Raw genomic sequence first — 57,671 nt, forward strand, 5'->3', positions numbered from 1 at the left:
GACTGAGACACAGGCGCAAAAGCATTAACTACCCATAAATAAACACTGGCCAGCACAATAAGTATAATTGGTAAACGAATACGTCGAGGTACAGAGATGCGATGCAACTGCATTACTGCCGTTACCAACACCACAGCCGCCAGTAGTTTCATAAACGCCAAACCCAACTCACCAGAAAGATCTGACTCCCAGAAACTCTGATTAACCGGAAATGTCAGCAGCATGGCCGAAAAACCACCCAGTGCTACAAAGCCCATAATGCCAGCGTTAAATAACCCGGCATAACCCCATTGAATGGTCAAGCCCAACGCAATAATGGCATAACAACTGGCCTCTACCAGCACCCTGACGCCATAGGCTGTCCCCATCACCTGGATTAGCAATAACAGAGTAACTGCCAGTGCAACCATCAGCAGGGTTTCTTTCATCGGTAATTTCATCAGCATCACAACACCTTACCTTTAAATAGCCCTGTAGGTCGCCACACCAGAATAGCCAGCAAAATAAAGAAGGGAACGGTTATCTTGTATTCACTGGAGACAAATGACAGATTGGCCGGTATATCAAACCAAAGATAATCGCGTACTGGACGCAACAGTACCGACCAATTAAACACTGACAGAGTTTCGGCAAAACCTATCACGAATCCTCCTGCCAGTGCACCGTAGGGGTGTCCAACCCCCCCTACAATAGCCGCCGCAAAAATCGGCAGTAACAGATGGAAACTCAGGTCAGGCTTCAATGAAACGTCCAGCGACAAGAGGGTTCCAGCCGCGGCAGCCAGACAACCGGCAATCACCCAGGTCACCTTAACTACTGTATCGGTATTAATACCGGATACACGTGCCAGATCCGGATTATCTGACATGGCTCGCATCGCTTTACCCAAGCGACTGCGGGTTAAAAACAGGTGCAAGGCGATAACCGCCACAACTAAAAACAGTAACAGCAGAATCTGGGGGTCGGTCAATACCAACGGACGGCTAGCCAGATCAAACGGCAGTTCAATACGATATATTTCTTTACGATCATCAATATACAGACTGCGGGCTCCAGTACCCATGAACATCCGGATCAATCCCTGCAGCATTAGCGTGACGCCTAAAGACGCCATTACCAACACAATCGGTTTAACACCATGGCTGCGCAGTGGGCGATAAAAGGCTTTATCGATATATACGGCTGACACTGCGGTTAGTGCCATTGCCAGTGGGAGCATGACAAACGCTGTCGGCAAACCCACGGCGGGACCCACAGCAGGAAAGAGGCTGGTTAGAAAAAATGCGAAGAACGCACCCAGTGTCATCAAATCAGCATGGGCAAAGTGAGCAAACCGCAAGATGCTGAAGATCAGTGTGATGCCAACAGCGCCCAACGCATAAATTGAACCTATCGTCAGCCCGGAAACCACTACGTTATTTACAAAAAAGACCAATTCGTTCAAAAGATTATCCTCAAGCCCTTAGCCACCCAGAAAGGCCTTGGCTACTTCGGGATCATTGATCAGGTTTTCACCGGTATCGGTAAAACGGTTCTGACCTGCAACCAGTACAAAGCCTCTATGCGCTATTTTCAGAGCCTGCTTGGCATGCTGTTCCACCATCAGGATACCGACACCGGCTTTATTAATGGTGATAATGCGTTCAAATATTTCGGCCATATACATGGGCGACAAGCCCGCTGTAGGTTCATCCAGCAGAATCAGGCTGGGCTCAGTCATCAAGGCCCGCCCCATCGCCACCATCTGACGCTGACCACCGGACAATTCACCTGCAGGCTGCTGACGTTTGTCGGCTAAAGGCGGAAAAAACCCGTACACCTGGTCGAGCATATGCGCAAAACTATCCTTGCAGCTAAAGGCGCCCATCTCCAGGTTTTCCTGTACCGTCATGGAGGGAAAGATATTCTTTTCCTGAGGAACAAACGCCATTTTACGCTTTACCAGTTCAACCGGGTCGGCATTGGTGATCTCTTCTCCACGCAGCTTGATACAGCCTTCGCTGACTTTCAACAATCCGAAGATTGCTTTCAGCATAGTGGATTTTCCTGCACCATTAGGGCCGACGATGACGCCGATCTCATCCGCCTCAACAGTCATATTCACACCATTGAGGATATTCATACCACCGTAACCGCCGTGCACATTGGTCGCTTCAAATAGTGCCATTATCTATCTCTGTCAGATCAGTGTGCATCGTTGCCAAAGTAGGCTTCGATCACTTCCTGATTATTTTGAATCGCTTCAATGCTACCCTCAACCATAACGCTACCCTGCGCCAGTACAATCACCGGATTACACAACTGTGCGATCATATCCATATCATGCTCAATTACCAAAAAGGTATAGCCCATTTCCTGATTCAAACGCTGAATATTGCGGATCAGATCCTGAAGCAAGGTACGGTTAACACCAGCGGCTATTTCATCGAGTAACACCACACGGGCATCCACCATCATGGTACGACCCAGTTCCAGCAGTTTTTTCTGTCCACCGGACAGATTGCCAGCCAGTTCATTACGCACATGTTTTAAGCCAATAAACTCGATAACATCCATGGCTTTCTGGCGCACCTGTAACTCCTGCTCATGCACTAGAGCCGGACGCAGCCAGGTATTAAAGATATTCTCACCTGCCTGAGGGGGCACCATCATCAGGTTTTCCAGTGCGGTCATGTGAGAAAACTCCTGCGCGATCTGAAAGGTGCGCAACAAACCACGATGAAACAGCTGGTCAGACGGAACAGCGGTGATATCGTCACCGGCAAAATGGATACTGCCGGAATCCGGAGCAAAGGTACCGGCAATCAGGTTAAACAGTGTGGACTTGCCTGCACCGTTAGGACCAATCAGTCCGGTAATAGAGCCTTCTTCAACCTGAATAGAGCAGTCATTAATAACCTGCAACGCCCCAAAGGCTTTATTGACCTGACGAACCTCTATAATAGATCCCATTAATACCCCGGAAAACTGTCATTAACTGTTAATATAATACGTTAGACCTTAGTTGACTTAAAGCACCAACAAACGCTTTGCAAGGCAAGTTTCAAACATATTGCCCGGCACACCAACCGCTGCTCCAGGCCCATTGAAAGTTAAATCCGCCCAGCCAGCCGGTTACATCCAGAACCTCACCAATAAAGTACAGGCCAGCTACGGATTTGGTTTCAAAAGTTTTTGAAGAGATCTGATCGGTACATACACCACCGCGGGTGACTTCAGCGGTTTTATAACCCTCAGTTCCGGCCGGGATGCAAGACCAGCACTGAAACACGCTGGCTAACGCGGCTATATCGGCATGACTAAGCTGTGCGACCGGCTTGTCAACCAACGCCTGTAACTCAGGGAATGCCAACCAGGCAAGCACAACACGCTTGGGTAGTAAGCGCGATAGCAGAGTTTTCAATTCGGCCTTTTCACCCGCCTGTTGCCATTCACGCAAACAGGCTTGCAGGTCATGATCAGGTAAAAAGTTGATCTGGACCGCCTCGCCCGGATGCCAATAATTACTGATTTGCAGTACCGCCGGGCCACTCAATCCTTTATGGGTAAACAGCAAGGCTTCTTTAAACGTCTGATTGTTGCAGCTGATACTCACCGGCAGTGCCACTCCCGCCAGGGATTGCGCCAGCGCAAGCCGTTCGCCTTTGAAGGTGAAGGGTACCAATGAGGCTTGTAGATCAGTCACTTGCAAGCCAAACTGCCTGGCCAGATCATAGCCGAAACCACTGGCACCCAAGGTGGGAATAGAAGGGCCACCGGTCGCTACAACCAATGACTCGCAGCGCACAGGACCCAGGGCAGTTTGCAGCTCAAACCTGGCTGTATCTGGCTCAGTTTGTTGTGTGTGAGTTGCCGTATCAATGGAGGACAGTTGGGTAATCTGCTGAACCGCGCAGCGGGTTTCGATAGTCACTCCCCCGGCTTCGCATTCCGCCAACAGAATATTAAGAATATCCTTGGCGCGATTATCACAAAACAGCTGCCCCAGGGTTTTTTCGTGGTAGGCCAGTTGATGCTTATCCACCAGCGACAAGAAATCATATTGGCTGAAGCGTTTCAGTGCAGAAATACAAAAATGCGGATTGGCTGACAAAAAGTTAGCCGGCTCCACCCATTGATTGGTGAAGTTACACCGCCCTCCCCCTGACATAAGTATTTTCTTGCCAACTTTATTGGCATGATCCACAACCAAAACCCGTCGGCCCCGCTGCCCCGCCGTTGCCGCACACATCAAACCAGCAGCGCCAGCCCCAATAATCACACAATCGAAATAACGCATCGGACTCTTCGCAGGCTCTGATTACAAAACCGCTAGGATAGCATGACAAGGTTCAGCTGGAACATAACGCGCACTCGATAATCAGGGCCTCAAGGGTGTCAACCAATGACTGTAAACCCAACCGGTTGTATCAGCCTGACCATTAACCAACTCACTGACTAACCACCATTTTCCTTCTGCTTCCAAGCGAATAAGTTGGGTATCCCGACGCAGTGTTTTAACCACAGCAGTATCGATACCAGGGCCTGTTCTGAGGTTAAGCCCGGATACCGCGGTTACACTAAAAACAGTTTCATGATGTGTAGTATCTGATTCAATTGGCTCATCTACACGGTCATCCATTCGAGACATCAACATATTGCGAAAACGCACCATGGGAAAAGCGGGGCCTGGATCCTGTTTTCGCCCGGGAGAGATATCATCGTGTCCCACTATAGCCTCTGGCGAAAGCTGGTAGTGCTGCAGCAAGGCGCGCACAATATCAATCGTTGTTTGCATTTGTTCAGGCGAATAGGCTTCCCAACCACGTAACTGGCCATCATATTTATGCGCCATTCGGACTACACCCTCGTCTTCCACCGGGGTGCCCGCCCAGGAGCGCCAGTGTCCGGGCTCACCCATCAGCCAGCCCCAATTCACCAGTTCAATACCAACAGAATAGCTGTTTAAATTCCGTGTGCCCTGCCATTCAGAACGTCCTGCATGCCAGCAGCGTTCATGAAAACGTGCCATTTGTACTGTACTGCCATCTTTTCCTATCACCAAATGAGCTGAGGTTTGGCTATTACGATTTTTAAAAGTAGAAACGGCCGACTCCACCGTGCTACCACCGGTATAATGAATCACAATAAAAGCAGGCTTTTTTTCAACTAAATTTCCCCGTTTATTGGGCGTTTCATTCCAGCTGGCACGTTCACCTGTATCGTGATAAAGCAAATGATTTCTTATTTTCATGAGGCACCTCTTTCAGTTAAGAAGGCCTCAGTCTTAAGTTAAATTATTGCCCGATGGCATAATTCTATTACAAGGTGATAATAGATTGATGGCCTAGGTTTTACAGATGGAATCTCAATTTAATTTAGCCTAGCAAGGATTCAGGGTAAGTCAAAAAACCCGTCGCTCTTTCAACTCAATTAGTAAGACAGGCTAGTTCCAGGGCACAAGTGTCATAGCCACCAGGCACAAAAGTGCCGCCATACCGCCATCAAATACACGCCAATGCGTTGGGGAGCGTAAGTAGGTTGCCAGTTTGGGCGCAAAGCCGGTCAGCATAGTGAACCAGGTTAGTGAAGCAAAACAGGCACCGAATACAAACATCAGCTTATCACTCTGGGCGGCGCCGACACTGCCAATCAATACCACTGTATCTATATATACGTGCGGATTAAGCAGGGTTATCGCCAGGGCAGTAAGCCCCACTTGCCAGGCATTTTGCACCCTCACCGGCTTGGCTGCTTGCAAACCGCCGGTACCTTTCAGCGCTCGCTGTGCCGCGTTGAATGCCAGCCACAGCAATAGCGCCACTCCCATCCAACTGAGTACTGGAATCAGTGGCGGCACCCATACCTTAAGTTGATTGACGCCATACACTCCCAGCGTAATCAGAATCGCATCACACAGAATACAAACCAGTGCAATGACCACGCGGTGATTGCCACGCATGGATTGACTGAGCACCCAGCATTTTGCGCCCCTATGGCGACAATTAATCCCAACGCAACAATATAACCGGTAAAAAACACTGACATGCCAGACTCCCTGATAAAAACCCATCAACATACTGTGCAAGACTAACGAAGCCAGCTATCATTAATCCAACGAATTATATTTACGGAATATTAGCTAAGCTTATGATTGATTACCGCCTGCTACAAGCCATGGCCGCCGTACTGGAACAGGGCGGTTTTGAAAAAGCGGCCAACTACCTGCATCTGACGCAGTCCGCAGTCAGTCAACGTATCAAGCAACTGGAGCATTTACTGGGTCAGCCTGTGCTCATCCGCAGTCAGCCGCCCAGAGCTACATCTCTGGGACAACGCTTACATAACCATTTACAAAGAGTCAGACAACTTGAAGCGGGTTTGGAACTATCGGCTAACCCGGAAGATCTGATCATCCGCATCACGGTAAATGCTGATTCGCTGGACACCTGGCTACCTGCCGCATTGGTGCTGGAAGACTACCCTCTTCTGCGCTTTGAGGTATCTGTTGAAGACCAGGCCGTTGGACTGCGACGGATGAAACAGGGTGAGGTGATGGCTTGCCTGTGCGCCAGCGCCGAACCGGTTAATGGCGGGGATGTCATTCCTCTGGGCGTGATGCGCTACCGCGCACTGGCCAGCCCAGCCTTTATTCAACGCTACCATTTGACGCCACCAGAGCCAGCTACCTTCCATCAGGCCCCCTGCCTGGTTTACAGCCGGGACGACCGCTTGCAGCATCAGTTTCTTGCTGATGTAGCCGGAACCGAGCCACTTTACACCCACCACTTACCCTCATCAGAGGGCTTCATCAAAGCCGCCAAAGCAGGTCTGGGTTATGGCATGATGCCGGAACTTCAAGTGGCTGATGAGTTGCAATCGGGACAACTGGTGGATGTGATGCCCGGTTACAGTCTGGATGTGCCGCTCTACTGGCATTTCTGGCAGATGGAGAGTCCAGTGATGGAAACGCTGAGGACATCGGTTGCACGAGCTGCCGGTACTGCGCTTTATTGAGCTGTTTGCAGGCGCTGTTCTACAGATACTTTAATCAGCTGTTCGAATAAGCGCCGCTGACGAGGCATGAAAATCAGAAACTCTGGATGCCATTGCACCCCAAGAAGGTAAGGTTGCTGGGGATCTTCTATAGCCTGAACGATACCATCCAGGTCATGCGCCGCAATGCGCAGGCCGTTACCAATACGATCCATAGCCTGATTATGCAGGCTATTAATACGACAAGGCCCAGGGCCCAGCAGTTGCTTAAGTAATCCATCAGTTTCCAGCAACAGAGTTTTCAGTGGCAACAGAGTTCGCCGGTTGGATGTTTTCCGGCGTTTGGTTTTGAGATCCTGATGCAGAGAGCCCCCACGACAAACATTCAACAACTGGGCTCCGCGGCAGATACCCAATAACGGAACCTCTCGGAACAAGGCCTGGTCAATAACAGCTTTTTCCAGTTGGTCCCTGGCTGAATCATATTTAGGTTCCACTTCAGGCTCTGATGCATAGAGTACCGGATCGATATCATGACCACCGGTGACGACAACCCCATCAAACGCAAACTCAGATAATTGAGCATGCTGACTGGGTCTGAGCTGTAAAGGTTGCCCACCATAGAGACGAACCATCAGCGCAACCAGGCTTCGCGGCCCCAAAGCTCCTCGCTCAGGACCGGTAATTGCAATTACAGGCTTTCTCAATCCATGCTCTCCTTCTACATCGGATAAGTTGTTAACCAACAACATACCACAACCACCCCGTAGAGATCAGCCTGAGCCACCCTGTAGCTATATAGACTAAACCAAGTGTCAAAGCGGCCAGAAAATAAGCAGTAATGGCAGGCTCACCGCACATACCAGCAACTCAACCGGTAAGCCCAAGCGCCAGTAGTCACCAAAACGAAATCCCCCCGGCCCCAGGATCAGGGTATTATTTTGATGGCCTATCGGGGTTAAAAATGCACAGGAAGAACCGATAGCTACTGCCATTAAAAAGGCATCCGGGTTCAAGTTGAAGGACGATGCTGTTCCTATAGCGATTGGGCACATTATCGCGGCGGTGGCGGCATTATTAATCACCCCGGATAAGAGCATGGTTACGACTAAAATCAATGCCAGGGCCAATACAGAGTTACCCTGCGCTATCGTCTCCAGTAAAAAGTTTGCAACTAAAGAAGCGGTTCCCGTGGACTCCATTACATTGGCCACAGGGATCAGGGCACCAAGCAGTACAATTACCGGCCAGTCGACTGCTGTATAAATAGAGCGCAACGGCAGGGTTTTGGCTAGCATGGAGACCAGCACCGCGAAAGCGAAGGCAATGGCTGTGGGTAAAATACCGAAGGCAGCCAGAGCGATAGCGGCAACAAATATTACACTGGCTGTAATCGCCTTGTTTTTATCCGGTATATTCAGTTCGCGCTCAGCAAGCGGTATACAACTGTAATCAGACGCAAACTCCATAACTGTGTCTTGTGGCCCCTGCATCAGCAACAGATCGCCTGCTTTTATTTTTATCGTCCTTAAACGGGCATGAGATTTATGATCCTCTCTGGACAAGGCAAGTAGATTTATCCCGTAGCGGGTTCGCAGCAAGATATCTTTAGCAGAGCGTCCAACCAGTGCAGATTCTTCTCTGACGACCAGTTCAACCAATAGAGTTTCCGCAGGACTTGCGGCTTCCTTGTCATCTTTCTCCTGATCAACATCAGAAGGCTCCCTACCCTCTGTAGCCTCCTCCAGTTTGAGCCCCAGGCTGGTTAACACATCCGACAATGACTCAACATCGGCTTCAATAATCAGAATATCATTGGCCAGAACTTTGCGGCCATAGCCTGGTGCGTTGATTTTCACCTCGTTACGTACCAGGGCAATTATCTGAGCATCAGCTTCATCAAGAACCGCCTCAATATCCCGTAAGCGCTGGTTAGCAGCCTTGCTTTTTTCAGGGACCCGAACCTCGGTAATATAGGCTCCTGTATCGAAGCTTTCACTCGCCCCATTTTTTCTGACCGGTACCAGCCGCCAACCCAGCAGGGCAACGAATAACACACACACCAAAGCCACCGGCAAACCTACCAGGGTAAAATCAAACATTGAAAATGCACCAGCGGATTCCAGTTCAGAGCGGAAGCCAGACACTATCAGGTTGGGTGGTGTACCTATGAGGGTTGTCATCCCCCCCAGAATCGTCCCAAAGGCCAAAGGCATAAGGACCTGCCCGGATGACAAGCCAAGACGACCGGACATCTGCATGGCAACCGGCATCAACAGCGCCATTGCACCAACATTATTCATAAAACCGGAAAGCAAAGCACCCAGACCTGTCAGGGCGGCAATACTCAGTGTCACCCCGGCATTTTTGGGTAAAGCATAGCGCGTTAAAATATCCACAGCACCCGAAGTCTGTAGCGCACGGCTCAGCACCAGCACACAGGCAACAGTCACCACGGCGGGGTGGGAAAATCCGGTAAAGGCTTGTGCTGAATCCAGTAATCCAACCAGGACACAGGCCAACAAGGCCGCTCCTGCAACCATATCATGGCGCCAACGCCCCCACATGAACAGCACCATGGTGGCCAGCAGTATTACCAGAATCAGGCTCTGGTCTTGTGTCATCGCATCAACTCTCAAGTCCATTAGGTAGAACAGGCCGCACCAGTCAATACTCAGAGACGCGGATCGGTTTCCTGCAAAATTTCACGTGCGGCATGGCGTTGATGGAAGACCTGCAAGTCAGGGTAAGACGAAAAATCATTCATGCCTCGGAACATCACCCAGTCGATCAGGCAGTAAAGACAGATAGCCGGGAAATGCCAGTATTCAAAAGCACCCAGCTTAACCTGTTCATTCAGCACCCTGAGTGATGACGCGATACGCTCACGCTGCAAGTTAAAGAACAGTGCGTCCTGTTCAATATCGATACCCGAACGTGATAGCAGCAACAACTCAACATGCGAATCATTGGCGGCGTTGATCAGCGTGATGGCATTTTCATCATCAATCGTTGTTACTTCTTTGTTTAACTTATGATTCAAATAGTTATAAATTACTCGTGAATCAAACACGGCCTGCCAGTCATCCACTAACATGGGCACTTTCAATGCCGGATTAATCTGCTGCAGCGTGGCTCGGCCCTCTGGACTGAAAATATCAATATTCATAAACTCATGAGGAACATCTTCCAGCCAGACTCTAAGACGGCGGACATAGGGCGAGGTCGTTGATCCATATAGCTTCATGACAGGTATCCTGTTGTTGTAACTTGTGTTGTAACTTGTGTTGTAACTTGTGTTGTAACTTGTGTTGTAACTTGTGTTGTAACTTGTGTTGTAACCAGGTTTCTAATCAGCTTAGATGGAAATGACTATGACTGACAATACCTAAAACAATTGAAGCTTAAATTGTTTAAACAAAAGTTTTCTGCTTTTTTACTTTTATCCGCTGGTTTATAGATAATATTCAGCTAAGATACTGTTTTATTTACAAGATATGGGATATAAAATGGCAAAACGCCCAATGATTCAATGGCTACTCTTAGTTGCACTGGCAATCATCTGGGGAAGTTCATTTGCCCTGACCAGCCTCGTCGTTCGGGAGTTAAGCCCGGCATCAACTGTCTTTCTGCGTAACCTTTTGGCCTGTTTATTGCTGTTTCCGATCGCCTTGCTATTACGTCGCCCTCTGGCTCAAGGCACACGACTGTGGCTGTTCATGCTGGCGATGGCACTGATCGGCAATGCCTTACCCTTTACACTGATTAGCTGGGGTCAACAGCGTATCGACAGTGGGCTGGCTGGTATTCTGATGGCAGTGATGCCACTGGCTACAGCCTTACTGGCGCATTTCTTCATTCCGGATGAGCCGCTGAACCGGCACAAACTAATTGGCTTCTTTATTGGTTTTTGCGGAATCCTGGTCTTGCTGGGACCGACAACCCTCAGTGCTATAAGCCTCACCGGTGAAGCTTTGTTGGCGCAGTTAGCCGTTCTGTTGGCCGCAATCTGTTATGGTTTGAACACCATTATTGCCCGACGCAAACCCGCCAGTGATCCCTGGAGCACCTCAGCATCTGTCCTGCTGATGGCTGCCTGCATGATCTGGCCACTGGCCGCCTTCACCCAGGGCTTTAGCGACCTTGAGCATCTGACAGGCCTGCCCGGGCTGAATAATATTGCTGATTTTTCACAACAGACATTACTTGCTATCGCTCTGCTTGGCTTTATCTGTACCGGTATAGCGACTGTGATCTACCTGAAGCTGGTCGCCCTGGCTGGCCCCAGCTTTGTTTCACTGATCAACTACCTGATTCCTGTTTGGGCGGTGCTGGTGGGTGTCAGCTTTATGGATGAAATGCCCCGCTGGAATCATCTGTTGGCATTGTTAATGATTCTGGGTGGCATTGCGGTGTCACAGCGGCGTCAGTTGAGAAAAGCTCTGAAAGTTGAAGAGTGAGGTACCCCTATTTCCATAGCTCACTGATCGGTGTTTGTGGGCTGAAGCGATAAGCAATCTGCGCCATGAGCAGCTCTGCCGTTGCCAAAGCATCGGTTAAGGCATGATGCTGATTGTAATAAGGCAAATTATAACGACTGCGACTATCTACCAAGCGGATCGACTCGGGCTCTGCACCTCTGATTTTTTGCCAAAAGCCCAGGGGCCTGGCACGATGCACACGGGCTTCCAGCTCCATGGTATCGACGACTGGGAACAAAATACCCTCATGCAGGCGCTTTTCTAACGCCGCATGCAGGAACGCTCTCTCGATATTGCGATAATGAACAACAACGATCCGTCCTTCCAGGGCTTTTAAAAGGTACTCAAGCACCCGCATCAGATCAGGTGCGGATTGAATATCGGAATGGGTAATGCCGTGAATCACGACTGAATCCTTATCCAGCGGTGTTCTCGGTCGGACAATCCAGTGTTTTGCACCGGCACAATGGATACGTCTCAGATCAAAAGGCACCAGGCCAATACTGACAATGCCGTCACGTTTTGGATCAAAGCCAGTCGTTTCAAAATCCAGTGCCACAAAAGGCACCTCGCTCAAGGGTGTAGAGGGTTCAATAACACCTGCGCTGTAAAAAGCTTTCAGGCGCTCATCCTGCACACTATTTGCCTGCTGAGTATAAAAGGTTGACCAGTCCGGAGACGGCTCCTCAGCAGCACGACTTTTTTGGGTTGATGATCCAAGATAGAACAAGACTCACCTCAGCTCAGCGGCTTGCTTGATAGCGAAATTTCATGAATTTTTGTGCATTACTGAGTATCTGAAAAGCATCTTTCAGGTTTTTACGTTCAAAATCTGACAAGGCTTCAGGTGCAATATTGTTGTCCGGGTCCTCACCATTTTGTAATGACAGGGCTTGATGACGAATACGCACCATTGAAATAAATTCCAGTGCATCGCGCAGATCCTGCCCTCGTCCACGCGGCAAAATATCAGACTTGATTATATCATCCAGACGCTCAAACGAATTGCGTGCCGTTGATCCGCTTGCCAATGCATGCACTCTCACCAGATCAGCCAAAGGAGCCGTGCCCCGGCGTTTCATGTTAATAGTATTATTTTGCCGACCATCCTTTTCCATAACGAAATCCTTGAAAAACCCAAGCGGTGGCGTACGATTCAATGCATTGCGTGACATGCACGCAAGAAAACGCGGACTGCGCTGAGCTTTGCGTACTATCATATCGTTGAGCTGATCCGCCCAAGCCGTTTTGCCCCAGACTCCATCCAGATCAAAAAAAATTGAGCTATGCAGCAGCCCTTCTGCACTTGGGTTATCAATCCAATCATTAAAATAGCCAGCCCATACCTGGCGTGGTTGCCGCCATTGTTTATTGGTTGCCATGATATTGCCAGTACAGTAGGTATAGCCACAGGCATCCAACCCGTCACTGACAAATTCAGCCAGGGATTTGAAATAGCTGTCGTGTTGCTTTGGATCGAAGGCATCATCCAGAATCATGGCATTATCCTGATCCGTGACAATCAGCATTTCATCCCGAGCCATGGAGCCCAGTGCCAAAAAACAGTAAGGGACTGGTGGCGGGCCGAGTTTTTCTTCACCCAGCTCAAGCAAACGCTGTTTAAAGCTGCGCCCGATTACGGCCATAGCACTGCCGACCATGTGTGAATTAGCATCCTCATTGACCATACGCACAAAACAGGCACGTACATCAGGTACCAACGCTTTAAGCTCTTCCAGGGTGTGCTGACGGAAAATACTGCTGACGACAAACAAGCTATTCTGTGATTCATAGCGAATGATGTCGGAAATTGCAATGACACCGACTGGTTGATTGCGCTGCATAACCGGCAAATGATGCAGGTTATACCGCAGCATAGTCAGCATAGCTTCAAAGACATACTGATTAGCTTCTATGGAAATCAGTGTTTCGGTCATGATATTGGCCACCGGTGTATCAAAGCCAACACCCGCTGCTACCACACGGGTTCGCAGATCCCTGTCAGTAATGATACCGGCCATGGGTGATTCACCCACTTGATTGTCAGGATGCATGATCAGCAAGGATGAAATCGACTCTTCAGTCATTTTTTGTGCAGCTTGCTGCACCGTCACCTCGGTGGTCATCATCACCGGTTCACGGCTGATCAGTGCCGAAACTCGCGATGTCATCAACTCATTGGCATCTTCACGCCGGGACACTGCCTGACGCAGACGAGTACGGTCTTCTATCTCAACCGCATCCGCAAACTGTTCGAATTTCTCGAACAGTTCAGTAAATACAGGTTCTGGCACAAAATAGATCAGTGTATCTTCCAGCGCCAGGGCTGGAAATCGGATCTTTTTGTTGCGCATCAAACCAAACTCACCAAAAAAACCGCCCTCAGATAAGCGGTTGTACAGATCGCCATTGCGACGAAAAACTTCGACTGCACCCGAACGTATCACATGAAGAGCATCCACTTCCTGACCAAACTCCAGAATCTGAGTACCGGCCTTGAAATACCCGACCTCAATCTGACTGGCAACCCAGGACAGCGTTTCTTCAGGTAACTCTCCAAAAGGGGGAAAGCGTCTAATAAAGTCCAGAACTTCGATTGGCTCAACCTGCATGCTAGGCTCTCTATTTAATATTGAACCCAAGGGCTTTAGCTAAAAAACGAGCCTTTACCAGATTGAGATACCGGTAAAGGCTCACCAATTGCAAAACTACATCCTCACCCCAGCCGCGGCTCGGATGCCAGCCCCTTCAAGGTGGCTACACAAGCAACCAGTAGCACGATAGTGAAGGGAAAACCGGTGGAAACAGCCATAGCCTGCAATGCCACCAAACCACCGCCTAACAGTAAGGCCACAGCAATTAACCCTTCAAAGGTGCACCAGAAGACTCGCTGAGGTGTCGGTGCATTCACTTTACCCCCTGCCGCAATAGTATCGATAACCAGTGAACCTGAATCAGATGATGTCACGAAGAACACTACCACCAGAATAATGGCGATGAATGAGGTGATCTGAGCCAAGGGCAGAACATCCAGCATGCTGAACAACTGCAAGGGTAATGCAGCTTCAGCTGCACCTGTATATCCACCAACAAACTGACTGATCGCAGTACCACCGAATACAGTCATCCAAAGAACACAGGCCGCAGATGGGATCAGCAAGACCGAAATCATAAACTCACGCACGGTGCGACCACGAGAGACGCGCGCGATAAACATGCCGACAAAAGGTGACCAGGATATCCACCAGGCCCAATAGAAAGCGGTCCAACCGGAGGCGAAGTTGGAATCCTCACGCCCTATTGGATTTGACAGTGCTGGCAGGTGCTCGAAATAGGCTGCCAGATTAGCGAAAAAGCCAGTCAGGATAGCCAGAGTTGGCCCAACCAGAATGACAAACAGCATTAACAATACAGCCAGTGACATATTGATTTCTGACAGGCGCTTAACCCCGGCTTCCAGACCCGCTACCACCGACAGCATGGCAATCATGGTGATACCAAAAATCAGGAGTACCTGAGTTGTAGTTCCTTGCGGTAAATCAAACAGATAATTCAGACCTGCCGCCGCTTGAGAGGCACCAAACCCCAAAGATGTAGCCAGGCCAAACAATGTCGCAAACACGGCCAATATATCAATTATATGTCCAGGCCAGCCCCATATACGCTCACCCAGCAAAGGATAGAACACTGAACGCATGGTCAGAGGAAGACCTTTATTGTACGAAAACAATGCCAATCCCAGTGCAATCACGGCATAGATAGCCCAAGGGTGTAATCCCCAGTGATAAATAGTAGCGGCCATCGCCAGACGTTCAGCTCCCAGAGCATCACCGGCAGCGGCACCCAGCGGGGCCCAATCTGTACGCACTCCATTCTCCATCACCGTACCACCCATGGAGGAAGCAAAATGCGACAGAGGTTCCGACACACCGAAAAACATCAGCCCGATACCCATCCCCGCTGCGAAAAGCATGGAAAACCAGCCCAGATAGCTGAAATCAGGTTTGGCTTCAGTGCCTCCCAGGCGCACCTTTCCCATAGGCGACACAATCAGAAACAAACAGACCAATACAAAAATATTGCCCGCACTGATAAAAAACCAGTCCAGGTTGGATGTCAGCCAATTACGCATGCTATTAAATCCGGGCTCCAGATGGCTCTGAAACGCGAGAGTTAATATAACGAATGCAATGACTGTAAGACCTGAAATCATAAACACGCGGTTATGAATATCCAGACCAAACGGGCCAATTTTAAGTTCGATATTATCCTGGCCTATCTGATAATCCGTATTGATGGGGTTCACTTCACCATCGGGTATCATCGGATCTTTCGAATCATGCTCACTCATGATGGCAAAACTCCATTGGGTTTAAAGCGGTTTACAATGGTTTTAACCCTATCACCTAACTACCCTGTTTTCCAGGCAGCATGCGTCTTGTAACATCAGTTTTGCGACATTCAGCCCTTCGAAACGCAGGACATAAAGCTTGATTAAACCTTTACGGGATCTTCTACTTATGTAGAATGTTAGTCATAATTTATAAAAAAAAGTGACCTACTTCACGGTAAGGGCACGTTTAAACGACCGGAGTCATAACAGGATAAACCATGCAATTAAGCATACTGGTTATTTACCTTCTGGCCGCGCTGACACCCTGGCTGTATAGCAAACACAAGGCCCGCACCAGTAATCTGCTGGCACTGGTTCCTGCTGCACTAACCCTGTGGTTTGCCTCGCATATTCCGCTCATAGCCAGTGGCGAAATTCTGGTGCATGAGTACGCATGGATTCCCGGTCTGGATATTTCCCTGACGATGGTACTGGATGGGCTGTCGCTGATGTTTGCCCTGCTGATCTGCGGCATTGGCACTTTCATCATCCTTTACGCTGGCAGTTATCTTAAAGGGCATGAGTCACTTGCCCGCTTTCTGGTGATATTACTGGCGTTTATGGCATCCATGCTTGGGCTGGTACTTGCCGATAATCTGATCACCCTGTTTGTATTTTGGGAACTAACCAGCATTACCTCCTACCTGCTGATCGGCTTTAATCATCAAAGTGCCGAAGCACGTAAGGCGGCTCTGCAGGGCTTAATTATCACAGTCGCGGGGGGCCTGGCACTGTTGGCCGGCCTTGTCATGCTGGCAGGTGCAAGCGGCAGTTACTCTTTACAAGAGATATTCAACGGCTCTGAAATACTTACCGAACATCCGCTGTATGTCGGCATGATGATCTGCCTGTTGTTAGGGGCCTTTACCAAATCGGCACAGTTCCCCTTTCACTTCTGGCTACCCAATGCCATGGCGGCTCCAACCCCAGTCAGCGCCTACCTTCACTCGGCCACCATGGTTAAGGCCGGTATCTACCTGATGGCTCGCCTGCATCCGGAGTTGGGTGGTACTGAGTTTTGGATCACTACCCTGACCAGTGTCGGTGCTCTCACCATGCTGACAGGTGCCTTTATGGCGATTCGCAGCACAGACCTGAAAAAACTGCTGGCGTATTCAACGGTGATGGCACTGGGAACGCTGACCTTACTGCTGGGACTTGGCACTGAGTTGGCCATGATCGCGTTTGCGGCTTACCTGCTGGCACACTCACTCTACAAGGGCGCTCTTTTCATGCTCGCCGGTATTGTTGATCATGAAACCGGCACCCGCGACGTTACGCAACTAGGGGGCTGAGAAAACTCATGCCGATCACCGCCCTGTGTACATTGCTTGCGGCTCTATCGCTGGCCGGATTACCACCGTTATTTGGCTTTGTTGCCAAAGAGCTGTTACTCGAATCGCTGCTGGACGGCCCAGTGGGTATGGCTATAGTACTCATGGTAATCACGTCAGCCATCCTGGTAGTTGCTGTGGCAGCGGTGATCGCGTTGCGTCCTTTTTATGGTCGCTTTATTCCGCAAGCACGCAGCATACATGAAGCGCCCAAATTAATGCTCGCAGGCCCAGTGGTGCTGACCCTGTTGTCATTGGTATTCGGGCTCATGCCGGGTATTGCCGGCAGCTTCATCACCCTACCGGCATCGACTGCTGTTGCCGGACAGCCGATTGATGGCTACCTGGCCCTCTGGCATGGTATCAACCTACCGTTGCTGCTCTCAATCTTTAGTCTTGTAGTGGGTTATTTCCTCTACCGTCACTGGAACACCTTGCGCGACACCCTGGCCGTGCTCAACCCGATTATTCAGCGTGGTCCTGAAGCTGGCTACTTCCGCTTTATGCAGGGTATTGTTGTGGTTGCAGAATGGCAGACCCGCCTGCTGCAAAACGGCTCAATGCGTAACTACCTGCGCACCATTCTGCTGAGCTTTATCGGTATCACCGGTTACACCCTGTTGTGGCGCTATGAACTCCACTGGAACTGGGACGTAAACCTTTACCTTCATGAAGCTGTGGTTGTTATGATCTTGATTTCGGCCGCTATTGCCGCCTCTATCACTCACTCACGACTTGGCGCGGTAGCCTCCATGGGTGCTGTAGGTTTTTGTGTTGCGCTAATTTTTATTTTATTCAGTGCAACCGATCTGGGCATTACCCAGATCCTGGTAGAAACACTGACCGTGATACTGCTGGTACTGGTGCTTTTCCGTCTGCCGAGCTTCTCAAATATTTCCACACCTGCTGAGCGCGGTCGAGATGCATTTGTTGCGATTCTTACCGGCACCCTGATGACCCTGCTGATCATGATGACCATAGATGTTCAGCTGTTCCCATCTATCTCTGGTTACATGATCGAAAACAGCCAGCCACTGGCCTATGGGCGCAATATCGTTAATGTAATTCTGGTGGATTACCGTGCGCTGGATACGCTGGGGGAGATTTTTGTACTGGCGCTGGCCGCGCTGGGTGTTTATGCCATGATCAAGTTCCGTCCTGACACCCAACCCGGTGGCAACCATTACGCTGGCACCTTGATTCTGCCTTCCAAGCAGTTGCATGAAAAGTACATTGTGCACTCACTGGATGAACTCAAAGCCCAGCAGGAAACACCATCAGCCAGTGCCAGGAAGGAGGAACACTAAGATGATGAAGCCAGGCACGCTGATACTGCACGTGGCTGCACGCTTTCTGGTGCCATTACAACTGCTGTTTTCAGTCTTTCTGCTGTTACGTGGTCACAATGAGCCTGGCGGTGGTTTTATTGCAGGCCTGGTAGCATCAGGGGCTTTTGCGCTCTACCTGTTTACCTTTGGCGCTGTTGTCACACGTGATCTGATGCGCGTAGATCCACGCAACTTAATTGGGTTTGGTCTGTTTTTGGCGATGTTTTCGATTTTTCCTGCCTGGATCCAGGGACAGGCTTTTCTAACATCGCAATGGTGGCCCGTCACTCTCCCTGGCGGCACTGAGATTAAACTGTCGACACCGCTGATCTTTGATATTGGCGTTTACTTTACGGTATTTGGCTCAGTCATGCTGATGCTCATTGCCTTAACTGAAACCGAAGAGCGCTGATACGGAGGAGATAATATGGAACCCATTATGGCCATCGTTACCGGCTGCCTTTATGCCGCCGCCATTTATATGATGCTCAGACGCAGTATTGTTAAGCTGGTTATCGGGTTAATGTTGCTATCCAACGCCGCCAATCTGCTGATTTTCACCTCAGCTGGCATGACACGTGGGGCACCACCTCTTATTCCTGTCGGTGCCATGCAGCCTGATGGTATCATTGCCGACCCCCTTCCACAGGCATTGATTCTGACAGCCATTGTTATAGCCTTTGGCGTTCTGGCATTTTCCGTGGTACTCATACACCGGGCTTATAACATCATCCATACAGACAACCTGGATCAGATGAAGGATACCGATACGTGAGCCCTGAAGTTGCCCTGCCGATCATTATTCCCCTTCTGACAGGTACACTGACGCTACTCGCCTGGCGCTCTAATATTGTACAAAAAATACTCTCCGTAGTAGGTAGTATCACACTGCTGGCGTCCAGTATCTGGTTACTGAGCAGCGTACTGGACCAGGGACATGTTGTTATGTACATGGGCGGCTGGATAGCCCCCTATGGCATCACACTGGTAGCAGACATGCTCAGCGCCATCATGGTAGTTTTGACCGGGATGATGGCTGTGGCTATTGCCATTTACTCCTTGTCTTCAGCCTCCGCAAGCCATGAACGCTTTGGCTATTACCCGCTGATGCACTTATTGTTGGCCGGTGTCGCTGGCTCCTTTCTGACTGGTGACATCTTCAACCTGTATGTCTGGTTTGAAGTGATGCTGGTGGCCTCTTTTGCACTTCTGATTCTGGGTGGTGAGCGTGCTCAGATGGAGGGGCGGTAAAGTATGTCACCCTGAACCTGCTGTCTTCAGCCATTTTTCTCAGTGCAGTCGGCCTGCTGTATGGCCTGGTCGGCACCCTGAATATGGCTGATATTGCGGTGAAGCTGTCTCAGGCCGAAGATACTGGTATGGTGGATGTTATCGCTGTGATGTTTATGGTGGCCTTTGGTATCAAGGCCGCCGCTTTCCCGTTGTTTTTCTGGCTACCAGCTTCGTATCATACCGGTCCTGTGGCTGTATCGGCGCTGTTTGCAGGGCTGTTAACCAAAGTCGGGGTCTATGCGTTATTCCGGGTGTTTACACTTATTTTCAACCAGAGCCCGGAATTTACTCACAATATTTTACTCTGGGTGGCCGCGCTCACCATGCTAACCGGGGTATTGGGAGCCGCGGCACAATTTGAGTTTCGTCGTATACTGTCATTTCATATTGTCAGCCAGATCGGCTATATGATTCTTGGGCTGGCACTTTATACACCGCTGGCCATCGTTGGTGGGGTGTTTTACATCATGCACCACATCATTGTGAAAACGAATCTGTTCCTGATCAGTGGGATAGCACACCGCTTACTGGGTACCTATGATCTGAAAAAACTGGGTGGTATTTATAAGTCACGCCCTGTTCTGAGCATTTTGTTTCTGATACCTGCTCTTTCTCTCGCGGGCTTACCCCCTCTTTCCGGCTTTTTTGCCAAATTTATTGTTATACGTGCTGGCATTGAGGCTGAAGCCTGGGTGGTAACTGGTATAGCACTGTTGGTGGGTTTGCTGACACTCTACTCCATGATTAAAATCTGGGCCGAAGCTTTCTGGAAAAAATTACCTGAAGAGACCGATGCTAGCGGTTTAAACCAAGTCATGACACCGTCACTCGCTGCGCTTTACCTGCCGGTTATTCTACTGGCTGCCTGCACTCTGTTTATCGGGTTAAACGGTCAACCTATCTATCTGATGGCTGAAATGTCAGCACAACAGCTGTTAAATCCTAGCGGCTACATTGAAGCCGTACTGGGGGTGAAGCCATGATGGCCTTTATGTGGAACCTGCTGCTGGCACTAATCTGGGTGATGCTGACAGGTGATCTTAGTGGTATTAACCTGTTTGCAGGCTTGGTAGTAGGCTATCTGGTGCTGGGACTGATGCAGCGCCAGATACCGATGCTACGCGGCTACACCAGCCGTTTTCCACGCCTGATTCGCTTTATTTTCTTCTTTTTCAAAGAACTGATCATGGCAAACTTGAAAGTGGCTTTCGATATTGTGACGCCTATTTGGCACATGAAGCCAGGTGTAATTGCCATGCCACTGGAAGCCCGAACTGAAATGGAGATCACCATGGTCGCTAATCTGATCTCACTCACGCCCGGCACACTCAGCCTTGATGTGTCTGATGACCGCCGGGTCTTGTTTATTCATGCGATGTTCCTTGATGATGAACAAGCCGTACGTAACAGCCTCAAAGAGATGGAGCGTCGGGTTCTTGAAATTCTTCGCTAAGCAACGTTTATTGGAGGAAATGTGCAATTTGTCATTTACCTGACCTTTGCCATTTTAAGTCTGGCATTGGTCATTATTTTTATCCGCCTGATTCTCGGCCCGACACTGCCGGACCGGGTAGTGGCACTGGAGCTATTTGCCTCCGTCATTGTCGCGATAATCGGCGCCTATGCCATTTATACCGATACGGCCAGTTTTATTGATGTTGCCATTGTGGCGGCACTAACAGCTTTTCTGGCTGCAATCGGCTTTGCACGCTTTCTGGAACGCGGAGGGCCACGAGATGATTGAGTGGATTATAAAAATCCTGATGCTGACCAGTTCACTGTTTATTCTCCTGGCAGCTGTCGGAGTACTTCGCTTACCTGATTTGCTTACCCGCATGCATGCCAGTACCAAAGCCGGGGCACTGGGTATAACCCTGATGATGATCGCTGCCAGCTTTCATTTTTTTGATGCGGTGGTGATGGCCAAAAGCCTGGCGGTGATTATTTTTATTTTAATCACCGCGCCAGTCGCTGCTCACGCTATTGGCCGCGCAGGCTACTTCGTGGGTGTTCCTGTCTGGTCAAAAACCATTAAAGATGAACTGATCAACTGTTATGACCCCGACAGCCACCGCTTGATGAGCGGCCTGGAAACGGAAGAGGAGCTGGAGATATATCGCCAGAACCTCGACCTAAAACCGCGCATTCGTGTTACGCGTAAAGAAAAAGAGTAAAAGTAACCATTAGGCACCTAGTTTTCGGGTCTGATAAAACCGTTGCAGTACCCGAGCAAGGCACCATGCATCATCACTACCAGCAGTTTCACGAATGGAGTGCATAGCAAGTTGTGGAACACCGACATCAACGGTTGGTATTCCCGTTTCTGTCGCAATGATCGGCCCAATAGTACTTCCACAACCCTGATCACTGCGCACCACAAAACTTTGCACCGACACACCCACCTGCTCTGCGAGGTGCCTGAACACAGCACTGGTTTCACTATTACTGGCATAGCGCTGATTAGCATTAATTTTTATCACCGGCCCCTTATTCAATAAGGGGCCGTGGTTATCATCATGACGATCGGCAAAGTTTGGATGCAGACCGTGGGCATTATCAGCTGAAACAAACAGTGAGTTGGCCAACACCTCGTAGCGATTTACCTCCGCAGGCAAAACACGCTGCAGCCAGTGACTCAGCATCGGCCCCTGCGCCCCACACGCACTGGCGCTGCCAACCTCTTCATGATCATTACAGATTAACACCTGACCGGGTCCAGCATCAGCGGCAAGCAAAGCCTGCAAACCAATAAAGCAACTCAATAGATTATCCAGCCGAGCCGAGCAGATCAGCTCCTGATCCAGCCCGACCAGTGCCGATTTCTGAGAATCGTAAAAAGATAATTCATAATCCAACACAGCATCCAGGTTAGTCACCCCCTGATCAGCAAGGTGCTGTTTCAATAGCTCCCTGAAATCGGGTTTACTCGTTTGCTGTCCCATAATCGGAGGTAAAAATGTCTGGGCATTAATGCTACGTGATGAGTTAGCTTCCCGGTCAAGATGTATGGCCAAGCTGGGGATAGTGGCCACTGGCTTATTGAAATTGATCAGATGACTGGCAAGCTGGCCTTGGCTATCACGAACGGTAACTCTTCCCGCTAAAGACAAGTCACGATCAAACCAGGGGTTCAACAATACTCCCCCATAAACTTCGACACCCAACTGAAAATATCCCTGGCGTAGCATTTCTGGCTGAGGTTTAACTTTCAGACAGGGTGAGTCGGTATGTGCGCCAGTTAACCGAAGTCCCTGAGAAAAGCCTTTATGATCTGTGGCTGACGCCAGGCAATGATCGATGAGCCATTTCGTACTGTGTAATATGCAGAGCCAGGCTCTAATTGCCAGACAGCTTTTTCATCCAGCGCCTGAAACCCTGATCGATCTAACAGGTTTGTCATTTGGTACACAGCGTGGAAAGGGGTTGGTGAAGCATCCATGAACTCCAACAGAGCCTGGTTGAATAGTGTCTTGCTAAGATCGTTGCTCACAGACTACTCCGTCTTTAAAACTATATTTAACTCAATTTTACATTAGTACGGCCGATGACTACACTGGCACATCCTGTAATATAGAACCAAATCACAAGGAAACTCCGTAACAAGAATGGTGTCTTAATCCGCACATGGACTAATCAGGAACTACCCAGACTATGACCAGATTTACATTTAAACCCCTGCTGACAGGCCTTGTGCTGGCGTTATTGCTTGCTGTTGGCCAGGTACATGCACGCTATTCAGCTGAACCTCAACATGAAGAAGCACTGCTGGATGTTATTTCAGCGTTGCAGCAAAGTCATTACAGCGGCAAAAAAATGGATGAGCAGCTTTCGTCTGATATTTTTGTGCGCTACCTCAAAGACCTGGATCCCTCACGAATTTATTTATATCAAGCCGATATCAGAGAGTTTGAACATGCTCGGGAAGCGATTGGCTTAGAAATTCTGATGGGTAACACTCATACAGGTTTCGCCATCTATAACCGTTTTCATCAGCGTCAGATGGAGCGCCTGGAGTACATGCTTGATATCCTGCAGGATGAATCGCATAGCTTCGACTTTAATACTTCAGAGAGCATAGAGACAGACCGTACTGAAGCTGACTGGGTAGAGACTACCGAGGAGATGGAGCAACTCTGGTACAAGCGACTAAAAAATGCACTCATCAGCCTGAAACTGGCTGACCAGAGTGTGGCTGAAGCACGCGAAACCCTGATTCAACGTTATGAAAATCAGATAAATCGACTGGCACAGACCAATAATGAAGATGTATTTGAACGTTATGCTAACGCCATTGCACACGAGTTCGATCCGCACAGTCAGTACCTGTCGCCCCGCAATCAGGAAAACTTTCAGATCAATATGAGCCTGTCACTGGAAGGTATCGGCGCGGTACTCCAGGGAGAAGATGAGCACACCAAAGTGGTGCGTTTAGTACCCGGTGGCCCGGCGGATCTTGCTGGACAACTCAAACCCTCTGATACCATTATAGGTGTCGGTCAGGATAGTGATGGTCCTATACAGGATGTAATTGGCTGGCGTCTGGATGAAGTTGTTAATCTTATCCGTGGCCCGCGTGAAAGTACGGTAAGACTGCAGATCATACCTGCCGACTCCATGGACCGCAGTGCGCACCGGGTGATCACCATTGTCAGAGACAAAGTACGACTGGAAGAACAAGCCGCGCAAAAACGTATACTGGACCTGGAGCGCAACGGCCAACCCTACCGGGTCGGAGTTATCGAAATCCCGGCGTTTTACATTGACTTTACCGCCATGCAGGCAGGTGATCCAGAGTACAAAAGCACCACACGGGATGTAGAAGAACTGATTGAAGAACTGAAAAGTGAAAATATTGATTCGCTGATCGTAGATCTTCGTAATAATGGTGGTGGATCACTACGTGAAGCTAATGAACTAACCGGACTATTTATCAGCCGCGGGCCCACTGTACAAATCCGTGATGCCAGTGGCCGTGTCGACATTCTGGGAGACTTTGACCCCAAAGTAGCCTGGAATGGGCCAATAGCGGTGATTGTAAACCGATTGAGCGCATCAGCATCTGAGATTTTTGCAGGTGCTATACAGGACTATAACCGTGGACTGGTGGTCGGAAGCCGTACTTTTGGCAAGGGTACAGTACAAACCTTACTCCCCCTTGAACACGGACAGATGAAGCTGACTCATGCCAAATTCTACCGTATATCCGGTGAAAGCACACAGAATGAGGGCGTACAACCTCATATTCTGTTCCCAACCTTATTCGATGAAAAAGATATTGGTGAAAGCGCTCTGGAAGGCGCCCTGCCCTGGGACACAGTGAACCCTGTGCGCCATGGACGTTTTCCAAGCCTGACACCTTTTTTAGATGAACTGATCAGTCGTCATGAAGCACGCATTGCCAATGATCCTGACTTCACATTCATGCACAAACAGGTCGAGCGCAGCAAGGAACAACGTCAACAAACCCAGGTACCACTGAATATTACCGAGGTGCGCGCACAGCGAGATGAAGTAGAACAATGGCAGGTTGATACCGAAAACCAGCGCCGTATGGCTAAGGATGAACCTCCTATACGCCAGTTAAGCGAACTGGATGATCTGCTGCCTAAAGATGCCCAGGGCCGACCCATCAATCCGGAAGCTGAGTCCATATTGATGGAAACAGCAGAGATCATGGTGGATTTCATCGACCTGCACTTATCGCACACAGCACAGGCTATGGATCGCACAGTGAATGGCAACTGAAGATACAGCAGCTTCACCGGAGCAAACTGAACCCAAAAAGCCCCGGGACAAAAAAAAATTGATCTTGCTAATAGCAGCACCCATAGGGGTGTTGCTATTAGCTGCTGTATTATTTTTTGCCTACCGGATAGTTTCAGAACAATTCTCAAAAAATCAGGTTGACCTGGAAAAATTTGGTTTTGATCTTAGTGGCACCTCAGCGTTTGAAGAATCTGAAGGGGTTCTCGGTGAAGCCCAACTGCCTTCAACATTCGGAGAAGAAAACCTGACACCTAGCGAGCGTGTTGTACATAGTTTGGTACGTGACAGGGAAAATCTGATTATTGAGAACCGTACATTGCAACAACAGATTGAAGCGCTGGAAGCTCGCCTTGAAACTTATGAAGAAGATCGGCGTATGGCAGAGCACTTTATGCCGGAAAATTTTTCACAAGAACTGGATCGTGTTGAACGTATGCTGCACACCTACCTTCGACAATCGGCTGATGCACAGCGGTTCAGCAACTTCAGGCTGGAAATCATGGCAGCCGCTGGGCGCATGGAATACCAGCGTTTTGTTGAAGCCAATCAGCTGATGCTTGATGCTGTGCAGCGTACAGAAATTGTAGTCGATCACCTGCCAGCCTATATGTTCTGTGTTGGAGATGCCGTTCAACTAGCCGCCAACGATTTCAATGAAGAGCGTGAAATACGCGACTATTTTGGCAACCCTGAGCAATACCGTTTGCCCACTGTGATTCAAGAGGATCTGGACGTTGTTCTGCCACCCTGTCAGCGTGAGTTACGCCAAACCCTGCAAACCAGCATGGCACAACTGCTCTGATTGCGCATTTTTTGCGCAACACCCTATTCACCAGACTCAATCCTCTGTATAATTTGACCTCTTTTTTCGTAGTTCTGACATCTTCGCCAGTTTAGTGTCAGGAAAGCGATGACCGATAACCGACCCTGTATAACTGGCGATACAGGCTGGAAGCTGCACTTTTTGCAGCGAACTATAGGACAATTTCATGAGCGAAAGCTTTGCTGATCTTTTTGAAGAATCCCTGCTATCTCTAGATATGACCCCAGGCACTCTGGTTACAGGCGAAGTCGTTGATATCGACAGCGACTGGGTAACCGTGAATGCCGGCCTGAAATCTGAAGCGATCATCCCTCGCTCTCAGTTTCTGAACGACAACAACGAACTTGAAATCAAGCTTGGTGATACGGTTAAAGTAGCCCTGGAAGCCGTTGAAGATGGCTTTGGTGAAACACGTCTGTCACGCGAAAAAGCCAAGCGTTCAGAAGCCTGGGAAGTTCTTCAGAGCAAATTTGACGCCGAAGAAACCGTTACCGGTTACATCTCTGGTAAAGTCAAAGGTGGCTTCACTGTCACTGTCAACAACATTCAGGGCTTCCTGCCAGGTTCACTGGTGGATGTACGTCCAGTACGCGATGTTGACCATCTTGAAGGCAAGGAACTGGAATTCAAACTGATCAAGCTGGATCCTAAGCGTAACAACATCGTCGTTTCTCGTCGTGCGGTTATGCAGGAAGCCAACAGCGCTCAACGCGATGAGCTGCTGGCGACTCTGGAAGAAGGACAGGTAGCTAAAGGTTTCGTTAAGAACCTGACTAACTACGGTGCCTTTATCGATCTGGGTGGTGTAGACGGCTTGCTGCACATCACCGACATGGCTTGGAAGCGTATTTCTCACCCAAGCGAAATGCTCAACCCAGGTGATGAAATCTCTGTTCGCATCATCAAGTTTGACAAAGAATCTGGCCGTATCTCTCTAGGCTGAAACAGCTGTCTGAAGATCCATGGGAAGCGATCAAAAACCGTTACCCAGCCGGTACTAAAACCGCTGCACGTGTAACCAATCTGACTGACTACGGCTGCTTTGCTTCTATCGAAGACGGCGTTGAAGGTCTGGTTCACGTTTCTGAAATGTCCTGGACTAACAAGAACATCCACCCATCCAAGATCGTTCAGATCGGTGATGAAGTTGAAGTGATGATTCTGGACGTTGATGAAGAGCGTCGTCGTATTTCTCTGGGTATCAAACAGTGCACCATCAACCCATGGATCGCTTTCTCTGAGCAGTTCGCTGCCGGTGACAAAGTCCAGGGTACCATCAAGACTATTACCGATTTCGGTATCTTTGTTGGTCTGGATAACGATCTTGACGGTCTGGTTCACATGTCTGATATCTCTTGGGAAGCCGATGCTGAAACTTCACTGCGTCAGTTCAAGAAAGGCGACGAAGTTGAAGCGGTTATCCTGTCTATTGATGCTGAGAAAGAGCGCATCTCTCTGGGTATCAAACAGCTGGAAAGCGATCCGTTTGCTGAATTCGCCGCTGCCAATGAAAAAGGCACTATCGTTAATGGCACTGTGAAGAGTGTTGATGCGAAAGGCGCGGTTGTAGAGCTGGCAGAAGGCGTTGAAGCGCAGCTGAAAGTTTCTGAACTGTCTGCTGAGCGCATCGAAGACGCTACCAGCATCCTGAAAGAAGGCGACGCTGTCGAAGCCAAGATCATCAACGTTGATCGTCGCAACCGCGTCATCAGCCTGTCGATCAAAGCGAAAGACCAGGCTGAAGAGAAAGCCGCTATCAGCGCTGTTCGCAATCAGGAAGTTGATGTACCAGGTCCGACCACTATCGGTGATCTGATCAAGCAGCAGATGGCTGCTAATAATCAGAACAACTGATCATTAGTTAGATTTGGCCTAAAAAAAAGCATCTTCGGATGCTTTTTTTATATGTCGCCAGCGCATGGATGCGCAGGAGCGGCGCATGTACAGGATGTGTTGGTGCAGACTAACTCTTCAGTTTTTTGAGCGAAAAAAAACAGCCTCTTCGACCACATAATCGATCAGATCATCTTCGTCGATTTCATCATCTTTCACCTCATATACACTCAGTACCGATGCACCTGCATTAATCACTGAAGCAGGATCACCGCTGAGCAATGGATGCCATTCCGGTAATGGCTTGCGCTCATGCACCAGGCGATAGGCACAAGAAGGTGGCAGCCAATGGAAAGCCGATACATCTTCCGGGCGCAACTGTACACAGGAAGGGACTAAGCGCGTACGCTCACTATAGCGGGTACATTGACAGTTTTGGTCATCCAGCAGATGGCACACAACGGTGGTGTAGAATACTTCATCCGTATCTTCATCCTCGACCTTGTGCAGGCAGCAAAGCGCGCAGCCATCGCACAAAGACTCCCACTCCTGCGGGGTCATCTCACTGAGTGTTTTACGCTGCCAAAAGACTTCCTGAGCCAAAATCAGCGCACACCTGTTTCAGGACGATTAGGATACAAATCCAACAGGTAATCCTCTTTCGGCGGTGGTAGCTGCAGAAAATAGCCTTTCTCTCGAATTGATTCCAACACCTTATCAACATCAACACGCGCTAACTTGCGCCCCTTTATGACAGGCATATCCATAATATGTTGAGCTTTACCAAACATCTCGCTCAAGGCATCCGGTACGGACTCCAAACCTTTACGCTTATCAACGTAAAGGTACATCTCGTCTTTGCGCGAACTACGGTATATCGAACAAACTAGCATGCAGTCTCTCTTGCGTCTTGTTGCGTTTGCAGTGCTTCCAGCAACTGATCACCGATCAGCTCTTTGCGCCAGCCACTCAGTGTTTTGGGGAGATGATGATGCCCTTGATCATCTTTGGAGTTAATCAGCTTTTCCAGATCACGTCGACGTATGAGTAATTCCGGCATGATCTGCTGCTGCTTCGCTACTTCACGCCCGATCGCTTTGAGACGCTTAAGCGTTGCACTGTGGTAGATATGCAGGGGCAAATTAATCGGCTCAGGTGGGTTTTGTTTAGCGGACGTCTCAGCCTGTGACAGAACAGCCAGAATCGCGGCACCATCCGTTTTTAGATTCTGACGGCGCAACAAACCTAAGGCATTTAACTGCTCCAGATTTTGCGGCCAGCATTCTATGATTTTCAGCAGGTGTTCATTTCTCAGTACATGGGGTCGGCAAATATTGCGTGCACGACACACTTTTTCCCGCCAGGCTGTCAAATCACGCAGACCTGCCAGGATAACATCAGAACTGATATTCAACTGAGTAAAGCGACGGTAGTACTCTAACCCCTCAGGATCACTGTCACGTGATGACTGACTGAGCAGACAACATTCATCCAGCATCCATTCATAGCGGCCACTGGCCTCAAGCTCACGCTTAAGCTGCATTGCTATGGTGGTAGGTAAGCAACATCCAGCGCCGCATATAGAACCTGCTCATCGGTTAAAGGACGTTGCAGCCAATCAGAACGAGTGTGAGCCTTCCCCAGCGTAATATCTAACGCATACTGCAGGATACGCTGCAGACCCATGCTGAACCCCCAACCAGCAAATGCGGCTGCTACCTGAGTATCCATGAGCGGTTCAGGAACGACTCCATAATGGTGGCGGAACAATTCCAGATCTTCACTGGCAGCATGCAGCACCTTTAGCACGCGCACATCAGCCAACAAGGTCGCAAACGCTGACATATCTTCAATGCTGAGCGGATCAATCAAATAACAACTATGCTCATCCGCTACCTGAATCAACCCAGGTAACGGATAAAACGTATCCACGCGCATAAATTCGGTATCTACAGCAATCAGTGGAAGCTCTGCCCACTGTTTACAGTAATGTACCAAAGCCGCTGTATCACGTATCCAAACCGGATCATGAGCACTTTGCGCCAGTGTCTCAGCTTGATACGCCTGTGTTGTTTGCGTCATGCTTTATCCCGGACAATCACACGTCGCCCCGCCAATGCGTGCGCCAGCGTACCGCCATCTACAAATTCAAGTTCACCACCAACTGGCACACCATGCGCAATGCGGGTGATACGAATATCCTCACGCTCGATCTGTGCAGAAATATAATGTGCTGTAGCCTCGCCCTCAACCGTGGGATTGGTGGCCAGAATCAACTCTTTTACATCGCCCTGATCGATACGTTCAAGTAGCTGGGGAATTCCCAGATCTTCAGGCCCCACGCCATCAATGGGAGACAGATGCCCCTTCAGCACAAAATAAACGCCGCCAAAACCACCACTTTGCTCAATCGCCAGCAAATCAACTGGTGACTCCAATACACAAACCAGACTGGTATCCCGGCTAGCATCAGTACAGATATCACACACGGGTGTTTCTGATAAAGTCCGGCAGCGTTCACATTCACCAATCTGCTCAACCGCTAACAACAAAGCCTCAGCAAGATGCCGGGCATTATCACGATCACGCTCCAGCAGATGCAATGCCATACGCTGAGCTGATTTGGGGCCTACGCCAGGCAAGCAACGCAGCGCGTTAATCAATTGCAGAAGCAAGGGACTAAATGACATTAAAAGGGCATCTTAAAGCCTGGAGGCATCTGCATGCCACCAGTGATCTGAGACATACGCTGCTGCGAGTCCGCTTCCACTTTGCGTACAGCATCATTGACTGCAGCTGCAATCAGGTCTTCCAGAATCTCTTTATCCTCTTCCATCAGGCTGCTATCGATGCTGACACTTTTCACATCATGGCGTCCATTCATCACGATACAGACCAGCCCGGCTCCAGACTCACCCTGCACTTCTGCACTGGCAATTTCCTGCTGAGCACGCTGCATCTCTTCCTGCATTTTTTGGGCTTGTTTCATGATATCGCCCATACCTTTCATCATAATAAGATCCTCAACTAATCAATAGGTCTGACAGAAGCTGTATCCAGCTCAGCAGAAAACTGTTCAATTATACGCTGAACCAGCGGGTCCTTCTGCAAAGAAATAACCGCTTCAGCCTGACGCTCAGCTTTTTTACGACTGCTATATTGGGCCGGTGTTTCACACGTTTGTTCCGCCTGAACAAAGCTAATTTCAAGCGTCCCGCCAAAATATGCCTGTAATGCCTCCTGAATACGCTCTTTTTGTGTCGCGTTTAACAGTGCACCCTGCTCCGGCGGATAATGGAAGCATAACGATCCAGCTTCAACTCTTTCCAGTGACAAGTTGCGGCAAATACTCGCCGTCATACCCGTCAATGGCAATAGTGGCGCAACTCTGACCCAATCAGTTAGCGTTAGACTCGACAGACTGAGGGGTACTGCTGCTTCAGAGACGTCGTCCGCAACAATCGAGGCAGTACCAGCGATCACCTCTGACTCAGCGGCCACTGGTTGAACAGCCGTTGCTTCCAGTTCAGAGGCAGGTTCAGCGTATTGGGCTGCCGGACTACCAGCAGCCTCAGGCTTTTTTATCGGTGAAGGAACCTCATCATCCGTCCAGGGAGGTGGTTCGTCCCATGGAGGAGGGGTATTATCCACCTGTTTTTTTTCTACTGCAGCTTCAGCAGCAACTTTAACAGCAGGGTTGTCCACGGCATCCACACGGTGCGGCTCCACTGACGCCTGCTGCTGCGACTTAGTTTCGGATGCTGACACCTGTAACGAGGCAGGACGAAACGCCAACATGCGCAGCAACACCATTTCCAGCCCTTCTCGCAGATCCGGTGCATAGGGCAGGTCTTTACGCCCCATCAGGCCAATCTGATAATACAGCTGGATATCTTCTGCACGCAGCAAGGCAGCGAGCTCCATGACCTGCTGTTGATCGCCAAGGCTGTTATCGATGGCATCAGGAAGTAATTGCGCCAGGGCCACACGGTGCAACAGACCAACCAAATCTGCCAAAACCGAACTGTAATCCGGGCTGAACTCGGAAAGGGCTTGTACCGCATCCATGACACCACGGGCATCATGCTGCGCCAAGGCGATCAAAATCTGATACACCAATCGATGGTCTATGGTACCCAGCATGGTACGCACATCAGCTTCAGCCACCATGCCTGAACCAAAGGCAATCGCCTGATCAGTCAGGCTCAAGGCATCGCGCATCGAGCCATCGGCACTGCGTGCCAACAACCACAGTGCTGGCTCATCAAAACTGAGCTGCTCTTCAGTGAGAACATAGTGCAGATGCTCAACAATACGCTGAGGACTCAGATTCTTCAGATTAAACTGTAAGCAACGCGACAATACCGTTACCGGCAATTTTTGCGGGTCGGTGGTGGCTAACAGAAATTTGACATGCGGAGGTGGTTCTTCGAGAGTTTTCAGCAATGCATTGAATGAACTGCTGGAGAGCATGTGCACCTCATCGATCAGGTACACCTTATAGCGCCCATGACTCGGTGCATATTGCACATTCTCAAGCAGCTCACGGGTATCCTCAACCTTGGTACGGGAGGCCGCATCCACCTCAATCAGGTCGACAAACCGACCTTCGGCGATCTCCCGGCACGCCGTACACACACCGCAGGGTGTAGAGGAAACACCTTCCTCACAGTTCAGTGCTTTGGCAAACAAACGGGCAATGGAGGTTTTCCCCACCCCCCGTGTACCGGTAAACAGATAGGCATGATGCAATCTGTCATTATCAAGTGCATTCACCAGAGCACGCAACACATGCTCTTGCCCAGCCATTTCACTGAATTTTCGCGGCCGCCATTTTCGTGCCAGTACCTGATAGCTCATAGTCGGGTTTAGCTCTCTCTCAAGTCACCCTGATAAAGGGGTTATCCTACCATGACTCCCGCTTCAAGTCTTACCCTGGCCCATGCAAATAATCGCTCAATATACGCTGAATAAAGACGCATTCAACCACAGATGCATCAACACGCTGGCTACATAACCCAGCAGTATCGCCGGCATCCAGCGCAGATGGCCCATAAAGGTATAAATCCCTCGCGCCTGCCCCATCAGGGCCACACCCGCGGCGGAACCTACCGACAGCAAACTACCCCCACACCGGCTGTCAGTGTAATCAGCAACCAATGTCCGTGAGACATGTGTGGTTCCATGGTAATTACCGCAAACATCACCGGAATATTATCAATCACTGCTGAAATAAATCCCAAGGCTATATTGGCATAGGTCGCATCCCACTGGGTATAGAGTATTTCTGACATCATTGCCAGATAGCCCATAAAACCCAAACCGCCAACACACATGATGACACCGTAGAAGAATAGCAGGGTATCCCACTCGGCACGGGCTACACGGTTAAACACATCAAACGGCACAACTCCACCCAGTCGCTCCAGACGTTTCTTGTCGCCAGCATGCTCGGCCAACAAGCGTTTTTTTGCCAAAGAGCCTGGCAGGGTCATGCGCAGGAAGTAACCAAAGAATTGCAGATAACCAAGACCCGCCATCATCCCCAATACAGGCGGTAAATGCAGCACGATATGGCAAGCAACAGCCGTAGCTATGGTGAGTAAAAACAGCACCAGAATACGTCTTGCCCCCCTTTTCAACTCCACCTCTTCATCCTTAACCTGAGGCTTCTGGTCACCTATGAAGAACGACATAATAATGGCAGGAATCAGGAAATTCACCATCGAAGGTATGAACAGCACCAGGAACTCTTCAAAACGGACCAGACCCGCCTGCCAGACCATCAAGGTGGTGATATCGCCAAAGGGACTGAAGGCACCGCCTGCATTGGCAGCAACAACAATATTGATACAACAAAGATTAATAAAGCGGTTATCACCCTCACCCACTTTCATCACCACAGCGCACATTAGCAGAGCGGTGGTCAGGTTATCGGCAATCGGCGAGATGAAAAAGGCCAGCAGTCCAGTCATCCAGAACAGAGTCCGATAGCTGAATCCTTTTCTTACCATCCACGAACGCAGGGCATCAAACACCCGTCGCTCTTCCAAAGCGTTGATATACGTCATCGCCACTAGCAAAAACAGCATCAACTCGGCAAATTCGAGCAGCGTTTCTTTGAAAGCCTCTTCCGGCACGCCAATCAGATCAGCCTGAACATAGACCCAACCAGCAATAGCCCAGATCACCCCGGCTGCAACCAGCACAGGCTTTGATTTACGTAAATGCAGTTTTTCTTCACTCATCACCAGCATATACGCCAACACAAACACCACCAGGGCAATGTAACCGGCTGTAGAAGCTGTCAAATCGAGCGGGCCGGAGGCAGCCCAGGTAGAGGTACTAAGTAGAGCCAGCAGAAAAGCCGATACTCCAATAATCATTCGTCTGGCAGTCATGATATTTCACTTCTGGAAGCATTAAATTGACAGTACCGAACGCACTGTCAGGATGGTTAATCAGTATAATCCTACTTAACCTCTCTACTATTGTTCTTAAGGGTTAATTTTTAGTTCTTTTAGACTATATAAGCATAAGCTATAAACACTTACCGCACTGCAACAATGAATCTCAGGAAGATTCACGCTGATGCGGTTGATCAAAGTCCTGCAACGGCCCTGCCGGAACGATACCCGTCGGATTAATCATCGTGTGACTAGCGTAATAGTGTGTCTTGATATGCGCCATATTCACCGTATTGGCTACACCAGGCTGCTGATACAACTCCCGGATGTAGCCCCATAAATGTGGGTAATCATCAATGCGCTTCAGGTTGCATTTAAAATGCCCATGATACACCGCATCAAAACGGATCAGCGTAGTGAACAAACGCCAGTCAGCCTCAGTCAATTGATCACCAAGCAGAAAACGACGTGTTGATAACTGTTCGTCAAGCCAATCCAGAGTATCAAATAAGGGTTGCACTGCTTCCTCATAGGCTGACTGCGTGGTAGCAAACCCGGCTTTATAAACACCATTGTTCACGCAGTCATATACCCTATCATTGATCTGATCGATCTCTTTACGCAGGGCTTGCGGATAATAATCGCCCGACGCTGCTCCAACACGATCAAAGGCACTATTCAGCATACGGATGATATCAGCCGACTCGTTACTGACAATCCGCTGTTGCTGCTTATCCCAGAGCAGCGGCACAGTAACCCGCCCTGTATACAGAGGATCTTCAGCGGTATAGACCTGATGTAAATAATCAGCCTGATGCAGTGGATCAGCGACAACACCCTCGCCTTCAGCAAAGGTCCAACCATCCTCGCGCATCAACGGATTGACTACGGATACCGAAATAAACGACTCCAACCCTTTAATCGCACGAAAAATTAACGTCCGATGCGCCCAGGGACAAGCCAGTGAGACATACAGATGGTAACGTTCTGGCTCGGCTTTAAAACCACCCTCACCTGTAGGACCGGATTGACCATCAGCGGTAATCCAGTTGCGAAACTGCGCCTCGCTACGCACAAACCGACCTTCAGATGCTTTGGTGTCATACCATTGATCAACCCATTGCCCGTCTACCAGCAAACCCATTACACACCTCTTTTGTTCAGAATCAGGAGACGGCTCACAGAAGGTTCCATAAACAGCCTGGACACTGCAGAAAATCCACAGCACAAGTTTGTACTGTTTAGTGTAGCGAATAGATCAGGATTTAAAAAATGCCTGTTGATGGCTAATGTGCTTTCAACAACATAGTGATTCAGGGCCAATGGGATCTGGGCGACAGTCGAGCGCGTCATGGACGACGAAAGCGGGTCACACCAAAGCGATATCACCACCCAGCGTGACACAAGAACATCTTAAGCACCAAAGACGCATTCGAAAAAACAGCTAGCAAGGGTGTATCAGGATAAAAACGAGGGGAAAATTGGAGGCGGCTCCACCAGCCACATCCCGGCACACGAGTCGACCGCTGTGGCTGCTCCCTTCCAGGCCTGACCAGGTTCACGGTGTATCGTTGCGAGAGGACCGGCAGAGCCACCATAACGCAGTGATCTGAATTAACAGAATCGGCGCGAAGTATAAGCAGCCAGGCTCAGGAATGCAAATACTGATGCAACAATTCAACAAACACAGCTACAGGATTCCAGACAGCCTACATCATGTTACACTTATCACCTTTATTTTCTGTGCTTCAGGGTTTGTGAGTTATGGCAGGTTCGTTAAAAGATCAGTTATTCAAAGCTGGCATTGCCAGCAAAAAGCAAATCAAGCAGGTAGAGCTGGAAAAGCGCAAGCAATCCAAACAAGGCAGCAAACCGGACAATGACCAGCACACAGCCAGTGCAGAAGCTGCAAAACAAGAGAAGCTAGAGAAAGATCGTGCATTGAATGAAGCCCGCAAGCAGGCGCAGGCACAACGCGCCGGGCAGGCTGAAATACGTCAACTGGTCGATCAACACCGTATCAGGCTGCCTAAAGAGGGTGATGTCCGCTACTACTTCATCAGCCAGAGCAAGGTCAAACAGCTATGGATCAATGCTGACCTGCAACGCCAGTTAGCCAGCCGTCGTATAGCCCTGGTCTGCGTCAATGATTGCTTTGAGCTGGTACCTTATGAGATTGCAGAACGCATTATTCAACGTGACCCCAATGCGGTGATAAAAGAAGATACCGAGCGTCGTGACAAGATTGCTGCCGAGGAAGCCGAATACGAACAATTTCAAATACCTGACGATCTGGACTGGTAAAAAATATCCATGCTGCTATTGTTGACTTAAACGTCCGGAATTCATGAGGTCAGCATGCGGTCACTTTCTGCCAGTCAACTCAACCTGCTTTTGATTGAGCCTTCGCAGTTACAGCGAAAAATCATTACCCAGCAACTTAATTCAGCCGGTGTAATGGCTATCGACAGCGTGGAGTCCATTGCTGAAGCAAAAGCGTCTGTCCAGCAAATCAAGCCAGATTTAATTGTCAGCGCCCTGCATTTTAGCGACGGAACAGCTCAGGACCTGCTCGACTGGATGCATAATACCCCCGGCTATACTGAGCTGCCTTTTATGCTGATATCCAGTGAAACCCGCCGCGAACAACTGGAAAGTTTCCGACAATCCGGCGTTATTGCCATACTACCCAAACCCTTTACCAGCGCAAATCTACAATCAGCCATCGGCGCAACTCTGGATCTGCTCTCTTCAGATGAGCTGACACTGGAGTGTTACGACCCCGATAGCCTGCGCGTATTGGTGGTCGATGACAGTCGCATGGCCCGGAAAATGATCCGCCGCGTATTAACCAATTTAGGTATACAGCATTTTGAAGAAGCGACCGATGGCGCAGAAGCCATCAGAATTCTGAGCGAGCAGCCTTTTGATCTGGTAGTGACCGACTACAACATGCCGGAGGTCAATGGACTGCAACTGACGGAGTACATCCGCAGCCACGAAACACTATCCCATTTACCGGTGCTGATGGTGACCTCAGAATCTAATCAGGCACACCTGAGCAACGTGCTCAAAGTGGGGTTAACGCCATGGTCGACAAGCCGTTCGAACCAGAACTGGTTAAGCGCTTGTTACAGCGCATTCTCGAGTAACAGGTTCCGGCTTAAGACTGCTGATCATCCGAATACCGCCGCTTAACACGTCGAGTAAGGCCACTCAAGAGCGTATAAGGAATAGTATTGCAGTAATCAGCCACCTCGTTGACAGTCACATTCGCACCCCAAAGCTCCACCTGATCACCAGGTTTAGCGTCAGGATGTTGTGACAAATCTATGGTCGACATATCCATAGATACTCTGCCCGCCAACGCTGTGCGACGGCCATTAAGCCACACAGGTGTTCCATTAGGTGCGTGCCTGGAATAACCATCAGCATAGCCCACAGCCAGCGTACCGATGCGGGTTGGTTTTTCAGCCACCCAACTGGCACCATAACCTACAGACTCGCCTGCCTGCACATCCCGTACAGCAATGATTTGTGTGGTCAATGTCATGCCAGGGCGAAGACTGTTAGCTACAGCCTGAGGTTCAGCAAAAGGACTGGCCCCGTAAAGCATAATGCCTGGGCGCAACCACTGATGATGTGCTTGAGGCCAGTGCATTACCCCAGCTGAATTTGATAGGCTCAAGTCCACCGAATGCCCCGTCAGCGCTTGTTGTAAGCACTGCAGTTGCTGTTCTGTATGTGGCCGTTGCGGCTCATCAGCACAGGCGAAGTGACTCATGACTACAAGCTTTTCCACTGCAGGCAATGCCTGCAAGCGCTGTAGTACGCCAGACGTCAGTGCTGGTTCGATACCCAGACGATGCATCCCCGAGTCAATCTTTAACCACACCTGCAATCCCCGGCTATCAGGATGTTTTTCCAGGTAGGCTTCCAGCTTCTCCAGTTGCTCTATACTGTGGATTGCCGTCCAGAGTTGATGCTGCTGAATTAAGGGTAATTCCTCAGCTTCAAAAAAACCTTCCAGCAGCAACACCGGCCGTGTAATACCCGCATCACGCAACTCCAAAGCCTCTTCAATCGCAGCGACACCAAAGGCATCCACATCCGATTCCAGCGCCCTGGCCACCCGAACAGCACCATGCCCATAGGCATCGGCTTTGATAATAGCAACCGCCCGAGCCTGAGGTGCTTGCGCACGCGCCAGTTGATAGTTATGACGTATGGCAGACAAGTCTACCTGAGCTATGAGATTACGTGCCATGCACTGCTCCCGGTAAGTCTTAAACGCAGATTACAGATTAGTCAGCCAACACCATCACAGCTTCCACTTCAATATCCGCATCTTTCGGCAAAGCCTTAACAGCATATGCAGCACGGGCCGGATAGGGCTGAGAGAAATAACGCTGCATGATTTCATTCACCTGAGCAAAGTTAGCCAGATCACTCAGTAAAATAGTCAGTTTGACGCAATCCGCGAGCGATCCACCAGCGGCTTCAGCAACAGCTTTGAGGTTTTCAAATACCTGTACAGCCTGAGCTTCGAATGATTCAGTGACCATTTCCATATTGTCCGGATTCAATGGAATCTGACCAGACATATACACGGTATTGCCAGCCTTGACCGCCTGAGAATAAGGTCCGATCGCAGCAGGTGCCTTTTCAGTGCTGATTATGGTTTTAGTTGTCATACAGGTCTCTCCAAAATTGAATGATATTTAGCTGAACACCGCCCTAGCATAGCAAAGCTTTTTTACTAACGCAGATGCACAAACGACATCAGTTAAAAGATGCCATATACTAATGCAATCTCATTAGATATATAATTCATTATCGCAGTTTAATCAGATAATTTTCTTAAAAAGATAAAATATAAAGGAAAAATCTCTGTGTCCAGATTATCTAAACCAGGCCAACGAAAACTTGACCGTATAGATCGCAACATACTGAATGTACTACAAAAAGAAGGGAGAATATCCTATACCGACCTGGCTGATCGTGTTGGCCTGTCAACCACACCCTGCATGGAAAGAGTCAAACGCCTGGAGCGCGACCGGCTGATAACCGGCTACCATGCTCAGGTTAATCCGGAATTACTCGGTTATGACCTGCTGGTATTTGTGGAAATATCCTTATCCTATCAGTCAGCCGATGCTTTTGAGCGCTTCAGCAAAGCTATTGCTGATCTACCCTATATTCTCGAATGCCACCTGGTATCGGGCGATGCCGACTACCTGCTCAAAGCACGACTGCAGGATATGACCCAGTACCGGGCACTATTGGGTGATATGTTATTGAAACTGCCTGGCGTAAAAAACTCCAAAAGCTACATTGTGATGGAAAGCGTCAAGGAAAGCTTAACACTGCCCATTGAGCACCCTCAGCAACTGATTTGAACTGCCCACTAAACAACTGAATAGCATCAGTTGTAAATATAGCCAAAACCCTACACTTTACATTTTGCAATCCGTGTCGATCCAGCGATAATAGCTGACTTCAAAACCAGACTTACAATGAGAGCCGCCATGAATGCCCGAATCGAGATGCCAGATGTCGCCACCCACACCACAGCGGTGAGCCGTGAGACTCTGGACTGGGTTGGCATGAGCCATATCACCCTACCGTTGAATGTCTGCCAACCAGGCGGGCAGTTACAGCCGGTGATTGCGCACCTGGACATTCATGTTGATATAGTGAACCCCGAAGTTAAAGGGATTCATATGTCACGACTCTACTTACTACTGAATGAATTTGCCGCACAGGAAGCACTGACCCCTGCATCCATGCAGAAACTCCTGCAACGCGTCTGCGAGAGCCACCGGGGAATCAGCGAAGCCGCTATTCTGAAACTGTCATTCGAATATCCCTTGCAGCGCCCAGCACTGAAAAGTGATTACACTGGTTGGAAACCCTATCCCAGCAGCATTGAAGCCATTCAAAAAGGTAATGAGTTTTCGTTGGAGCTATCGGTATCCGTCCCCTACTCATCCACCTGCCCTTGTTCAGCCGCCCTGTCACGACAATTACTGCAGGAAGCTTTTCGCGACGATTTTTCTGGCGAAGAACAAGTCAGTCGTGAACAGGTTGAACACTGGTTGCGTTCAGAGCGTGGCAGTGTTGCAACACCACATAGTCAGCGCAGCTATGCCCGGTTACGGGTGAAAATTGATCCGATGGCACACGACATCCTGCCCCTGCTTGATTTGATCGACCGCACTGAACAAGCCCTGCAGACGCCGGTACAAACCGCCGTAAAGCGTGAAGATGAGCAGGAATTTGCTCGACTCAATGGCGCCAACATGATGTTCTGCGAAGATGCCGCCAGACGCCTGAAAACCACGTTCAACCAAGTTGATGCTTATCAGGATTTCTGGATTCGTGTTGAACACCATGAAAGCCTGCATGATCATGATGCTGTAGCTGTTGTCAGCAAGGGCGTACCTGGTGGCTATACACCGCTACTGCAACGCTGACCGAACAGGAAAATACACATGACAATAGAGCTTCAGCATCAGGTCTTGCTGGAAGAGCAGGGTTGCGATGCCGCCAGCCTACTGAGTCGTCTTAGCGAATTACCCAAACAGCGCATCAAAGATGCCATGAGCAAAGGTGCCGTTGTACTCAAGCGTAAACACAGCAAGCGGCTGCGTCGCGCCAGTGAAAAACTGCTTGCTGGCGATAAACTCATACTAAGTTATGACGCAGATATTCTTTCACGGCAACTACCGGAAGGTATTCATTGCCTGGATCAGAGAAAATCCTACAGCGTATGGTTTAAACCAGCGGGTGTTATGTCCCAGGGTACAGCCTTTGGCGATCACCTATCACTGTTACGCCAGGTTGAACAGCACACAAACAAGCCCGTATTTCTGGTACACCGTCTGGACAGAGAAACCGCTGGGCTCATGCTGATAGCACATACCAAAACGGCGGCCGCCACCTTGTCAAACCTGTTTCAGCAACAGCGCATTAACAAGGTTTACCAAGCCTGGGTAGCTGGCAAAGCTCCAACACAGGGTGAAATACTTACCCCCCTGGATGGCAAGCCCGCCAACACCAGCTTCAGACGCACAGGCTACGACGAGAACCTGAATCAAAGTCAGCTGGAAATCACCCTTGCAACAGGCCGAACTCATCAGATACGCCGCCACCTCGCCGAATTAGGATATCCGGTTATGGGTGATCCACGCTACGGAAAAAACAACAAGAACAGTGAAGGACTGCAACTCAAAGCTGTGCAACTTAGCTTTGAATGCCCGGAGCGTAAACAACAAGTAAACTACACCTGTTAATCTAAATGCGCCCACGGCAGGGCCTGCCCCGCGAGCGGAGCGAGTGTTTTGGGTATACCGTACATCCTGTACATAAAAAAACCGCCTCCCGATAACGGGTAGGCGGCAACCTGGAAGGTTAAAAAGCTAGCGCTTAGTCAGCTTGACGGCGCAAAAATGCCGGAATATCCAGAAAATCCATATCATCCGTTCCGGTTCTCTTCATCTCTTCGGGTAAGGGTGCTGCCATTTCAGGCTTTTTAACCGCCTTGGCAACAGCCGTTGGTTTCTCGTCGCGACGATTGCGCACCACACTCGGCAGTTCGAGCTGTCCGTAATCACCCGACTTTCTGGATGACATTCCACCTGCACGTGTATCACTACCGGACACCTGCGCTGCTTCATGCGCTTTACAGAGTCCAGTTGCCACGACCGTAACTTTAATTTCGTCACTCATTTCCGGATCAATAACAGTACCGACCACAACAGTCGCACCATCAGATGCATAGCCTTCGATAATATCGCCGACTTCAGAAAATTCACCCAGACTCAGATCCAGTCCACCGGTGATGTTAACCAGAATACCGCTTGCACCTTTCAGATCGATATCTTCAAGCAGCGGGCTGTTTATAGCCGCTTCGGTCGCTGTAACGGCACGTGATTCACCACGACCGTAACCAGTACCCATCATGGCCATACCCATTTCAGACATCACCGTGCGCACGTCAGCAAAGTCAACGTTGATCATACCCGGACGGATAATCAGGTCAGCAATACCCTGCACAGCCCCTTTCAGAACATCGTTAGCGGCTTTGAATGCTTCAATCAGGCTGGTGTTACGCCCCAGTACCGGCAGCAGCTTCTCATTCGGAATGATGATCAGTGAGTCCACATGCTCCTGGAGCTCCCGAATGCCTTCTTCGGCGATACGCTGACGCTTGCGTCCTTCAAAAGCGAAGGGCTTGGTCACTACTGCGACCGTCAGAATTCCCATCTCTTTAGCCACTTGAGCAACAATCGGAGCTGCACCCGTGCCGGTACCACCACCCATACCGGCGGTAATAAACACCATATCGGCACCCGCCAATGCTTCTGCAATGCGATCACGATCTTCCTGGGCAGCCTGACGTCCGACTTCCGGATTAGCGCCAGCACCCAAGCCTTTCGTCAGCCCACTGCCAATATGCAGGGCTGTACGCGTTGCCGATTTAGCTAATGCCTGAGCATCGGTATTTGCACAGATAAACTCGACGCCTTCAACGTCAGTTGTCAGCATGTGCTCGACAGCGTTACCGCCACCTCCGCCAATGCCGATAACTTTAATAACCGCGCTTTGCGGTAAGCTATCAACCAGTTCAAACATAGTCATCCCTCCAGGAAAGTCCCCGTTCTTTGACGGGTCTCATATATCAGAAATTACCCTGCAACCAGGTTTTCATGCGCCCAAATACATTACCAACCGGCACAGATGCCTTGGGGTGCCTGGCCGCTTCCGGAACCGTGAGGCCGGATTCATTCATATTGCTCTGCGCCTGGCGAGCGTAGTGCAACATACCAATACTGGTGGCATAGATCGGGTTGTGTAGCAGCGTTTCCATACCACGCACCCCATCCGGAACAGCCAGCCTGACCGGCATGTGAAAAATTTCTTCTGCCAGTTCAACAGCTCCTTCCATTCGTGCTGAACCACCCGTCAAGACCAGACCTGCAGCCACAAGCTCTTCATAGCCCGAGCGGCGCAGCTCATCCTGGATCAGACTGAACATCTCTTCATAGCGCGGCTCAACAACTTCAGCCAATGCCTGACGCGATAAGTTGCGTGCTGGACGATCGCCCACACTAGGCACACGAATGGTTTCATCAGACTGGGAAAGCTGTGACAGTGCACAGGCATATTTAATTTTGATCCGTTCTGCATGCTGAGTGGGGGTTCGCAACGCCATAGCGATATCACCCGTAATCTGGTCACCACCCACTGGTATTACTGCCGTATGGCGGATAGCGCCTTTAGTAAAAACAGCGATATCAGCAGTACCTGCACCGATATCAACCAGGCAGACACCTAAATCCTTTTCATCTTCAGTCAATACAGCATAGCCGGAAGCCAACTGCTCCAGCACAATACCATCGACTTCAAGATCGCAGCGACGAATACATTTTTCCAGATTATGAATCGCGTTAATCGCCCCGGTGACCAAATGCACTTTAGCCTCCAGACGAACGCCCGACATACCCAGTGGCTCTTTAATGCCATCCTGATTGTCGATCATGTATTCCTGCGGCAGAATATGCAGTAATTTCTGGTCAGCCGGAACGGCTACAGCCCGGGCGGCTTCAATCACCCGCTCCAGATCCTGCTCGGTTACTTCACGGTCACGCACAGCGACTATGCCATTGGAATTGAGGCTGGAGATGTGCCCAGCAGCCATCCCCACAGTCACAGAGTGAATTTTGCAGCCAGCCATGAGCTCAGCTTCTTCAACAGCGCGACGGATAGCACTGACGGTGGATTCAATATTGACAACCACGCCCCGCTTCATCCCGGCCGCCGGATGATTACCCACACCCACTATTTCAATACTGCCATCAGTGCGAAGCTCACCCACAAGACACACCACTTTGGATGTACCTATATCCAGGGCAACGATCATATTATTCACTGTCAGCATAGTGTTTGTGCGTTCCCGATAGTCAGCTCAGAAAATAGGCATTACAAGTTATCTGTTTAAAATTGCAAATAACGGACCAACTTCTTCACCAATGATGATATACATCTTATCGGCTTATTATCACCGAGCTTTAATACTTCTTTCAACCATTTTTTATATAAGAGGGTGGCAAAAATTTGCCGCCCAAAACGGCAAATCCATGTGATTTCAAGTAGATAATTACAACAAAGGTGAATACTATTGCCGCTCAAAAAATAAACAGCGGTATATTTTTCATCTTAAATTTTTGGGTTTAAATCAAGACTTAATTTTGAATAAAAAGCGATATTTCAAGACTTAGTATTGACGAATCGCAAATTAATCAATATTTGATTTTGATTTTTCACCAATTATCAGAATGGCATATTGAATTTAATTAAAAGACCTTTTATGGTTTTCTAAAACCATAAAAGGTGGTTTTACCAAAAATACCAAAGCACCGGCACCGAAATAATCGCCATAATACCGGATACAAATATATTCGTCAGATCGCCCAGCAAACGCTGAACCGCAACAAAATGAATCACAGGAAAGGTAATAAATACACAACTCAGGGGTATCCACCAATCCAGACGTGAAAATCCGTAGGCTAACGCTCCTATCAAGGTCAGCGCAGATATATTCCCCAATACCATTACCGTCACTAAGCCGTTCTGATTAGTCAGAAATAGTGGCTTCTGGTCTTTAGGTAATTTATTCAGCGCACCTGCACTCAAAGCAGCCGACATGGATACCAGCCCGGTTAGTAGAAATATCAACAGTGAATCAGTCATCAGGATGCTCCCGTTTCAAAATGGCGTAGAAGGCACTATTGTACGGCAAAGCATCTGCTCAGCGTAAATAATGATACAATTACGGCTGTTTTCAACCGAATGTTATCTATTGCCAGGTCTCCCGAATGCCCGAATTTCTTATCGATGAAGCCGTTGAGGATTACGCATACATCAGCACCCAAGCGGAACCCCCTCTATTGCAGGAGTTGATCGATGCCACCAATGAAAACATGGGCTGGCCCCAGAAACTTTCAGGGCGGTTGGTAGGACGCACTCTGAAAATGCTGGCAAGCCTGGCACAACCCAAACAGGCACTGGAAATCGGCATGTTCACTGGCTATTCAGCCTTATCCATTGCCGAAGGCATGCCTGCCGATGGCAAGCTTATCTGCTGTGAAACCAATCCTCGTGCCATTGAGATGGCGAAGCAGTTCTTTCAGCGCAGCGAGCATGGCCATAAAATAGAGGTTATTTTCGGGCGCGCAGCCGATACCCTGGATAGTCTTGATATAGAGCTGGATTTCACTTTCATTGATGCCGACAAGCGTAGCTATCTGTATTACTATGAGGAAGTTAAAAAACGCACCCGCCCCGGCGGTCTAATCATTCTCGACAATATGCTCTGGTCAGGCAAAGTGATACAGCCCGAATCAGAACTGGATGATATTCTGGTAGAAACCAACCAGCGTATTGCTACAGACCGGGATGTTGAAAATGTGTTTCTAACCATCAGAGACGGAATGAATATCGTACGTAAGCGAGGTTAACCCCGCAAAAAAGGAGCCGGGTGTGCGCAAAAAGTTGCTATTACTGCTGCTATTACCGCTACTTCTGCTCGGCACGCTGCTGATTGCGGCCTACTTGCTGACACCAACTCTGTCGCGCATAGCACTGGAACACTGGATTAAGTCGCAAGGATTTGAATCAGCAGAGGTCAGCCTGCAACACCCGCAGGCGGGTCATGTAGAGATCAGCCAAATCACCTTGACACGCACGGATGGCCAGCGCCGTATTCGCCTGCAAGCCAACGACATACACCTGCGTTTCAGCCTTAGGGCACTACTAACAGAGGCGGCACTGGAATCGATACATATCCAGCGCTTGTCTGCTGATATTTTGATCGATACCACGCTACCACAGCGGATAAAAACTCTTCAAGCCAGCGTAGTCGATCTTGACCCGGTACTGGCAACAAAGCTATTTGATTTACTCCCGGCAGAAACAGCGCAGATCGCCGAATTGGCCATGAGTTACCAGACTGATGAAGGGCCCCTGTTCGAAGGACTAGGTGAACTGACGCTCAATGCACAGCAGATGCAGGTCCACCTGTCACTGCAGCGCGATCAACAGATTCTGGGCGATGTACTGGCTACCCTAAGTCGTGATCTGTCGATACATCTGCAATTACAAGAACAGACGTTACTCTACGAAGTGACTGGGAACTTCGCCTTTAGTGATGATTTCTGGCACCTTAATCTGGGCCATCAACTGCAGGCAGGTGCCCTGCTGGACTGGCTGACACGACACCAGATAAGATTACCCTTGGCAATGCAACTCCCAGCGGATGACCAACTGGCTTTTTCTTCCAGATTACGCCTACCCCGTCTACTCCCCTTATCTCCCATCGCTCTGCTCCAAGTTATGGAAGGTGACCTGACATTATCTGCACAACTTCACCCCAGCTTCGAGCTGGCTCTGGCCAAGCAGATAAGCCTGGAAATTGATGCCCGTATAGAGTTACAGCAAAACACCTTCAGCGTGACGCTTATTGAAGGCAGCCGAGTAACGCTGCATCAGTTCTCAATGGGTGACATTTCAGCTAACCGATTATTACTGCAACTGGTAGGTAACACTACCCTGCGTGGCGCATTAAACCATGCAGATAGCTGGCAGTACGAAGCAGCTCACTGGGTGGTCAATGGTGATGACCTGCAACACCAGGCACTCGAGCACTTCAACTTTCTTCCGTTGCAATTACAACTACAAGGGGGACAGTTTGGTCAAGCACTACGCGGTGACCTGTCATTGCCGCTGGTCACAATACAACCGGCTGCATTTGCGTTGCCTACAGCATATTTTCAGGGTCAGTTTAGCCTGCCAGCTGATTTCAGTGAGATCCATTTAACGGGATCACTTGGCTCCGAACAATTGCCGATTTTAATCAATACCCGGGCCAAGCTGAATACCCATCTAAGAGGTGAGGTAAACTGGACTCTTGCAGACACGCCTGCACCAGCTCTTATCAATGCTTTACGCCCCTTTATTGCAGCCATTCCTTCCCCCTCACGGTGAATACAGGACAATTCAAAGCCAAAGGTCGGCTGGGACTGAATCAGAATGATTGGTCATTACAGGCAACGCTGGAACTGGAGTCAGCTGATCTGCAGTATGACAACAATCAGGTTGAACAACTCTATTGGACGTCTGAGCTACAAGTAGATCATCAGGGAAGGCTGCGCAATAGCGGTGATTTGCGCATGGGGAAGATCGATATTGGCTTACCTTTACAGCTTTCCCCGTTGAGTTATCAACTGGTAAAAGACACAGACTTGCAGTTAACAAACTCAGCCTTCACGGCCTCGCTATTAGGAGGGCAGATTTATCTGCCGTCGCTTAGTTTTGATCCCAGCAAACCCGAGATGATTTTCCTGATCAGTTTACGTGATCTCAATTTAGGTTCAATACTGGAACTTTACGCTGAAAAAGGTCTCTACGGAGAGGGCGTGATTGATGGACAGCTACCAGTTCAGATCACATCAGAGGGCATACGCATTCAAAGCGGCAATGTTGGCACAGTACAACCCGGCGTCATCCGCTACCAGCCAGATGAAAACCTGGATGCAATGGCAGCATCCAATGTGGGTCTACGCCTGGCTTTGGATGCCCTTAGTGATTTGCACTACCAACTGTTGGATATGCAAGTCGACTACCAGCCTAATGGCGATCTGACTCTGCGCAGCCGACTACAAGGCAACAATCCCGAATGGCAGCAAGGACGACCAATCGATCTGACCCTGACAGTTGAGGACAATATTCCGACACTATTGAAAGCCCTGCAGATTACTGGTCGAATCAGGGGTGCCGTTGACGATCATTTTCAGCGGTAGTTTTTTTGCACATACAAGTGTTTGTTAGGGATAGGTTAAGCCTGTATTGTTTACACTAACCCTGAAACATTCATAATTCAGGTAATGTGAGGCGTTTATGATTTCAGTCTTTCCTCGGCTAACAGCACTAGTTTTGCTGGCACTAACAGTCGCTGCATGCACACCAACCGTACAAATTGCCGCGCCCAAAGACCCGATCACCATCAATCTGAATGTCAAAATTCAGCATGAGATACTGGTCAAGGTCGACAGGGAAATTGATAATCTGCTGGAAGAAAACAGCGATCTATTCTAGGAGACAGCCATGTTACATGCATACAAACGCGTTATTTGGGTCATGTTACTGTTGCTGGTTTCTCTACCGGCTTGGGCTTTATCATTAGATCAGGCCAAATCCCAGGGGTTGATCGGCGAACAGCTCAACGGCTACATAGGCATTGTCACGACCAGCCCGTCTGGAGAACTACGTTCACTGGTTACCGATGTCAATCAACAGCGCCAGACACTTTACCAGCGCTCAGCACAAGAAGCCTCTGTCACTTTGGAGGTATTTGAAATTCGTGCGGGTCAGCGTTTACAGGAGCGCGCAAAAGCGGGAGAATACCTGCAGGATCAGAATGGTCAGTGGCGTCGCAAATAGCGCCTAATAAGGAGTCCGAGTTGCTGAGTTATCGTCAAATCAACCTGCTGGGGTTAATCACCTGTATAGCCGCCATGGCGTTCGCTGTCGGATTCCTGCAAAACTATTTGCAACTTGAACCCTGTCCGCTGTGTGTTATCACACGGGTTATTGTGATCAGCATGTCCGTTATCTTTTTTCTGGGCCTGATTCACAATCCCAAGCAGACAGGACAGCGCCTTTATGGCAGCCTGAATCTACTCGTTGGACTGGCCGGTTTTGGTGTACAGCTACGCCATATCTGGTTACAGAACCTGCCACCTGATCAGGTACCTGCCTGTGGTCCAGGTCTGGAATTTCTGTTGCAAACACAACCGGCACTTTCTGCACTACGGACTGTATTTGAAGGATCGGGTGATTGTGCCGTTATCGACTGGACATTTATGGGGCTGACCATTCCAATGCAAACAGCATTACTGTTTGGTTTCCTGCTGATTCTGGTGGTGTTACAACTGAAAAAACGTCCCCGCAGCCTCTTTGGCTAATAACGCTTTAGTGCAAATACGATGAGTCTGTCTCTGCACCATCCAAGCGTCAGAGACCTGTGCTGGGCCATTAATGGGCCTACATTGTTTAATGCACCTGAGTTCTGCCAATGGCAGGACACCAGTGACTGGTTTAGCGCTCTGCTTCAGCAACTGGACCAGCAACCTGCTCCACTTCTGCAACACCTGCAACACAACCCGGCAACCCCAATCCCACCAGACTGGGTCAGTATTTCGAACGACTGTGGCATTTTTACTTAAAGCAGCACCCGGACTATGACCTGCTGGAACATAATCTGCAAATACGCAGTCCGGACAAGCGTACACTGGGCGAGCTGGATCTGCTGATCCGCCATCGGTACAGCCATGAGGTACTTCACCTTGAACTGGCAGTTAAGTTTTATCTTGCCGTTCCGCAACAGCCTTCAGAGATCAATCTGGCCTGCTATATAGGTCCTGGCTTGAAAGACCGGCTGTTACGTAAATATCAGCACACCTGTAACCATCAACTGCCACTATCAAGCAGTGAGGTGGCTCAAACGCAGCTTGCCGCAAAACACCTGCACGTTGATCAGGCTCAAGCGGTGTTTCGTGGGCGCCTGTTTCAACCCCTGGCCATCGCCGCGGAGGGTCAACCCGCCTGGTTGGCACAGGCTCAACTTGGCCAACTGAACACCCACGCCAATTTTCTTTGTCTGCAGCGTCGACAATGGTTTGCAGCTATATCCGAAAACCACGACAGCCATGCTTTCGATCAGCTTACCCATCAACTGGCCTCCCCCCTGGAGCGCCCCCTGCAAGTTGCCGTTATTGATCCTCACACCCAGCAGGAAACACGCCGATTATTTGTTGTTCCCGACCACTGGGAAGCCGCCGCCCGAGACTGTCTGTATCAGCCCCTTTAACCTGATGTTCCTGCATTAATCGCTGTAAACGATCCAGTGCTGACTGATGTTGTGAACTGCAGGCTGGTGCGAAGCTCAAACGTAGTGCCTGACGAAAATCACCGCTAACAGAAAATAACGGGCCGGGGGTAATAGCCACGCCCTGTTGCTGGGCCAGAGGATAAAGGGCCAGCGTATCGATCGGCTGTTGCCACTCCACCCAGAGACATAGCCCTCCCTGTGGCAGATCAAACTCTATGCTATCCGGCCAGCGGGTTCGCAACGCCTGTATCCAGTCTTGTGACTGGCGATAAAGCACACTGATGGATTGTCGCAAATAACGGTCGTAATCACCCGAAATCAAATAATCATTTAGACCTTGCTGCACGAAATGGCTATTCGCCAGTTGTGTTATTAACTGCAGGTAGACAATTTGCTTATGCCAGCGTTTGCTTAGCACCCATCCCAAACGCAGATCACGAGACAGGGCTTTGGAATAGGAACCACAGAGAATCACCCGATCCTGCTCATCCAGTGCTTTCAAAGGCGATAAGCGCCCGGTGAAACTCAGTTCACGATAGATATCATCTTCTATCAACGTAATTTCATGCTTATTAGCCAAATCGAGTAAGCGCCGCTGATGCGCTTCTGGCATTAATGATCCCCCGGTGTAGCAAAGCAGGGTGTTACGACACAGGCCCGAATGGGCCAATGCTGCAGTGCGCGCTCCAGGCATTCAGATCCATGCCGGTTTGCATATTAACGGGTATTTGCACCGCCTTGAGCTGTAGCTGTTCCAGTAACTGAATCACACCATAAAAACCAGGATTTTCTACGGCCACCAGATCACCGGGTCGGCAACAGGTTTTTAATGCCAGAAACAGTGCATTCTGGCAACCACTGGTGATACAAAACTCATCGGCGCTAACCTGACAGGCATCTCGCTGATAACGTTGTGCCAGTGTCTGACGCAACGGCAGATAACCTGCCGGCTCCTCATAGCGCTGATGTGCTTTGCCTCGTGACTGGCGCAGCGCACGTCCAATCGAGCGGTTCAACAACATCAGACCGGCTGAAATCTGTGCGGATTGACCGCCTGGCAACAGATCAAAGGCGGCCCCCTGCAACATAATGTCAGTCAGCAACTCACTACTGTTAACCGGTACAGGGCCGGGAATAGCCGTCGATTCCACTACAGGCTGATCCAATGCCAAACCCGGCCACTCACAGACAAAGTAGCCTGATCGGGGTCGCGCCTCTATACGCCCCTGGGCTTCCAGACGCTGAAAGGCATGCAGCACTGTCGCTTTAGACAATTGCTTTTCCTGGCACAGCTGTCGCACCGAGGGTAACCGTTCACCCACTCGCCAACGGCCTGTTTGTATTTGGGAGTAAAGCCAGGCCTCCAACTTCAGGTAGGCATAATCCTGCTTCATAATCACCTCAATAGACTGCACATCTGTACCTATTATTTATTATTTTTTTGTACCTGTCCTTATTTATACAGGCTCCTTACACTGCCTGGAGTAAATTAAGAGGGCCTAACGATCATGCACCAGTCACCATCTGCTCAAATTCCACTTCGCCCAATCACCGATTCCCACGGGCTTGAAGGCCGAAAAATCCATGTACGCCTCACTGAGGGACGCTTTCAGAATCTCAGACGCCTGATCAGCTGGCCATTATTGGCGCTGTTTTTCGGACTGGTATGGATGCAGTCCAATGGCACACCCTGGTTACTGTTTGATTTTCCGCAGCGACGCATCCTGCTATTCGGTACACACCTTTCCTGGTACGACCTGCACATCCTGACAGGGTTGATGATTACAGGGGCCAGTCTGTTATTTTTTGTATCCATGGTCTGGGGACGGGTCTGGTGTGGCTTTGCTTGCCCACAAACCATCTGGACCTGGATCTTTATCCGCATTGAACAATGGACAGAAGGACGCGCGGCTTTGCGCCAGCGTCAGGAGCAGATGCCACTCACGCGAGCCAAACTCGCCCGACGCATAGTCAAACATACCTTGTGGATGACTGTTGCACTGCTCACCACAATCACCTTCACCGGCTATTTTATGCCTATCCGAAACCTTGTCGCTCAACTGGCCAGTGCAGAGGCATCCACCACCCTGGTTGGCTGGTTAGTCTGCATGACACTGCTGACGTATATCAATGCCGGACTCATACGAGAGAAAATCTGCTTACATGCCTGCCCCTACTCACGCTTTCAAGCTGTGATGATGGATGATCAATCGCTTAAGGTCAGCTACAACGCAGAACGTGGAGAACCCAGGGGAGCGATAAAACCCTACAGTGCAACAAAGCTGGAAAAGGGTACTACGGGAGATTGTGTAGACTGCAATATCTGCGTTCAGGTCTGCCCAACCGGCATAGACATACGCGATGGGCTGCAGGCCGCCTGTATCGATTGTGCTGCCTGTATCGATGCCTGCGACCAGGTGATGTTGAAAACCCATCGTCCAACCGGACTGATCAGTTTCGCTGCGGCTCAACAGCAACATTCACAACAACCGCCGCGTTTTTGGCGTCCCCGCCTGCTAGGTTACGTTGCAGTGACATTGATTGCCTTCAGCTCTACAGGTTATGCACTGGTGAATAAAAAAGATCTGGTAGTCGAAATCCGTCGTGACCGTGACAGTCTGTTCCGGGAGTTTTCAGATGGATCAGTGTGTAATTTTTATCAGATCAAAGCAGACAGTTTCGATCCAACATTGACGCAGATGCATGTCAGCGTCAGCGGTCAGGACGGTTTAGTACTCCAGGGACCGGAAACTTTTCAGTTGGATAACAGCGGTGAATGGACAGCTTACAGGGTATGCCTTATGGAACCTGCAGGGGGTGTGCTGCCCATCACCTTTAACTTTAGTGATCAGACCAGAACATGGAGTCGTTCATCCAGTCTGATCACCAATACCGGTTATCAACAGCGCTGATCAGAACGTCACTTTCACACCGACATAAGCGGAACGGCCCATGCCCGGTACAGCGATACCCCAGGGTACGCCGTTCATGGACATGGTTCGGCCCTGACCGGTGTATGCACCGCCAGTTGGCAGGGTATAGTAGCGATCAAACAGATTCTCGACACCGAAATCCAGGCGTACCTGTTTCCAGCTATGACTGGAACGCAGGTTGATCAGGCTATAGCCAGAGGTGGCAATTTCATTGCGCACATCAGAACCTTCATTTTTATCATCCACAACAACCCACTCAAGCGCATTGTCCCAGCCTCCATGTTGATGGTTTAGCGTGAAGCGTCCGTTCAGCGGCATAATGTTGTACAGCTCATCACCGCTATCACGGTTCTCACCCTGGGTGTAGTTGATCACACCTTTAAGTCCCCAGCGTCCCCAATCATTAGATGCCAGCGGCATTTGCATAGACAGGTCGATACCGTACAGGCGAGCTGACTGATTGGCATACTGCAGCACATTGAATTGGTCGCTGCCCCAGGCAGGCAAAGCAACGGCATCGATATAATCATCCACGTGAGTGAAGAACGGCGTGGCCGCAATGTTCCAACGGCGGTCACTGGCATGCCAGTCGAATGTCGCCGAAGCAGTATAGGCCGTTTCTGGCTTCAAATTAACGTCACCCACATAGCCGTTGCCATCACCAACAAAGTTGTTCATGGTCGCTGCCATGGCCCAACTGGACCAGGTATAACGTTCATACAGATTGGGGGAGCGGACCTTGCGGGCCAATCCCACCTCAATATCCAGCGTGTCGCTGAACTGGTAGCGTGCCAGAGCAGTCAGATCCAAATTATCATCAGTCTGATCGCGACTCTTGGCGTTAAACGCTGCCGATTCAACTCCCTGATTAGCCATCATGCTGTAACCCTGTACCTCGTCGGCATCCATATTTACACGTTCATAACGTGCGCCTAACAGGGTAGTCCAGCGTTCATTATGGCTGGATTCCACTTCAGCAAACACGGCCGAACGGTCACGCTGACCATTATGGATATTCTGGAAAATATCCGGCCCCATACCACCACCCGATGCAGTCCAGTAATCGTCCAGACGGTAACGTTGCAGGTCGGCACCGACGCGCAGTAGTTGATCGGGATTCAGATTGATATCGGCTTTCAGACTCAGGCCGGTATTCTCGCTTTCAGAATACATTGGCATACCCGCAGCGCAGGTCGGCTGACCCAGAGCCATAAAACCTATCGGACTGCAGGCCCGTCCATCCGGGTTAGACAGTGCACCATACCAGAAACGTTTGTCATCGCCGAAGTCCATAAAGTGATCGACACTTTCATGATAAGCGCGTGCTTCCATCACCCCCCAATCGAATTCGCGAGTCCAGGCAAAATTGGCCAGTTTTTGGGTATTTTCCAGCAGGTCCATACGCTGGTTGGGATAAAGCTGCTCTGGCATATCCTGATAGCTTAATCGGGTTTGGAACAGGTTATCACCAGACCTGAAGGCGATTCCCAGCGCATGATTCCGGGTTTCGTACGCAGTAGACCCCACCTCATCCAGATCCAGTGTATGGCCAGGACGACCCGTGTCAACGTAATCCCTGAAGTTGCCGCCCGCTGTGTAGTTGTCGGCCTGACTCCATGAGCCACTGTAGTTGATACTGAGATTATCAGTAGCATAAGTGGCATTCAGGTTGCCTCCAAAGGCATTGTTGTTGCTGCGATAGAAAGTACCCACTTCAGCTTTGGAAATACTCCCTTCACCTGAAAGAGCAAATTCCGGTGCAGGTCTTTCCGCAACAATGGTACCGCCAATGCTGTCACCACCGACACTAACCGGAGTAATACCGGCATAGACCTTAAGCAGTCCGATATTGCTGGGCTCAACATAGGACAGTGGCGGGTTCATATGGTTGGGACATGCTGCAATCAGGTCCATACCATCGACTTTAATACGCAGGCGGTCATCAGCCAATCCATGAATCGCTGGCAGGCTAGACACGCCACCCGCAGCGTAAAGACTGACGCCGGGGATATCGCGCAGCAAACTGGCACTGTCGTTGGTAGCGGCACGAAGCATTTCAATGACGGATGGAGGTTGCTGCATGGAATTATCCAGTGCAGCTGGTACAGGCTTTTCCACGACCAAAACAGTAGCCATCTGGACCTGTTCAGCGTTGACTAGCTGGCTAATCGAGGCGACAGCAACAGCAACAACTAATTGCCTTGGCTTAATTCGCGAATATTGGGTTGTACGATTCATTTTGGCTCCTACTTATTCCCTGATCTATATCTACACCTGCGACATCTGTCGACCTGAAGGGGGTTAAAGGCCGCTGAAGTGGTGCTGCGAAAGGGCTAAAATTTGAAACGAGACCGATTGTAGTGGAAACCTACTGGCTTGAATTGAGGCATAATGTCGCACTTGGAGCAGATATTGCTTAGCGTCCACGATCCATGCTGGCCTGGTTTTTCCACCTGATCAGCAATTGCATCCACACTGATAAGCCTTACAGTCACATGTTGATTGCAAAGCGCCAAAAAGCGGTGCAAAGTGACAAACTCAGGCTGAACCCGGAACAGATTCTATGTATCGTTTACTCTCCCTTCTTTAAAAGGTGACCTTTTTGGTGGCATTACGGCGGGCGTAGTAGCCCTTCCTCTGGCGCTGGCGTTTGGTGTTGCATCAGGTGCGGGTGCGGCTGCTGGCCTCTATGGTGCTATAGCCCTGGGATTGGTGGCGGCCATATTCGGGGGAACACGCGTACAGATTTCCGGCCCCACCGGTCCGATGACAGTAGTTTTTGCATCAGCTATCGCCGCATTTGGTGGCAGTTTCGAGATGGCACTGGCTGTAGTGCTGGTAGGAGGCCTGCTGCAAATGGTTCTGGGTCTGTTGCGTACCGGCGGACTGGTGCACTTTATTCCCTACCCGGTGATATCAGGTTTTATGAGCGGCATTGGTGTGATCATCATTATCCTGCAGCTGGCTCCACTTCTGGGCGCTCCCGCATCATCTTCACCCTTGATCGCCCTTAGTCAACTAACCAATACCCTCAGCAGCATCAATATTGAAGCACTGAGCTTAGGGCTATTAACACTCGGTATCGTTTTTCTGACCCCAATAAAACTCAGTCGCTTCGTACCTTCGCCACTCATTGCACTGATTTTTTGCACTCTGCTGAGTTATTTTTCCGGGTTTAGTGTTGCTGAAATTGGCCATATACCTACAGGCTTACCTGAACTGAAGTTACCCAGATTCACGCTGGAGCAGTGGAGTGTCATCGTGACACTGGGTGCTACACTGGCACTGCTTGGCAGTATTGATAGCCTGCTGACATCACTGGTGGCAGACTCCATTACCCATACCCACACCCGCCCTAATCGCGAACTGATCGGCCAGGGCCTTGGCAATACACTCTGTGCTTTTATAGGTGGACTGCCAGGAGCCGGGGCAACCATGAGAACCGTAATAAACGTGAACTCAGGCGGTACTACCCGGCTCAGTGGTATCATCCACTCCCTTTTCCTGCTGACACTGTTAATGGGGCTTGCACCGCTGGCATCACAAATTCCACTGGCCGTCCTGGCTGGTATATTAATCAAGGTTGGTTTTGATATTCTTGATTACCGCATGCTGAAACGACTGAAAACCGCACCCCGGTCAGAAATATTAATTATGATGGCAGTCTTCGCGCTGACGGTACTTGTTGATCTGGTTATGGCGGTCGGCGTTGGTGTGGTTCTGGCGATGGGCATGCTGACGCGGCGGGTAGCCAGGGAGGCTGATATCAGCTTTGATGACCACAACGGGCATCATTCCCATGATGTTGAAAAAGTGGGCCCGGGTGTCCGCGTGGTGCATGTTAAAGGTCCGCTATTCTTTGGATCAGTCAGCCATATGCTTGACCGTATCGAAACCGTCGATAAGGTTATAGATACTGAGGACATCATCATTGACTGCCTTAAGGTCGATTTTATGGATTTAACTGCAATTTTTGCGCTGGACGAAATGGTGGAACGTCTGTTGCAGCATAAAATTCGCCCAAAGGTTGTCACGACCCCAGCGATCAAAGAACAACTCCTGCAAATCAACACCCCGCATCTTACAGAAGCGATTATTTTCACCAATATGAAAACGGCAATGCGGTAAAGGGGGCACGCTGGGGTGGTGCCAT

The 57,671-nt window shown here is 49.7% G+C and carries 55 protein-coding genes, 1 other RNA gene and 5 pseudogenes; 28 read left to right on the plus strand and 33 right to left on the minus strand.

Features of this window, described 5'->3' with window-relative positions:
- The 7 genes from LH51_RS11985 to LH51_RS12015 form a co-directional block, all read right to left on the minus strand.
- A partial coding sequence (locus tag LH51_RS11985; protein WP_036522419.1) for an ABC transporter permease subunit occupies positions 1-446 on the minus strand: 446 nt, incomplete at its 3' end.
- Positions 446-1,444 carry a branched-chain amino acid ABC transporter permease gene (locus tag LH51_RS11990; RefSeq protein WP_036522421.1) on the minus strand — a complete coding sequence of 333 codons (999 nt, stop codon included), beginning with the start codon at positions 1,442-1,444 and terminating at the stop codon, positions 446-448. The genes LH51_RS11990 and LH51_RS11985, both read right to left, overlap by 1 nt.
- 18 nt (positions 1,445-1,462) lie before the next feature.
- Positions 1,463-2,167, minus strand: coding sequence for an ABC transporter ATP-binding protein (locus LH51_RS11995; RefSeq protein ID WP_036522423.1), 705 nt, complete (start codon positions 2,165-2,167; stop codon positions 1,463-1,465).
- Positions 2,168-2,184: 17 nt separating this feature from the next.
- Positions 2,185-2,952 carry an ABC transporter ATP-binding protein gene (locus LH51_RS12000; protein ID WP_036522426.1) on the minus strand — a complete coding sequence of 256 codons (768 nt, stop codon included), beginning with the start codon at positions 2,950-2,952 and terminating at the stop codon, positions 2,185-2,187.
- Between the two features lie 91 nt (positions 2,953-3,043).
- Positions 3,044-4,279, minus strand: coding sequence for an NAD(P)/FAD-dependent oxidoreductase (locus tag LH51_RS12005; protein ID WP_036522427.1), 1,236 nt, complete (start codon positions 4,277-4,279; stop codon positions 3,044-3,046).
- A gap of 81 nt (positions 4,280-4,360) precedes the next feature.
- Complete coding sequence (locus LH51_RS12010) at positions 4,361-5,233, minus strand: N-acetylmuramoyl-L-alanine amidase (protein WP_036522429.1); 873 nt, start codon at positions 5,231-5,233, stop codon at positions 4,361-4,363.
- A gap of 192 nt (positions 5,234-5,425) precedes the next feature.
- Positions 5,426-5,956, minus strand: a complete 531-nt coding sequence (locus LH51_RS12015; RefSeq protein WP_200881984.1) for a LysE/ArgO family amino acid transporter — start codon at positions 5,954-5,956, stop codon at positions 5,426-5,428.
- Between the two features lie 173 nt (positions 5,957-6,129).
- Between LH51_RS12015 and LH51_RS12020 the strand changes: the two genes are divergently transcribed.
- Positions 6,130-6,996 carry a LysR family transcriptional regulator ArgP gene (locus tag LH51_RS12020; RefSeq protein ID WP_036522431.1) on the plus strand — a complete coding sequence of 289 codons (867 nt, stop codon included), beginning with the start codon at positions 6,130-6,132 and terminating at the stop codon, positions 6,994-6,996.
- Here LH51_RS12020 and LH51_RS12025 read toward each other — a convergent pair.
- The 3 genes from LH51_RS12025 to LH51_RS12035 all read right to left on the minus strand — a co-directional run bounded on the left by LH51_RS12025 (position 6,990) and on the right by LH51_RS12035 (position 10,222).
- Complete coding sequence (locus tag LH51_RS12025; RefSeq protein WP_036522506.1) at positions 6,990-7,682, minus strand: gamma-glutamyl-gamma-aminobutyrate hydrolase family protein; 693 nt, start codon at positions 7,680-7,682, stop codon at positions 6,990-6,992. The two genes, LH51_RS12020 and LH51_RS12025, sit on opposite strands and share 7 nt — an antisense overlap.
- A 108-nt stretch (positions 7,683-7,790) precedes the next feature.
- A complete protein-coding gene (locus LH51_RS12030; RefSeq protein WP_036522507.1) occupies positions 7,791-9,599 on the minus strand; it encodes an SLC13 family permease in 1,809 nt (602 codons plus the stop codon).
- Between the two features lie 50 nt (positions 9,600-9,649).
- Positions 9,650-10,222, minus strand: coding sequence for a glutathione S-transferase family protein (locus LH51_RS12035; protein ID WP_036522434.1), 573 nt, complete (start codon positions 10,220-10,222; stop codon positions 9,650-9,652).
- A gap of 262 nt (positions 10,223-10,484) precedes the next feature.
- Here LH51_RS12035 and LH51_RS12040 point away from each other — a divergent pair, with 262 nt between their 5' ends.
- Positions 10,485-11,435, plus strand: coding sequence for a DMT family transporter (locus LH51_RS12040; protein WP_052063735.1), 951 nt, complete (start codon positions 10,485-10,487; stop codon positions 11,433-11,435).
- 7 nt (positions 11,436-11,442) lie between these two features.
- On the opposite strand, the gene LH51_RS12045 is transcribed toward LH51_RS12040, so the two are convergent.
- The 3 genes from LH51_RS12045 to LH51_RS12055 all read right to left on the minus strand — a co-directional run bounded on the left by LH51_RS12045 (position 11,443) and on the right by LH51_RS12055 (position 15,807).
- On the minus strand, positions 11,443-12,186 hold the full coding sequence (locus LH51_RS12045) for a 3'-5' exonuclease (protein ID WP_036522436.1): 744 nt from the start codon (positions 12,184-12,186) through the stop codon (positions 11,443-11,445).
- Between the two features lie 13 nt (positions 12,187-12,199).
- Positions 12,200-14,068 carry a putative nucleotidyltransferase substrate binding domain-containing protein gene (locus LH51_RS12050; protein WP_036522438.1) on the minus strand — a complete coding sequence of 623 codons (1,869 nt, stop codon included), beginning with the start codon at positions 14,066-14,068 and terminating at the stop codon, positions 12,200-12,202.
- Positions 14,069-14,172: 104 nt separating this feature from the next.
- On the minus strand, positions 14,173-15,807 hold the full coding sequence (locus tag LH51_RS12055) for a BCCT family transporter (RefSeq protein WP_036522440.1): 1,635 nt from the start codon (positions 15,805-15,807) through the stop codon (positions 14,173-14,175).
- A gap of 260 nt (positions 15,808-16,067) precedes the next feature.
- Here LH51_RS12055 and LH51_RS12060 point away from each other — a divergent pair.
- From LH51_RS12060 to mnhG, 7 genes and pseudogenes are all read left to right on the plus strand, one after another.
- Positions 16,068-18,490 (plus strand): annotated as a pseudogene (locus LH51_RS12060) (putative monovalent cation/H+ antiporter subunit A).
- Position 18,491: 1 nt separating this feature from the next.
- Positions 18,492-18,923: a Na+/H+ antiporter subunit B gene (locus LH51_RS12065; protein WP_036522443.1), complete on the plus strand. Its 432-nt coding sequence runs from the start codon at positions 18,492-18,494 to the stop codon at positions 18,921-18,923.
- Positions 18,924-18,938: 15 nt separating this feature from the next.
- Positions 18,939-19,286: a Na+/H+ antiporter subunit C gene (locus tag LH51_RS12070; protein WP_036522445.1), complete on the plus strand. Its 348-nt coding sequence runs from the start codon at positions 18,939-18,941 to the stop codon at positions 19,284-19,286.
- A pseudogene (locus tag LH51_RS12075) lies at positions 19,283-20,787 on the plus strand (Na+/H+ antiporter subunit D). The gene LH51_RS12070 and the pseudogene LH51_RS12075 overlap by 4 nt, the downstream one beginning before the upstream one ends.
- The gene (locus LH51_RS12080; RefSeq protein ID WP_036522447.1) at positions 20,784-21,257 is read left to right on the plus strand and encodes a Na+/H+ antiporter subunit E; all 474 of its coding nucleotides are present in this window, start codon (positions 20,784-20,786) and stop codon (positions 21,255-21,257) included. The pseudogene LH51_RS12075 and the gene LH51_RS12080 overlap by 4 nt, the downstream one beginning before the upstream one ends.
- Positions 21,258-21,278: 21 nt before the next feature.
- On the plus strand, positions 21,279-21,548 hold the full coding sequence (locus tag LH51_RS12085) for a monovalent cation/H+ antiporter complex subunit F (protein ID WP_036522450.1): 270 nt from the start codon (positions 21,279-21,281) through the stop codon (positions 21,546-21,548).
- Positions 21,541-21,978 carry a monovalent cation/H(+) antiporter subunit G gene (gene mnhG, locus LH51_RS12090; RefSeq protein WP_036522452.1) on the plus strand — a complete coding sequence of 146 codons (438 nt, stop codon included), beginning with the start codon at positions 21,541-21,543 and terminating at the stop codon, positions 21,976-21,978. The genes LH51_RS12085 and mnhG overlap by 8 nt, the downstream gene beginning before the upstream one ends.
- Before the next feature lie 9 nt (positions 21,979-21,987).
- On the opposite strand, the gene LH51_RS12095 is transcribed toward mnhG, so the two are convergent.
- Together LH51_RS12095 and LH51_RS24320 are read right to left on the minus strand one after the other, a co-directional pair.
- Positions 21,988-23,151, minus strand: coding sequence for a M18 family aminopeptidase (locus LH51_RS12095; protein ID WP_327124922.1), 1,164 nt, complete (start codon positions 23,149-23,151; stop codon positions 21,988-21,990).
- Positions 23,043-23,294, minus strand: coding sequence for a hypothetical protein (locus tag LH51_RS24320; RefSeq protein ID WP_327124910.1), 252 nt, complete (start codon positions 23,292-23,294; stop codon positions 23,043-23,045). Before LH51_RS24320 ends, LH51_RS12095 begins: the two co-directional genes overlap by 109 nt.
- A 161-nt stretch (positions 23,295-23,455) precedes the next feature.
- On the opposite strand from LH51_RS24320, the gene LH51_RS12100 reads away from it, so the two are divergent.
- The 3 genes and pseudogenes from LH51_RS12100 (at position 23,456) to rpsA (ending at position 28,247) form a co-directional block, all read left to right on the plus strand.
- On the plus strand, positions 23,456-25,549 hold the full coding sequence (locus LH51_RS12100) for a carboxy terminal-processing peptidase (RefSeq protein ID WP_036522455.1): 2,094 nt from the start codon (positions 23,456-23,458) through the stop codon (positions 25,547-25,549).
- Positions 25,539-26,372 carry a hypothetical protein gene (locus LH51_RS12105; protein ID WP_036522457.1) on the plus strand — a complete coding sequence of 278 codons (834 nt, stop codon included), beginning with the start codon at positions 25,539-25,541 and terminating at the stop codon, positions 26,370-26,372. Before LH51_RS12100 ends, LH51_RS12105 begins: the two co-directional genes overlap by 11 nt.
- Before the next feature lie 187 nt (positions 26,373-26,559).
- Positions 26,560-28,247 (plus strand): annotated as a pseudogene (gene rpsA, locus LH51_RS12110) (30S ribosomal protein S1).
- Between the two features lie 117 nt (positions 28,248-28,364).
- Here the strand turns inward: rpsA and LH51_RS12115 are convergent.
- The 10 genes and pseudogenes from LH51_RS12115 to ffs all read right to left on the minus strand — a co-directional run bounded on the left by LH51_RS12115 (position 28,365) and on the right by ffs (position 36,221).
- Positions 28,365-28,829, minus strand: a complete 465-nt coding sequence (locus LH51_RS12115) for a YcgN family cysteine cluster protein (protein WP_036522459.1) — start codon at positions 28,827-28,829, stop codon at positions 28,365-28,367.
- Between the two features lie 2 nt (positions 28,830-28,831).
- Positions 28,832-29,119, minus strand: a complete 288-nt coding sequence (locus tag LH51_RS12120; protein ID WP_036522462.1) for a YcgL domain-containing protein — start codon at positions 29,117-29,119, stop codon at positions 28,832-28,834.
- Entirely contained in the window at positions 29,113-29,769 is a 657-nt protein-coding gene (locus LH51_RS22730) for an HRDC domain-containing protein (RefSeq protein ID WP_036522464.1), read from the minus strand. The genes LH51_RS12120 and LH51_RS22730 overlap by 7 nt, the downstream gene beginning before the upstream one ends.
- A gap of 2 nt (positions 29,770-29,771) precedes the next feature.
- Positions 29,772-30,308: a ribonuclease D gene (locus LH51_RS22735; protein ID WP_235263701.1), complete on the minus strand. Its 537-nt coding sequence runs from the start codon at positions 30,306-30,308 to the stop codon at positions 29,772-29,774.
- Positions 30,305-30,916, minus strand: coding sequence for a recombination mediator RecR (recR, locus tag LH51_RS12135; RefSeq protein WP_036522466.1), 612 nt, complete (start codon positions 30,914-30,916; stop codon positions 30,305-30,307). Before recR ends, LH51_RS22735 begins: the two co-directional genes overlap by 4 nt.
- A complete protein-coding gene (locus tag LH51_RS12140; protein WP_036522467.1) occupies positions 30,916-31,239 on the minus strand; it encodes a YbaB/EbfC family nucleoid-associated protein in 324 nt (107 codons plus the stop codon). Before LH51_RS12140 ends, recR begins: the two co-directional genes overlap by 1 nt.
- A gap of 14 nt (positions 31,240-31,253) precedes the next feature.
- Complete coding sequence (dnaX, locus tag LH51_RS12145; RefSeq protein WP_036522469.1) at positions 31,254-33,086, minus strand: DNA polymerase III subunit gamma/tau; 1,833 nt, start codon at positions 33,084-33,086, stop codon at positions 31,254-31,256.
- Positions 33,087-33,182: 96 nt separating this feature from the next.
- Positions 33,183-34,612, minus strand: a pseudogene (gene nhaD / locus LH51_RS12150) (sodium:proton antiporter NhaD).
- A gap of 187 nt (positions 34,613-34,799) precedes the next feature.
- Positions 34,800-35,777, minus strand: a complete 978-nt coding sequence (locus LH51_RS12155; protein ID WP_036522471.1) for a glutathione S-transferase family protein — start codon at positions 35,775-35,777, stop codon at positions 34,800-34,802.
- A gap of 347 nt (positions 35,778-36,124) precedes the next feature.
- An RNA gene (gene ffs, locus LH51_RS20085) (signal recognition particle sRNA small type) lies at positions 36,125-36,221 on the minus strand.
- A 176-nt stretch (positions 36,222-36,397) separates the two neighbouring features.
- Between ffs and LH51_RS12160 the strand changes: the two genes are divergently transcribed.
- Positions 36,398-36,937 (plus strand): DUF2058 domain-containing protein, encoded by a 540-nt coding sequence (locus LH51_RS12160; RefSeq protein WP_036522473.1) that lies wholly within the window; start codon positions 36,398-36,400, stop codon positions 36,935-36,937.
- A 54-nt stretch (positions 36,938-36,991) separates the two neighbouring features.
- Positions 36,992-37,831 (plus strand): response regulator, encoded by an 840-nt coding sequence (locus LH51_RS12165; RefSeq protein ID WP_235263702.1) that lies wholly within the window; start codon positions 36,992-36,994, stop codon positions 37,829-37,831.
- On the opposite strand, the gene alr is transcribed toward LH51_RS12165, so the two are convergent.
- Both alr and LH51_RS12175 read right to left on the minus strand, forming a co-directional pair.
- Positions 37,797-38,900 (minus strand): alanine racemase, encoded by a 1,104-nt coding sequence (alr, locus tag LH51_RS12170; RefSeq protein ID WP_036522475.1) that lies wholly within the window; start codon positions 38,898-38,900, stop codon positions 37,797-37,799. The genes LH51_RS12165 and alr overlap by 35 nt on opposite strands.
- Positions 38,901-38,937: 37 nt before the next feature.
- Positions 38,938-39,327, minus strand: coding sequence for a RidA family protein (locus LH51_RS12175; protein WP_036522477.1), 390 nt, complete (start codon positions 39,325-39,327; stop codon positions 38,938-38,940).
- Between the two features lie 198 nt (positions 39,328-39,525).
- On the opposite strand from LH51_RS12175, the gene LH51_RS12180 reads away from it, so the two are divergent.
- From LH51_RS12180 to LH51_RS12190, 3 genes are all read left to right on the plus strand, one after another.
- Positions 39,526-40,032, plus strand: coding sequence for an Lrp/AsnC ligand binding domain-containing protein (locus LH51_RS12180; RefSeq protein ID WP_036522479.1), 507 nt, complete (start codon positions 39,526-39,528; stop codon positions 40,030-40,032).
- Between the two features lie 129 nt (positions 40,033-40,161).
- Positions 40,162-41,109: a GTP cyclohydrolase FolE2 gene (gene folE2 / locus LH51_RS12185; protein WP_235263703.1), complete on the plus strand. Its 948-nt coding sequence runs from the start codon at positions 40,162-40,164 to the stop codon at positions 41,107-41,109.
- Between the two features lie 18 nt (positions 41,110-41,127).
- Complete coding sequence (locus LH51_RS12190) at positions 41,128-41,928, plus strand: RluA family pseudouridine synthase (protein WP_052063736.1); 801 nt, start codon at positions 41,128-41,130, stop codon at positions 41,926-41,928.
- 133 nt (positions 41,929-42,061) lie between these two features.
- On the opposite strand, the gene ftsZ is transcribed toward LH51_RS12190, so the two are convergent.
- The 3 genes from ftsZ to LH51_RS12205 all read right to left on the minus strand — a co-directional run bounded on the left by ftsZ (position 42,062) and on the right by LH51_RS12205 (position 45,388).
- Positions 42,062-43,270 carry a cell division protein FtsZ gene (ftsZ, locus tag LH51_RS12195; protein ID WP_036522482.1) on the minus strand — a complete coding sequence of 403 codons (1,209 nt, stop codon included), beginning with the start codon at positions 43,268-43,270 and terminating at the stop codon, positions 42,062-42,064.
- A 46-nt stretch (positions 43,271-43,316) separates the two neighbouring features.
- Positions 43,317-44,576 carry a cell division protein FtsA gene (gene ftsA / locus LH51_RS12200; protein WP_036522484.1) on the minus strand — a complete coding sequence of 420 codons (1,260 nt, stop codon included), beginning with the start codon at positions 44,574-44,576 and terminating at the stop codon, positions 43,317-43,319.
- Positions 44,577-45,034: 458 nt separating this feature from the next.
- A complete protein-coding gene (locus LH51_RS12205) occupies positions 45,035-45,388 on the minus strand; it encodes a hypothetical protein (protein WP_036522486.1) in 354 nt (117 codons plus the stop codon).
- A 125-nt stretch (positions 45,389-45,513) separates the two neighbouring features.
- On the opposite strand from LH51_RS12205, the gene LH51_RS12210 reads away from it, so the two are divergent.
- The 8 genes from LH51_RS12210 to LH51_RS24800 all read left to right on the plus strand — a co-directional run bounded on the left by LH51_RS12210 (position 45,514) and on the right by LH51_RS24800 (position 50,564).
- Positions 45,514-46,155 (plus strand): O-methyltransferase, encoded by a 642-nt coding sequence (locus LH51_RS12210; protein WP_036522488.1) that lies wholly within the window; start codon positions 45,514-45,516, stop codon positions 46,153-46,155.
- A 22-nt stretch (positions 46,156-46,177) separates the two neighbouring features.
- The gene (locus tag LH51_RS12215) at positions 46,178-47,680 is read left to right on the plus strand and encodes a hypothetical protein (RefSeq protein ID WP_036522490.1); all 1,503 of its coding nucleotides are present in this window, start codon (positions 46,178-46,180) and stop codon (positions 47,678-47,680) included.
- On the plus strand, positions 47,677-48,495 hold the full coding sequence (locus LH51_RS12220) for a YdbH domain-containing protein (protein WP_036522492.1): 819 nt from the start codon (positions 47,677-47,679) through the stop codon (positions 48,493-48,495). Before LH51_RS12215 ends, LH51_RS12220 begins: the two co-directional genes overlap by 4 nt.
- 97 nt (positions 48,496-48,592) lie before the next feature.
- On the plus strand, positions 48,593-48,790 hold the full coding sequence (locus LH51_RS12225; protein ID WP_036522494.1) for a YnbE family lipoprotein: 198 nt from the start codon (positions 48,593-48,595) through the stop codon (positions 48,788-48,790).
- Between the two features lie 9 nt (positions 48,791-48,799).
- Positions 48,800-49,135, plus strand: a complete 336-nt coding sequence (locus tag LH51_RS12230; RefSeq protein ID WP_036522496.1) for a YdbL family protein — start codon at positions 48,800-48,802, stop codon at positions 49,133-49,135.
- Between the two features lie 20 nt (positions 49,136-49,155).
- Entirely contained in the window at positions 49,156-49,659 is a 504-nt protein-coding gene (locus LH51_RS12235) for a disulfide bond formation protein B (RefSeq protein WP_036522498.1), read from the plus strand.
- Between the two features lie 21 nt (positions 49,660-49,680).
- The gene (locus LH51_RS12240) at positions 49,681-49,920 is read left to right on the plus strand and encodes a DUF1853 family protein (RefSeq protein WP_036522500.1); all 240 of its coding nucleotides are present in this window, start codon (positions 49,681-49,683) and stop codon (positions 49,918-49,920) included.
- On the plus strand, positions 49,902-50,564 hold the full coding sequence (locus LH51_RS24800; protein ID WP_442934836.1) for a DUF1853 family protein: 663 nt from the start codon (positions 49,902-49,904) through the stop codon (positions 50,562-50,564). The genes LH51_RS12240 and LH51_RS24800 overlap by 19 nt, the downstream gene beginning before the upstream one ends.
- On the opposite strand, the gene LH51_RS23620 is transcribed toward LH51_RS24800, so the two are convergent.
- Positions 50,467-51,198: an aminotransferase-like domain-containing protein gene (locus tag LH51_RS23620; protein WP_200881985.1), complete on the minus strand. Its 732-nt coding sequence runs from the start codon at positions 51,196-51,198 to the stop codon at positions 50,467-50,469. The genes LH51_RS24800 and LH51_RS23620 overlap by 98 nt on opposite strands.
- A 31-nt stretch (positions 51,199-51,229) precedes the next feature.
- Complete coding sequence (locus LH51_RS23625; RefSeq protein ID WP_200881986.1) at positions 51,230-52,000, minus strand: aminotransferase-like domain-containing protein; 771 nt, start codon at positions 51,998-52,000, stop codon at positions 51,230-51,232.
- Between the two features lie 93 nt (positions 52,001-52,093).
- Here LH51_RS23625 and ccoG point away from each other — a divergent pair, with 93 nt between their 5' ends.
- A complete protein-coding gene (ccoG, locus tag LH51_RS12255; protein ID WP_081960796.1) occupies positions 52,094-53,497 on the plus strand; it encodes a cytochrome c oxidase accessory protein CcoG in 1,404 nt (467 codons plus the stop codon).
- Here ccoG and LH51_RS12260 read toward each other — a convergent pair whose 3' ends face one another.
- Complete coding sequence (locus LH51_RS12260) at positions 53,498-55,756, minus strand: TonB-dependent receptor (protein WP_052063737.1); 2,259 nt, start codon at positions 55,754-55,756, stop codon at positions 53,498-53,500.
- 360 nt (positions 55,757-56,116) lie between these two features.
- On the opposite strand from LH51_RS12260, the pseudogene LH51_RS12265 reads away from it, so the two are divergent.
- Together LH51_RS12265 and LH51_RS23630 are read left to right on the plus strand one after the other, a co-directional pair.
- Positions 56,117-57,169: pseudogene (locus tag LH51_RS12265) on the plus strand (SulP family inorganic anion transporter); the annotation flags it as partial.
- An 81-nt stretch (positions 57,170-57,250) separates the two neighbouring features.
- Positions 57,251-57,646, plus strand: a complete 396-nt coding sequence (locus LH51_RS23630; RefSeq protein ID WP_268746567.1) for a sodium-independent anion transporter — start codon at positions 57,251-57,253, stop codon at positions 57,644-57,646.
- The last annotated feature ends 25 nt before the right edge of the window (positions 57,647-57,671 follow it).

Origin of the sequence: Nitrincola sp. A-D6, from assembly GCF_000764495.1 — a bacterium.
Taxonomy (GTDB): domain Bacteria; phylum Pseudomonadota; class Gammaproteobacteria; order Pseudomonadales; family Balneatricaceae; genus Nitrincola.

Coding starts and splice junctions, on each gene's coding strand:
- LH51_RS12080 (WP_036522447.1), top strand. CDS start 20,784: ATGATGGCCTTTATGTGGAACCTGCTGCTGGCACTAATCTGGGTGATG.
- LH51_RS12005 (WP_036522427.1), bottom strand. CDS start 4,279: ATGCGTTATTTCGATTGTGTGATTATTGGGGCTGGCGCTGCTGGTTTG.
- LH51_RS12020 (WP_036522431.1), top strand. CDS start 6,130: ATGATTGATTACCGCCTGCTACAAGCCATGGCCGCCGTACTGGAACAG.
- LH51_RS23620 (WP_200881985.1), bottom strand. CDS start 51,198: ATGCCAGAAGCGCATCAGCGGCGCTTACTCGATTTGGCTAATAAGCAT.
- folE2 (WP_235263703.1), top strand. CDS start 40,162: ATGAATGCCCGAATCGAGATGCCAGATGTCGCCACCCACACCACAGCG.
- LH51_RS12155 (WP_036522471.1), bottom strand. CDS start 35,777: ATGGGTTTGCTGGTAGACGGGCAATGGGTTGATCAATGGTATGACACC.
- LH51_RS12035 (WP_036522434.1), bottom strand. CDS start 10,222: ATGAAGCTATATGGATCAACGACCTCGCCCTATGTCCGCCGTCTTAGA.
- mnhG (WP_036522452.1), top strand. CDS start 21,541: ATGATTGAGTGGATTATAAAAATCCTGATGCTGACCAGTTCACTGTTT.
- LH51_RS12120 (WP_036522462.1), bottom strand. CDS start 29,119: ATGCTAGTTTGTTCGATATACCGTAGTTCGCGCAAAGACGAGATGTAC.
- LH51_RS12260 (WP_052063737.1), bottom strand. CDS start 55,756: ATGAATCGTACAACCCAATATTCGCGAATTAAGCCAAGGCAATTAGTT.
- LH51_RS12010 (WP_036522429.1), bottom strand. CDS start 5,233: ATGAAAATAAGAAATCATTTGCTTTATCACGATACAGGTGAACGTGCC.
- LH51_RS12165 (WP_235263702.1), top strand. CDS start 36,992: ATGCGGTCACTTTCTGCCAGTCAACTCAACCTGCTTTTGATTGAGCCT.
- LH51_RS12105 (WP_036522457.1), top strand. CDS start 25,539: ATGGCAACTGAAGATACAGCAGCTTCACCGGAGCAAACTGAACCCAAA.
- LH51_RS12140 (WP_036522467.1), bottom strand. CDS start 31,239: ATGATGAAAGGTATGGGCGATATCATGAAACAAGCCCAAAAAATGCAG.
- LH51_RS12205 (WP_036522486.1), bottom strand. CDS start 45,388: ATGACTGATTCACTGTTGATATTTCTACTAACCGGGCTGGTATCCATG.
- ftsA (WP_036522484.1), bottom strand. CDS start 44,576: ATGCTGACAGTGAATAATATGATCGTTGCCCTGGATATAGGTACATCC.
- LH51_RS12100 (WP_036522455.1), top strand. CDS start 23,456: ATGACCAGATTTACATTTAAACCCCTGCTGACAGGCCTTGTGCTGGCG.
- dnaX (WP_036522469.1), bottom strand. CDS start 33,086: ATGAGCTATCAGGTACTGGCACGAAAATGGCGGCCGCGAAAATTCAGT.
- LH51_RS22735 (WP_235263701.1), bottom strand. CDS start 30,308: ATGACGCAAACAACACAGGCGTATCAAGCTGAGACACTGGCGCAAAGT.
- LH51_RS12210 (WP_036522488.1), top strand. CDS start 45,514: ATGCCCGAATTTCTTATCGATGAAGCCGTTGAGGATTACGCATACATC.
- LH51_RS12000 (WP_036522426.1), bottom strand. CDS start 2,952: ATGGGATCTATTATAGAGGTTCGTCAGGTCAATAAAGCCTTTGGGGCG.
- LH51_RS12230 (WP_036522496.1), top strand. CDS start 48,800: ATGTTACATGCATACAAACGCGTTATTTGGGTCATGTTACTGTTGCTG.
- ftsZ (WP_036522482.1), bottom strand. CDS start 43,270: ATGTTTGAACTGGTTGATAGCTTACCGCAAAGCGCGGTTATTAAAGTT.
- LH51_RS22730 (WP_036522464.1), bottom strand. CDS start 29,769: ATGCAGCTTAAGCGTGAGCTTGAGGCCAGTGGCCGCTATGAATGGATG.
- alr (WP_036522475.1), bottom strand. CDS start 38,900: ATGGCACGTAATCTCATAGCTCAGGTAGACTTGTCTGCCATACGTCAT.
- LH51_RS12240 (WP_036522500.1), top strand. CDS start 49,681: ATGAGTCTGTCTCTGCACCATCCAAGCGTCAGAGACCTGTGCTGGGCC.
- LH51_RS11995 (WP_036522423.1), bottom strand. CDS start 2,167: ATGGCACTATTTGAAGCGACCAATGTGCACGGCGGTTACGGTGGTATG.
- ccoG (WP_081960796.1), top strand. CDS start 52,094: ATGCACCAGTCACCATCTGCTCAAATTCCACTTCGCCCAATCACCGAT.
- LH51_RS12225 (WP_036522494.1), top strand. CDS start 48,593: ATGATTTCAGTCTTTCCTCGGCTAACAGCACTAGTTTTGCTGGCACTA.
- LH51_RS12050 (WP_036522438.1), bottom strand. CDS start 14,068: ATGCAGGTTGAGCCAATCGAAGTTCTGGACTTTATTAGACGCTTTCCC.
- LH51_RS12175 (WP_036522477.1), bottom strand. CDS start 39,327: ATGACAACTAAAACCATAATCAGCACTGAAAAGGCACCTGCTGCGATC.
- LH51_RS12065 (WP_036522443.1), top strand. CDS start 18,492: ATGATGAAGCCAGGCACGCTGATACTGCACGTGGCTGCACGCTTTCTG.
- LH51_RS12190 (WP_052063736.1), top strand. CDS start 41,128: ATGACAATAGAGCTTCAGCATCAGGTCTTGCTGGAAGAGCAGGGTTGC.
- LH51_RS12070 (WP_036522445.1), top strand. CDS start 18,939: ATGGAACCCATTATGGCCATCGTTACCGGCTGCCTTTATGCCGCCGCC.
- LH51_RS23630 (WP_268746567.1), top strand. CDS start 57,251: ATGCTGACGCGGCGGGTAGCCAGGGAGGCTGATATCAGCTTTGATGAC.
- recR (WP_036522466.1), bottom strand. CDS start 30,916: ATGTCATTTAGTCCCTTGCTTCTGCAATTGATTAACGCGCTGCGTTGC.
- LH51_RS12055 (WP_036522440.1), bottom strand. CDS start 15,807: ATGAGTGAGCATGATTCGAAAGATCCGATGATACCCGATGGTGAAGTG.
- LH51_RS12160 (WP_036522473.1), top strand. CDS start 36,398: ATGGCAGGTTCGTTAAAAGATCAGTTATTCAAAGCTGGCATTGCCAGC.
- LH51_RS12030 (WP_036522507.1), bottom strand. CDS start 9,599: ATGACACAAGACCAGAGCCTGATTCTGGTAATACTGCTGGCCACCATG.
- LH51_RS12040 (WP_052063735.1), top strand. CDS start 10,485: ATGGCAAAACGCCCAATGATTCAATGGCTACTCTTAGTTGCACTGGCA.